Annotated in this window: 59 protein-coding genes and 4 tRNA genes (2 of these 63 running past the window's edge); 22 read left to right on the forward strand and 41 right to left on the reverse strand. The window is 66.9% G+C overall.

All coding sequences use genetic code 11. The features are described from left to right. Window positions 1–1017, reverse strand: partial view of an efflux RND transporter periplasmic adaptor subunit gene (locus AC06FE_RS01590; protein WP_478072063.1) — the 5' portion only. The gene continues 117 nt to the left of window position 1, outside the view; 1017 of the gene's 1134 nt are visible here — the first part of the coding sequence; its start codon is at window positions 1015–1017; its stop codon lies off the left edge, out of view. A gap of 225 nt (window positions 1018–1242) precedes the next feature. Between AC06FE_RS01590 and AC06FE_RS01595 the strand changes: the two genes are divergently transcribed. Together AC06FE_RS01595 and AC06FE_RS01600 are read left to right on the forward strand one after the other, a co-directional pair. Beyond that, a complete protein-coding gene (locus AC06FE_RS01595; RefSeq protein ID WP_446540360.1) occupies window positions 1243–1629 on the forward strand; it encodes a c-type cytochrome in 387 nt (128 codons plus the stop codon). A 9-nt stretch (window positions 1630–1638) separates the two neighbouring features. After that, window positions 1639–2100 carry a c-type cytochrome gene (locus AC06FE_RS01600; protein WP_478072064.1) on the forward strand — a complete coding sequence of 154 codons (462 nt, stop codon included), beginning with the start codon at window positions 1639–1641 and terminating at the stop codon, window positions 2098–2100. Window positions 2101–2274: 174 nt separating this feature from the next. On the opposite strand, the gene AC06FE_RS01605 is transcribed toward AC06FE_RS01600, so the two are convergent. Further along, window positions 2275–4065 carry a hypothetical protein gene (locus AC06FE_RS01605; protein WP_478072065.1) on the reverse strand — a complete coding sequence of 597 codons (1791 nt, stop codon included), beginning with the start codon at window positions 4063–4065 and terminating at the stop codon, window positions 2275–2277. A 12-nt stretch (window positions 4066–4077) separates the two neighbouring features. Beyond that, window positions 4078–4677, reverse strand: coding sequence for an NfuA family Fe-S biogenesis protein (locus AC06FE_RS01610; protein WP_192288102.1), 600 nt, complete (start codon window positions 4675–4677; stop codon window positions 4078–4080). A 94-nt stretch (window positions 4678–4771) separates the two neighbouring features. Here AC06FE_RS01610 and AC06FE_RS01615 point away from each other — a divergent pair, with 94 nt between their 5' ends. From AC06FE_RS01615 to zupT, 3 genes are read left to right on the forward strand one after another with little or no spacing between them, the layout of a single operon-like run. Beyond that, a complete protein-coding gene (locus tag AC06FE_RS01615) occupies window positions 4772–5119 on the forward strand; it encodes a 4a-hydroxytetrahydrobiopterin dehydratase (RefSeq protein WP_132862812.1) in 348 nt (115 codons plus the stop codon). Between the two features lies 1 nt (window position 5120). Further along, window positions 5121–5537, forward strand: a complete 417-nt coding sequence (locus AC06FE_RS01620; RefSeq protein WP_132862811.1) for an energy transducer TonB — start codon at window positions 5121–5123, stop codon at window positions 5535–5537. A 24-nt stretch (window positions 5538–5561) separates the two neighbouring features. Continuing rightward, window positions 5562–6371: a zinc transporter ZupT gene (gene zupT / locus AC06FE_RS01625; RefSeq protein WP_478072066.1), complete on the forward strand. Its 810-nt coding sequence runs from the start codon at window positions 5562–5564 to the stop codon at window positions 6369–6371. 39 nt (window positions 6372–6410) lie between these two features. Here zupT and AC06FE_RS01630 read toward each other — a convergent pair whose 3' ends face one another. Further along, window positions 6411–7382: an RluA family pseudouridine synthase gene (locus AC06FE_RS01630; RefSeq protein WP_225591896.1), complete on the reverse strand. Its 972-nt coding sequence runs from the start codon at window positions 7380–7382 to the stop codon at window positions 6411–6413. 410 nt (window positions 7383–7792) lie between these two features. Here AC06FE_RS01630 and rne point away from each other — a divergent pair, with 410 nt between their 5' ends. Then, window positions 7793–10957 carry a ribonuclease E gene (gene rne, locus AC06FE_RS01635; RefSeq protein WP_478072067.1) on the forward strand — a complete coding sequence of 1055 codons (3165 nt, stop codon included), beginning with the start codon at window positions 7793–7795 and terminating at the stop codon, window positions 10955–10957. A gap of 207 nt (window positions 10958–11164) precedes the next feature. Here rne and AC06FE_RS01640 read toward each other — a convergent pair whose 3' ends face one another. The 3 genes from AC06FE_RS01640 to ispG form a co-directional block, all read right to left on the reverse strand. Then, on the reverse strand, window positions 11165–11812 hold the full coding sequence (locus tag AC06FE_RS01640) for a response regulator (RefSeq protein ID WP_132862807.1): 648 nt from the start codon (window positions 11810–11812) through the stop codon (window positions 11165–11167). Window positions 11813–12139: 327 nt separating this feature from the next. Beyond that, a complete protein-coding gene (locus tag AC06FE_RS01645) occupies window positions 12140–12829 on the reverse strand; it encodes a phosphatase PAP2 family protein (RefSeq protein ID WP_192288100.1) in 690 nt (229 codons plus the stop codon). Then, window positions 12810–14075: a flavodoxin-dependent (E)-4-hydroxy-3-methylbut-2-enyl-diphosphate synthase gene (gene ispG, locus AC06FE_RS01650; protein ID WP_446540354.1), complete on the reverse strand. Its 1266-nt coding sequence runs from the start codon at window positions 14073–14075 to the stop codon at window positions 12810–12812. Before ispG ends, AC06FE_RS01645 begins: the two co-directional genes overlap by 20 nt. A gap of 85 nt (window positions 14076–14160) precedes the next feature. Here ispG and AC06FE_RS01655 point away from each other — a divergent pair, with 85 nt between their 5' ends. Further along, the gene (locus tag AC06FE_RS01655) at window positions 14161–15387 is read left to right on the forward strand and encodes an ATP-binding protein (RefSeq protein WP_478072068.1); all 1227 of its coding nucleotides are present in this window, start codon (window positions 14161–14163) and stop codon (window positions 15385–15387) included. Continuing rightward, window positions 15384–15950 (forward strand): response regulator transcription factor, encoded by a 567-nt coding sequence (locus tag AC06FE_RS01660; protein WP_478072069.1) that lies wholly within the window; start codon window positions 15384–15386, stop codon window positions 15948–15950. The genes AC06FE_RS01655 and AC06FE_RS01660 overlap by 4 nt, the downstream gene beginning before the upstream one ends. A gap of 157 nt (window positions 15951–16107) precedes the next feature. Here AC06FE_RS01660 and pgi read toward each other — a convergent pair whose 3' ends face one another. From pgi to pcnB, 6 genes are all read right to left on the reverse strand, one after another. Further along, a complete protein-coding gene (pgi, locus tag AC06FE_RS01665) occupies window positions 16108–17619 on the reverse strand; it encodes a glucose-6-phosphate isomerase (RefSeq protein ID WP_478072070.1) in 1512 nt (503 codons plus the stop codon). Continuing rightward, entirely contained in the window at window positions 17616–17996 is a 381-nt protein-coding gene (gene panD / locus AC06FE_RS01670; protein WP_192288096.1) for an aspartate 1-decarboxylase, read from the reverse strand. Before panD ends, pgi begins: the two co-directional genes overlap by 4 nt. 180 nt (window positions 17997–18176) lie before the next feature. Continuing rightward, entirely contained in the window at window positions 18177–19019 is an 843-nt protein-coding gene (gene panC / locus AC06FE_RS01675) for a pantoate--beta-alanine ligase (RefSeq protein ID WP_478072071.1), read from the reverse strand. Continuing rightward, window positions 19016–19831, reverse strand: coding sequence for a 3-methyl-2-oxobutanoate hydroxymethyltransferase (gene panB, locus AC06FE_RS01680; protein ID WP_478072073.1), 816 nt, complete (start codon window positions 19829–19831; stop codon window positions 19016–19018). Before panB ends, panC begins: the two co-directional genes overlap by 4 nt. Before the next feature lie 31 nt (window positions 19832–19862). Next, window positions 19863–20351, reverse strand: a complete 489-nt coding sequence (gene folK / locus AC06FE_RS01685; RefSeq protein WP_132862798.1) for a 2-amino-4-hydroxy-6-hydroxymethyldihydropteridine diphosphokinase — start codon at window positions 20349–20351, stop codon at window positions 19863–19865. Between the two features lie 6 nt (window positions 20352–20357). Then, window positions 20358–21740 carry a polynucleotide adenylyltransferase PcnB gene (gene pcnB, locus AC06FE_RS01690; RefSeq protein WP_425603743.1) on the reverse strand — a complete coding sequence of 461 codons (1383 nt, stop codon included), beginning with the start codon at window positions 21738–21740 and terminating at the stop codon, window positions 20358–20360. A gap of 41 nt (window positions 21741–21781) precedes the next feature. Between pcnB and AC06FE_RS01695 the strand changes: the two genes are divergently transcribed. Further along, window positions 21782–21856, forward strand: a tRNA-Glu gene (locus AC06FE_RS01695). Between the two features lie 157 nt (window positions 21857–22013). After that, the gene (gene fdxA / locus AC06FE_RS01700; RefSeq protein ID WP_132862797.1) at window positions 22014–22337 is read left to right on the forward strand and encodes a ferredoxin FdxA; all 324 of its coding nucleotides are present in this window, start codon (window positions 22014–22016) and stop codon (window positions 22335–22337) included. Window positions 22338–22408: 71 nt separating this feature from the next. On the opposite strand, the gene AC06FE_RS01705 is transcribed toward fdxA, so the two are convergent. Beyond that, window positions 22409–22915: a hypothetical protein gene (locus AC06FE_RS01705; RefSeq protein ID WP_446540350.1), complete on the reverse strand. Its 507-nt coding sequence runs from the start codon at window positions 22913–22915 to the stop codon at window positions 22409–22411. 31 nt (window positions 22916–22946) lie between these two features. Further along, window positions 22947–23840 (reverse strand): 4-hydroxy-tetrahydrodipicolinate synthase, encoded by an 894-nt coding sequence (gene dapA, locus AC06FE_RS01710; protein WP_478072074.1) that lies wholly within the window; start codon window positions 23838–23840, stop codon window positions 22947–22949. A gap of 160 nt (window positions 23841–24000) precedes the next feature. Here dapA and AC06FE_RS01715 point away from each other — a divergent pair, with 160 nt between their 5' ends. From AC06FE_RS01715 to AC06FE_RS01755, 9 genes are all read left to right on the forward strand, one after another. After that, on the forward strand, window positions 24001–24561 hold the full coding sequence (locus AC06FE_RS01715; RefSeq protein WP_132862794.1) for a glycine cleavage system transcriptional repressor: 561 nt from the start codon (window positions 24001–24003) through the stop codon (window positions 24559–24561). Between the two features lie 77 nt (window positions 24562–24638). Then, window positions 24639–25118: a peroxiredoxin gene (locus AC06FE_RS01720; RefSeq protein WP_192288092.1), complete on the forward strand. Its 480-nt coding sequence runs from the start codon at window positions 24639–24641 to the stop codon at window positions 25116–25118. Window positions 25119–25200: 82 nt separating this feature from the next. After that, the gene (locus tag AC06FE_RS01725) at window positions 25201–26601 is read left to right on the forward strand and encodes a PhoH family protein (protein ID WP_132862792.1); all 1401 of its coding nucleotides are present in this window, start codon (window positions 25201–25203) and stop codon (window positions 26599–26601) included. Between the two features lie 5 nt (window positions 26602–26606). Continuing rightward, window positions 26607–27098 carry a hypothetical protein gene (locus tag AC06FE_RS01730; RefSeq protein WP_132866051.1) on the forward strand — a complete coding sequence of 164 codons (492 nt, stop codon included), beginning with the start codon at window positions 26607–26609 and terminating at the stop codon, window positions 27096–27098. Between the two features lie 11 nt (window positions 27099–27109). Next, the gene (locus AC06FE_RS01735; RefSeq protein WP_478072075.1) at window positions 27110–27781 is read left to right on the forward strand and encodes a YoaK family protein; all 672 of its coding nucleotides are present in this window, start codon (window positions 27110–27112) and stop codon (window positions 27779–27781) included. A gap of 34 nt (window positions 27782–27815) precedes the next feature. Then, the gene (gene thiD, locus AC06FE_RS01740) at window positions 27816–28625 is read left to right on the forward strand and encodes a bifunctional hydroxymethylpyrimidine kinase/phosphomethylpyrimidine kinase (RefSeq protein WP_313251290.1); all 810 of its coding nucleotides are present in this window, start codon (window positions 27816–27818) and stop codon (window positions 28623–28625) included. Further along, window positions 28622–29464, forward strand: a complete 843-nt coding sequence (locus AC06FE_RS01745; protein WP_478072076.1) for an alpha/beta hydrolase family protein — start codon at window positions 28622–28624, stop codon at window positions 29462–29464. Before thiD ends, AC06FE_RS01745 begins: the two co-directional genes overlap by 4 nt. A 62-nt stretch (window positions 29465–29526) precedes the next feature. After that, window positions 29527–29603, forward strand: a tRNA-Arg gene (locus AC06FE_RS01750). Between the two features lie 50 nt (window positions 29604–29653). Further along, window positions 29654–29730, forward strand: a tRNA-Arg gene (locus tag AC06FE_RS01755). A gap of 502 nt (window positions 29731–30232) precedes the next feature. On the opposite strand, the gene AC06FE_RS01760 is transcribed toward AC06FE_RS01755, so the two are convergent. From AC06FE_RS01760 to rlmE, 14 genes are all read right to left on the reverse strand, one after another. After that, a tRNA-Ser gene (locus AC06FE_RS01760) sits at window positions 30233–30325 on the reverse strand. A gap of 72 nt (window positions 30326–30397) precedes the next feature. Then, a complete protein-coding gene (gene csrA, locus AC06FE_RS01765) occupies window positions 30398–30601 on the reverse strand; it encodes a carbon storage regulator CsrA (RefSeq protein ID WP_132862742.1) in 204 nt (67 codons plus the stop codon). Between the two features lie 140 nt (window positions 30602–30741). Beyond that, on the reverse strand, window positions 30742–33393 hold the full coding sequence (gene alaS, locus AC06FE_RS01770) for an alanine--tRNA ligase (RefSeq protein ID WP_478072077.1): 2652 nt from the start codon (window positions 33391–33393) through the stop codon (window positions 30742–30744). Window positions 33394–33492: 99 nt separating this feature from the next. Next, window positions 33493–33984: a recombination regulator RecX gene (recX, locus tag AC06FE_RS01775; protein ID WP_132862740.1), complete on the reverse strand. Its 492-nt coding sequence runs from the start codon at window positions 33982–33984 to the stop codon at window positions 33493–33495. 113 nt (window positions 33985–34097) lie between these two features. Continuing rightward, complete coding sequence (gene recA, locus AC06FE_RS01780) at window positions 34098–35135, reverse strand: recombinase RecA (RefSeq protein ID WP_132862739.1); 1038 nt, start codon at window positions 35133–35135, stop codon at window positions 34098–34100. Between the two features lie 187 nt (window positions 35136–35322). Beyond that, window positions 35323–35967, reverse strand: a complete 645-nt coding sequence (lexA, locus tag AC06FE_RS01785; protein ID WP_478072078.1) for a transcriptional repressor LexA — start codon at window positions 35965–35967, stop codon at window positions 35323–35325. A gap of 111 nt (window positions 35968–36078) precedes the next feature. Further along, window positions 36079–36570 carry a CinA family protein gene (locus AC06FE_RS01790; RefSeq protein ID WP_478072079.1) on the reverse strand — a complete coding sequence of 164 codons (492 nt, stop codon included), beginning with the start codon at window positions 36568–36570 and terminating at the stop codon, window positions 36079–36081. Between the two features lie 105 nt (window positions 36571–36675). Continuing rightward, window positions 36676–37986 (reverse strand): ribosome rescue GTPase HflX, encoded by a 1311-nt coding sequence (gene hflX, locus AC06FE_RS01795; protein WP_192288084.1) that lies wholly within the window; start codon window positions 37984–37986, stop codon window positions 36676–36678. A gap of 14 nt (window positions 37987–38000) precedes the next feature. Beyond that, the gene (gene hfq / locus AC06FE_RS01800; RefSeq protein WP_132862736.1) at window positions 38001–38279 is read right to left on the reverse strand and encodes an RNA chaperone Hfq; all 279 of its coding nucleotides are present in this window, start codon (window positions 38277–38279) and stop codon (window positions 38001–38003) included. Between the two features lie 91 nt (window positions 38280–38370). Continuing rightward, window positions 38371–39324, reverse strand: coding sequence for a tRNA (adenosine(37)-N6)-dimethylallyltransferase MiaA (gene miaA, locus AC06FE_RS01805; protein ID WP_446540345.1), 954 nt, complete (start codon window positions 39322–39324; stop codon window positions 38371–38373). Beyond that, window positions 39324–40220, reverse strand: coding sequence for a dihydropteroate synthase (gene folP / locus AC06FE_RS01810; RefSeq protein WP_478072080.1), 897 nt, complete (start codon window positions 40218–40220; stop codon window positions 39324–39326). The genes miaA and folP overlap by 1 nt, the downstream gene beginning before the upstream one ends. Then, on the reverse strand, window positions 40220–40405 hold the full coding sequence (locus AC06FE_RS01815; RefSeq protein WP_478072081.1) for a hypothetical protein: 186 nt from the start codon (window positions 40403–40405) through the stop codon (window positions 40220–40222). Before AC06FE_RS01815 ends, folP begins: the two co-directional genes overlap by 1 nt. 110 nt (window positions 40406–40515) lie before the next feature. Continuing rightward, on the reverse strand, window positions 40516–42444 hold the full coding sequence (gene ftsH / locus AC06FE_RS01820; protein WP_478072082.1) for an ATP-dependent zinc metalloprotease FtsH: 1929 nt from the start codon (window positions 42442–42444) through the stop codon (window positions 40516–40518). 53 nt (window positions 42445–42497) lie between these two features. Beyond that, on the reverse strand, window positions 42498–43130 hold the full coding sequence (gene rlmE, locus AC06FE_RS01825) for a 23S rRNA (uridine(2552)-2'-O)-methyltransferase RlmE (RefSeq protein WP_192288081.1): 633 nt from the start codon (window positions 43128–43130) through the stop codon (window positions 42498–42500). A gap of 64 nt (window positions 43131–43194) precedes the next feature. Here rlmE and yhbY point away from each other — a divergent pair, with 64 nt between their 5' ends. After that, complete coding sequence (yhbY, locus tag AC06FE_RS01830; RefSeq protein ID WP_478072083.1) at window positions 43195–43500, forward strand: ribosome assembly RNA-binding protein YhbY; 306 nt, start codon at window positions 43195–43197, stop codon at window positions 43498–43500. Between the two features lie 18 nt (window positions 43501–43518). Next, on the forward strand, window positions 43519–43899 hold the full coding sequence (locus tag AC06FE_RS01835) for an Mth938-like domain-containing protein (RefSeq protein ID WP_132862729.1): 381 nt from the start codon (window positions 43519–43521) through the stop codon (window positions 43897–43899). A 130-nt stretch (window positions 43900–44029) separates the two neighbouring features. On the opposite strand, the gene AC06FE_RS01840 is transcribed toward AC06FE_RS01835, so the two are convergent. From AC06FE_RS01840 to surE, 4 genes are read right to left on the reverse strand one after another with little or no spacing between them, the layout of a single operon-like run. Beyond that, a complete protein-coding gene (locus tag AC06FE_RS01840; protein ID WP_478072084.1) occupies window positions 44030–44812 on the reverse strand; it encodes a peptidoglycan DD-metalloendopeptidase family protein in 783 nt (260 codons plus the stop codon). Next, the gene (locus AC06FE_RS01845) at window positions 44809–45423 is read right to left on the reverse strand and encodes a YqaA family protein (RefSeq protein ID WP_192288079.1); all 615 of its coding nucleotides are present in this window, start codon (window positions 45421–45423) and stop codon (window positions 44809–44811) included. Before AC06FE_RS01845 ends, AC06FE_RS01840 begins: the two co-directional genes overlap by 4 nt. A 19-nt stretch (window positions 45424–45442) precedes the next feature. Continuing rightward, entirely contained in the window at window positions 45443–46120 is a 678-nt protein-coding gene (locus AC06FE_RS01850; protein ID WP_132862726.1) for a protein-L-isoaspartate(D-aspartate) O-methyltransferase, read from the reverse strand. Then, window positions 46117–46896, reverse strand: a complete 780-nt coding sequence (gene surE / locus AC06FE_RS01855; RefSeq protein WP_132862725.1) for a 5'/3'-nucleotidase SurE — start codon at window positions 46894–46896, stop codon at window positions 46117–46119. The genes AC06FE_RS01850 and surE overlap by 4 nt, the downstream gene beginning before the upstream one ends. A gap of 170 nt (window positions 46897–47066) precedes the next feature. Here surE and AC06FE_RS01860 point away from each other — a divergent pair, with 170 nt between their 5' ends. Then, window positions 47067–47606 carry a Smr/MutS family protein gene (locus AC06FE_RS01860; RefSeq protein WP_132862724.1) on the forward strand — a complete coding sequence of 180 codons (540 nt, stop codon included), beginning with the start codon at window positions 47067–47069 and terminating at the stop codon, window positions 47604–47606. Between the two features lie 69 nt (window positions 47607–47675). Here the strand turns inward: AC06FE_RS01860 and truD are convergent, their stop codons facing one another. The 8 genes from truD to AC06FE_RS01900 form a co-directional block, all read right to left on the reverse strand. Further along, on the reverse strand, window positions 47676–48710 hold the full coding sequence (gene truD / locus AC06FE_RS01865; RefSeq protein ID WP_478072085.1) for a tRNA pseudouridine(13) synthase TruD: 1035 nt from the start codon (window positions 48708–48710) through the stop codon (window positions 47676–47678). Continuing rightward, complete coding sequence (ispF, locus tag AC06FE_RS01870) at window positions 48707–49207, reverse strand: 2-C-methyl-D-erythritol 2,4-cyclodiphosphate synthase (protein WP_192288077.1); 501 nt, start codon at window positions 49205–49207, stop codon at window positions 48707–48709. Before ispF ends, truD begins: the two co-directional genes overlap by 4 nt. A gap of 51 nt (window positions 49208–49258) precedes the next feature. Continuing rightward, window positions 49259–49954 carry a 2-C-methyl-D-erythritol 4-phosphate cytidylyltransferase gene (gene ispD / locus AC06FE_RS01875; protein WP_425603740.1) on the reverse strand — a complete coding sequence of 232 codons (696 nt, stop codon included), beginning with the start codon at window positions 49952–49954 and terminating at the stop codon, window positions 49259–49261. Beyond that, a complete protein-coding gene (ftsB, locus tag AC06FE_RS01880; RefSeq protein WP_313251336.1) occupies window positions 49954–50316 on the reverse strand; it encodes a cell division protein FtsB in 363 nt (120 codons plus the stop codon). The genes ispD and ftsB overlap by 1 nt, the downstream gene beginning before the upstream one ends. A gap of 5 nt (window positions 50317–50321) precedes the next feature. Further along, a complete protein-coding gene (gene eno, locus AC06FE_RS01885; protein WP_132862719.1) occupies window positions 50322–51614 on the reverse strand; it encodes a phosphopyruvate hydratase in 1293 nt (430 codons plus the stop codon). A gap of 177 nt (window positions 51615–51791) precedes the next feature. Further along, complete coding sequence (kdsA, locus tag AC06FE_RS01890; RefSeq protein ID WP_132862718.1) at window positions 51792–52625, reverse strand: 3-deoxy-8-phosphooctulonate synthase; 834 nt, start codon at window positions 52623–52625, stop codon at window positions 51792–51794. Window positions 52626–52771: 146 nt separating this feature from the next. Continuing rightward, window positions 52772–54436, reverse strand: coding sequence for a CTP synthase (locus AC06FE_RS01895; protein ID WP_132862717.1), 1665 nt, complete (start codon window positions 54434–54436; stop codon window positions 52772–52774). A 129-nt stretch (window positions 54437–54565) separates the two neighbouring features. Beyond that, window positions 54566–54715, reverse strand: partial view of a hypothetical protein gene (locus AC06FE_RS01900; RefSeq protein ID WP_132862716.1) — the 3' portion only. The gene runs 102 nt beyond the window's last position; the window shows 150 of its 252 coding nt (coding positions 103–252); its start codon lies off the right edge, out of view — the gene reads right to left on this strand; its stop codon occupies window positions 54566–54568.

The following is a 54715-nucleotide window of genomic DNA, read 5'->3' on the forward strand; positions in this document are numbered from 1 at the left end:
CTCATCGCCGCTCTTCAAGCCTTCACGCACTTCGATCCAGCCGGCATCGTCGTAGCCCAGCTTCAACGTGGCGCGTTGTGCCTTGCCGTCGCGCACGACGTACACGGCCGGCTCACCGCCGTCCTCCAGCAGCGCGCTGCGCGGCACCACCAACGCGTCGGCACGCTGGTCGTAGTTGATGCTCAGGCGACCGAACATGCCCGGCTGCAGGTCCCCTTCGCCGGAGAACGAGGCGACCACGCGGAAGGTGCCGGTGCCGTTGTCCACCACCGGCGCGACGCGGTCCACCGTACCGGTGAACGGCTTGCCCGGCAGCGCGTCCACCGCCAGCCCGACCGCCTGGCCCGGCTTGAGCTTGGCGATCTCGCGCTCGGGCACATTCAAGGTCGCCTCCAACCGGGAGCTGTCGACGATGCGGATGATCGGCGAGTTGATCTGCACGAAGTTGCCCGGCTTGATGTCACGCGAAGCCACCACGCCGGCAATGGGTGCCACCACCGTGGTGTAGGACAGCTCCAGCGTCGCCATGCGGTACTGGGCACGTGCGTTCTCAAGGTCGTAGCGCAGCTGGTCCACGTCGGCGGCGCTGACCAGCTGCTGCTGCACCAGCTTTTCGGCGCGGTGGTAGCTGTTCTCCAGCTTGCGCATCTGTGCCTCGCTCTGCGCCACGCTCAGGCGCGCGCGGTCCGGATCCAGCCGCACCAGCGCCTGGCCGGCACTGACCTGCTGGCCTTCCTCGACCAGCACTGCCAGTGCAACGCCCGACGTCTTGGCCACCACCTGTGATTCGGCCCGGGCCTCGAGCGCGGCGGTACCGGCATAGCTGGCGGCGATGGCGCGATGGACGGCCTTGGCCACCTCGACCGGAACCGCGTCGGACGCCTTCTGCTCCTCCGGAGCCTTGGCCTTGGCCTCTTCGCCGCCTGCCTTGCATCCGCCCAGCAGCAGAGAGGTGGTAATGAGAAGTGCAGCGGCGCAGCTTCCGGTGCGGCCGTGCTGAGAGAAGAATCGCGACATCGTCAGGTCCCTGGGGATGCATTGGCGGGGTGTTGTAGCAAAGTATTGCACCACCCCACAGGGACACCATGCCCCAAAGGTCATGCCCACCCCCTACCTGCCCACAAACACTGACGCGCCGCAGCATCGGACCGGGTACCGGACCGGTAAATACGCGGGCTATACTCGGCCCGTTCCGTGTCCCCCACGGCGGAACAACAGACCCGCTTACCGGACAAGGAAACCATGCGCCCGCAGCCGCTCGCCGCTTGTTTCGTTCTGGCTTTCGCCCTGACCACCGGGGCCGCCCTCGCAGAACCGCCGTCTGATCCACCCGCCGCACCGGCCCCTGCACCCGCAGCCGCCGCGCCTGCAGCCCCCGTGGGGAACCCCGAAGCCGGACGCACCCTGGCCTATACCTGCCAGGGCTGCCACGGCATCACCGGCTACAAGAATGCCTATCCCAGCTACCGCGTGCCCAAGATCGGCGGCCAGTCGGCGCAGTACCTTTCCCAGGCGCTGACCGAATACCGCGAAGGCAAGCGCAAGCACCCGACCATGCAGGCCCAGTCGATGAGTTTCAGCGCGCAGGAAATCGCTGACCTCGCCGCTTACCTGTCCACCGTCAAATAGGCATCGCCCATGTCGAAAGCAACGCACGCAACGCGCTTGTCCATCGTCCTGCTCGCTGCCCTGGCGCTGGCAGCGTGTTCACAATCGGAAGTGGAGTCGGCCAACACCTCCGCCGGCGATCCCGGCCATGCCAGCGGCGAACACGGTTCGAGCTCCTCCGCCGGCCTGCCACAGGGCCGCATCGCCATCGGCGAACAGTTGGCCAACGCCAAGGGCAAGGCCACCGGCCAGAGCTGCATCGATTGCCACGGCGCGGACGGCAACGCCCCGATCGACCCCACCTACCCGCGCCTGGGGGGCCAGTACGGCGATTACCTCGCCCATGCGCTGCAGGCCTATCGACGCGGCGACCGCGACCACATGCTGATGACCCCGCAGGCCGCCAGCCTCAGCGACCAGGACATCGCCGACCTTGCCGCCTACTTCGGCTCGCGTCCCACCCAGTTGCGTGACCTGCACGGCATGAACTGAGCCGGCCCGGCAACCGAACCACTCCGACAGACGCAAAAAAGCCGCCCAGGGGCGGCTTTTTTGCATGCCGGCGTGTTTGATCTCGCCTGCTTGAGCCTCTCTCCCGCCAGCATGCGGGGGACTGGTGAGCGGCTGGGTTTACGCCTCAAGCCGCACCAGCCGCGGACAACCACCTCAGCGGCTGCCGTTGTCTTCCTGCAGTTCCTTCTTGAACGGGATGTCCGGTGGCGGCCGCGCTTCGGCCGGCTGCTCCTGCATGTTCGGGTTGGTCAGGCCACAGCCACCGCCGAACTGCAGCATCGACACCACGCAGGAAATCTTGCTGCTGCTGCCGGGAATCGGAATCTCGATGCTCTTGATGCCCTTGCGCACCCATTCGGCCAGCAGCGACTCGTTGGGCACCCAATACTTGTCGAACGAGGTCGGAGTGAACTCATAGGGCGGCCGCTTGAGCCAGGTACCGGACTCGGCGATACGCTCACGCGTCCAGCTGTCCGAATCACCGCCCGGTGCGCCCCGCTTCGGCTCCTGGCCCTTCTCGCCGTCCCCGGCCAGGCGCACGCTGCCGTCGGCGTTGAACAAGCTGCGGCCCTGGTCCGACTGTCCGCCGGCGCTGCCTTCCACCTGCCGTCGGGAAGCCCCCCAATCATCCCCGCGCGTGGCCGCGGCCCAACCGCCGGAGCGGTCCTGCGCGGCGGGACCGGCACCGGCACTGCTGCCGGAGCGCGACGATGCCGCGTTCGCCGCCGGGTTGCCGGCGGACGGCGCGCTGGAGGCGGTCGCTGCCGTCGTCGCACCCGTGGCAGCCGTCGACGTCGCCTGCGCAGCCCCTTCGGCACTGCGGGTCGCCGGTGCCTCCTCAACACCCGGTATCTGCCGCTCGCGCACGGCCATGCCCGGTGACTTCACCTGCACCTCGGGCGCATTCGAGCGCACCTGCGCCATCGATACCGCTTGGCGGGGCGCCGCCTCTACCTGTCGCTCGCGTACCGCGATCTCGCGCGAGCGCACCTGTACCTCGGCGCCGCGCACCTGCACGGCCGCCATCTGCACCTGCTGCCGTGGCGCGACCTCCACCTGGCGCTCACGCACCTGCATGTCGGGTGCGCGCACCTGTGCCTGGACTTCCGTCGGCTGGCGCACCTGCGAGGTCACCAGCGGTCGCTCGGTCGCCGTTTCCACCGTCCGTTCGCGCACGCGCACTTCCGGTGTGGTCACGCTGGGCAGACTCACCGCCGGCACCTGCACCGTGGGCGGGGTCAGCACGAAATCCGTGGTCGGTTGCGCGGTCTCGGTGACCTGCAGCGGTTGCGCGACGGGAGGCGCGGGCGTGCGGGTGGGACTCTCCTCCGCCGGCACAGGCGATGGCTCGGAAGCCACATCGGCCGCCGCGTCGACTGGCACGTCCTGCCCGCGTTGCGGCTGCACGGCAGCTGCCATGGACGCGGCATCGCCCGACGCTGCCGGTGCAGCCGGGGCACCCGGCGCCCCCTGTGCCTGCGGCGCACCGCCGCCTTCCGTGTCGGGAGTGCCGCGCCCGATGTATTCGACCTGCACGCGCTCGCCTTCCTCGGCGCTCGCATCCGGCGCATTGCTGCGGATCATGGCCACCCACAACAGCAACACCGCGAACAACAGGTGCAGGCCAGCGCTGAAGAAGCCGGAGAACCAGCGCAGCCCGCGCTGATCGCGCGGCGGCGGATCGTCGCCACCGTGCCAGAACATCAACGCGATGGCCTGCCACAACGGCATCAATGCCGGCACCGTGCCACGCGCGGGCGCAGCGCGCGCACCCATCAGCGCGCGCATGTCCCGGTCATTGAATTGGCTGCCACCACGCGATGTACGCGTGCGCAGCCAGTTGCTCCAGCTGTACGGCATGCCGGTGCGGCGATCGTGCAGGATGCTGGCCTGCCGGCGGCTGGCCAGCAGGTTGATCAACTCGGCAACTGACGTCACCGGCATGCGGCGCTCAACTCAGCCCGCGCTGCCGCGCGGAATGTAAGGCGCCTGGCCACTGTCGTGGTCGGTGGCATCGCGCACGGCGGTCACGCCCGGCACACGGCCCATCAAGGTCTTCTCGATCCCCTGCTTCAAGGTCACGTCGGCCATGCCGCAGCCATGGCAGCCACCGCCGAAACGCAGCAGCACTACGCCATCGGCGGACACTTCCTGCACCGCCACGCGGCCACCGTGCGAGGCCAGCTGCGGGTTGATCTCGTTCTCGACCACCCAATGCACGCGCTCCACCATCGACGCAGCGTCGCCGGGTGCCTCTCCCTTGATCTTGGGTGCCTTGATGGTCAGCTGCTGGGTACCGGCGGACTGGGTGACGAAGTCGATCTCCGCCCCGTCCAGCCACGCCACGCTGGTGGCGGCCACGTACAAGGTGAAACCATCGCAATCCACCGCCCACTCGTCACCGAGCAGTTCGGTCGGCTCGGCGAACTCCAGGCGCGCATCGGCACGCGGCGTTCCCGGCTCGACCGCGCTCAGGCGCACGCCCATGCCGGGCACGGCCTCGCGTTCGATCAACTTGCGGAAATAGCTTTGGGCGGTATCTGAGATCTGGATCATCCGGGTATTCTAGCCGTGTCTTGGTTGACGCTGATGGGACACTGATTCCAGGCGCGATACCGTTCATCAGTCCCTTGCCTTGAAGGAGGCTCCCATGGCCCCAGATCTGATCCCGCTCGTCCAGGCACACTGCATTCCCCGCCGCGGCCACGAAAACCGACTGGGCCAGGCGCGCCTGGCGGAGCTGCTGCCACAGGTCCCCGGCTGGGAACTGGCGGAGAACGGCCAGGCCCTGCTGCGCACCTTCCGCTTCGACAACTACCACGCCACGATGGCATTCGTGAACGCGCTGGCCTGGATCGCCCACCAGGAAGACCACCACCCCGACCTGGGCGTGCATTACGACCGCGCGGTGGTGCGCTTCTCCACCCACGATGTCGGCGGCCTGAGCGAGAACGACTTCATCTGTGCCGCCAAGGCATCCGCACTTACGGAGCAATGACATGAACCTGCGTCTGCTGTTGGGCGCGCTGGCCACCGCCACCGCCCTCGCCGCCTGCAACGGCTCCGACCAACCGGCCGCACCGGCCGTCGCCCCCACCGAAGTAGCCGCCGTGCAGACCCCGCCACCGGACTACCCGGCTGAGCTGGCCTGCGCCGGCGTGGGCGGCAAGAGCGTCCTGCGCGTCGTCGTCGGCCCGCAGGGCACGCCGACCGATGTCACCCTGGTCACCACCAGCGGCAACAGCCAGCTGGATGATTCGGCCATCGCCCGCGTGCGGGAATGGAAGTTCAAGGCCGCCACCCGCAATGGCCAGGCCGTGCCGACCACCATCCAGGTCCCGGTCAGCTTCAACCCGCCCCAGCCCAAGCCGGACGAGTGCTTCGCGATCGAGGAGCGTGCGCGTCGCGGCGGCTGATTGCCCCTGCCCGGCGCTTCCTCCATGCACGCCGTTTCCCTCGACAATCTCTGGGTCGCGTTCGGGCTGACCTTGGCTGCCGGCCTGGCCACGGCCATCGGCAGCCTGTTGGTGCTGTTCTCCAAGCGGCCCAACCCGCGGCTGCTGGCGTTCGGGCTGGCCTTCGCCGGCGGCGCGATGGTGTACGTGTCGCTGTCGGAGATCCTCAACAAGTCGGTCGCCTCCTTCGCGCTGGCCTATGGCGAGCGCCTGGGCTTCACCTACGGCACGCTCTGGTTCCTGGCCGGCGTGATCCTGGTGGTACTGATCGACCACTTCGTCCCCAACCCCCATGAGACGCTGGACAAGCAGGACCCCGCGTTCAAGGAAAAGAACCGCAGCAGCATCCGCCGGGTAGGCCTGCTCAGCGCGGTGGCGATCACCGCCCACAACTTCCCTGAGGGCCTGGCCACGTTCTTTGCCACACTGGAAAGCCCATCCGTCGGGTTGCCGCTGGCCTTCGCCATCGCCATCCACAACATTCCCGAGGGCATTGCCATCGCGGTACCGGTGTACTTCGCCACGGGCCGCAAGTCCTACGCCTTCGGCGCCAGCCTGTTGTCCGGGCTGGCCGAACCGGTGGGTGCGGCGATCGGCTTCTTCGCCCTGGCCGGCTCCCTGTCCAACGCCACCTTCGGCGCGGTGTTCGGCCTGATCGCCGGCATCATGGTGTTCCTGGCACTGGACGAGCTGCTACCGGCCGCCAAGCGCTATGCCAAGGGGCACGAAACCGTCTACGGACTGGTGATCGGCATGGCCACCATCGCCATCAGCCTGGTGCTGTTCAAGTGGTGAGATGAAGAAGGGGGCGATGCCCGCCCCCTTCCCTGCGCCTCACAGCCGGTCCAACGCTTCGGCCAGCTCCGGCGCCAGCGGCGCATTCAATACATAAGGTGTCTTGCCAGCGTCCAGCGCGAACTCCAGCGAAGCGGCATGCAGGAACAGGCGTTTCAGCCCGATCTGCTCACGAAGCCGCTTGTTGACCGCCGGATCGCCGTACTTGTCATCCCCGGCGACCGGGTGACCAATGTGCTGGGCATGCACGCGGATCTGGTGGGTACGCCCGGTTTCGATCCGCACCTCGCAGTACGAGTGCCCGCCCCGCCGTTCCAGCACCCGGAAGTGGCTCAACGACGGCTTGCCGCCCTGGTTGACCTGGACATGGCGCTCCCCGCCCTGACGCAGCCCCACCAGCAAGGGGGCATCCACGCTCATCACGCCATCGGGCATGCGCCCGACCAGCAGGGTCAGATAGCGCTTCTGGATGCCGCCATGGTCCTCGCGCAGCATTGCCTGCAGCTCGCTCAGGGCCGAACGCTTCTTGGCCAGGATCAGCAGGCCGGAGGTGTCCCGGTCCAGCCGGTGGACCAGTTCCAGGTTCAGGTTCGGGCGCAGCGCACGCATGGTCTCGATGGCGCCATGGCTGATGCCACTGCCGCCGTGGCTGGCCACCCCCGAGGGCTTGTTGATCACCAGCAGCTTGGCATCCTCGAAGACGATGGCCTGCTCCATGCGCTGCAGGAAGCTGGCCGGCGGCGGCGCTTTGTCTCCGACTTCACTGAGATTGACGGGCGGCACCCGCACCTCTTCGCCGGCCTCCAGCTTGCGGTCGGCCTTGGCGCGGCCACCGTTGACCCGTACCTGGCCGCTGCGGACCAGCTTGTAGACCAGGCTGCGCGGGGCACCCTTGAGCTGGCCGAGCAGGAAGTTGTCCAGGCGTTGGCCTGCCCGGTCCTCGGGGACCTTGATCATGCGCACGCTGGTCTTGCCCGCGGGCGGTGCTTGGCGGTGTTCGGAGTCAGTCATCTGCCTATTTATTCTGCTACACTCGGGGGGCGATATAAGGGTTTGATTTCGTTGGAAGTTGGTCAGGGCCAGAAGCCCCGCTCCCTACGAATCCGGCACAGTGCGCGGCCACCGCCCCCGGGGCGGCCATGTTAGCGGCTCGTCGGCGTTCCCGGCCATCGCCGGGTGTCAAAAGCACCTGAGCTGGACGAAACAAATGTCCCGTGCGACGCCCCGGCCATGGCCGGATGCGGCCGCCGGCCCTGAAACACCTAAAACAAAAATGAGAAGCGCTCCCGCGGCCTGCCGTGGTGTCGTAGCGCTGGAAGCCCAAGCCGCCCTGTCCGCGCCTGCGCGAATGGGCGGCGACCCGTGACCAGAGGCGAAACCCCATGGCGTTCCGCGCGGTAGCAGCGCGCGAGGAACGCACAATGAAGCGAATGCTGATCAACGCCACGCAGGCAGAAGAACTGCGCGTGGCCATCGTCGACGGGCAGAACCTGTACGACATCGACATCGAGCAACCGTCGAAGGAACAGAAGAAGTCCAACATCTACAAGGGCCGCATCACCCGCCTGGAGCCCTCGCTCGAGGCCGCCTTTGTCGAGTACGGCGGGGACCGCCACGGCTTCCTGCCGCTGAAGGAAATCTCCCGCGACTATTTCCAGGCTGGCGTCGACCCGCACAAGGCGGGCCTGAAGGAACTGCTGCGCGAAGGCCAGGAAGTGGTCGTGCAGGTGGACAAGGAAGAGCGTGGCAACAAGGGCGCTGCCCTGACCACGTTCATTTCCCTGGCCGGCCGCTACATGGTGCTGATGCCGAACTCGCCCTCCGCCGGTGGCGTCTCGCGTCGCATCGAGGGTGAAGACCGCGCTGCCCTGAAGGAAGCGCTGGACAAGCTCAACATCCCCGACGACATGGGCGTGATCATCCGCACCGCTGGCGTCGGCCGCGATGCCGAGGAGCTGCAGTGGGACCTGGACTACCTGCTCCAGGTCTGGCGCTCGATCGCCGAAGCCGCGCTGACCAAGCCGGCCCCGTTCCTGATCTACCAGGAGTCGCGCCTGATCGTGCGCGCCCTGCGCGACTACCTGCGCTCGGACATCGGCGAGATCCTGGTCGACACCGAGGAGCTGTACGAGACCGCGCGCGAGTTCATGCAGCAGGTGATGCCGCAGACCCTGCGCAAGCTCAAGCACTACAAGGACGACATCCCGCTGTTCAACCGCTTCCAGATCGAATCGCAGATCGAGGCGATCTACGAGCGCAACGTGCGCCTGCCCTCGGGCGGTTCGATCGTGGTTGACCAGACCGAAGCCCTGACCGCCATCGACGTGAACTCGGCCCGTGCCACCAAGGGCACCGACATCGAGGACACCGCGTTCCAGACCAACCTGGAGGCCGCCGAAGAGGTCGCCCGCCAGCTGCGCCTGCGCGACCTGGGGGGCCTGGTGGTCATCGACTTCATCGACATGTCCTCGAACAAGCACCAGCGCGAAGTCGAGAACCGCCTGCAGAACGCCCTGAAGTACGACCGCGCCCGCGTCCAGCTGGGCCGCATCTCGCGCTTCGGCCTGATGGAAATGAGCCGCCAGCGACTGCGCCCGAGCCTGGGCGAGTCCAGCCAGATCGTCTGCCCGCGCTGCGACGGCCAAGGCCGCATGCGCAGCGTCGAGTCGCTGTCGCTGTCGATCATCCGCGTGGCCGAAGAGCACGCCATGAAGGAAAACACCGGGCAGGTGCTGGTCCAGGCCCCGGTCGAGATCGCCAACTTCCTGCTCAACGAGAAGCGCGGTGCGCTGCGTGAGATCGAGCGTCGCCACGACGCGCCGATCATCATCGTCGCCGACGAGCAGCTGCACACCCCGCACTACGAAGTCACCCGCCTGCGCGAGAACGAGCTGGGCGAGGAATCGGGCAAGCCGAGCTACCAGCGTGGCACCCCGCGCAAGCTGCCGGTGCACGCCCTGACCAAGGCCCAGCTGAACATCCCGCCGGCACCGGCGGTGACCCACGTCAAGCACAGCCAGCCGGCACCGGTCCGCGAAGTGGTCGAGACCGCACCGACGCCGGCACCGGTCGCCCCCGCACCAGCCCCGGCCGCGGGCGGCGTGATGGGCTGGCTCAAGCGCATCTTCGGTGGCGAAGGCACGGCAGCCACCGCGCAGCCGGCCCAGCCGCAGCGCCAGCACGAAGGCGGTCGCAACAACCGCAATGATCGCAACCAGCGCCGCGACAACCGCAACGGCAACAACGCCCAGAAGGCCGGCAACGGCAACCGCCGCGAGGACCAGCGTCGTGACGAACGCCGCGAGGACCGTCGTGAAGAGCGCCGCCAGAACGGCAACGCGCCGCAGCAGCAGGCCCAGAACCAGAACAACGGCCAGCAGCAGCCCAAGCAGCGCAACGAACAGCAGCAGCAACAGCAGCCCAAGCAGCCGCGCAACGAGCAGCAGCCCAAGCAGCCGAAGCAGCCCAAGCAAGCCAAGCCGCAGGACGCCGACAAGGCCGTCCAGCAGCAGCCCGCTGCCGAGAAGCCGGCACGCCAGCCGCAGGCCGAAGCACCCCGCGCTGCTGCTGCCGTGACTGCCGCCGCCGTGGTTGCCACTGACATCGTCTCGACGGACGTGGCGCCCAAGGAAAAGGTGTTTGCCGCTGAAGTCGCCAAGCCGGTCGCCGTCAGCGACGCCCCACTGGTCGTGGACAGCACGGTTGCCAGCGACGATGCCAACCCGGCCGCCGCTGCCGGTGACGAAGCCGCCGGTGAAGCCGGCAGCCGCCGTCGCCGCGGCCGTCGTGGCGGCCGTCGCCGTCGTCGTGGCAACGCCGAAGGCGCCGCCGCCGGCGAGGTGCTGGGCAATGAGTCCGACGAGGACAGCATCGATGAAATCGACGATGGCGAGGTGGCGGACGTTGCCCCCCATAAGTCAGCGGCCGCCCAGCCGGAGTTCGAGTTCGATGACGAGCCGGGTGAAGCCGCTGCCGTGAAGCCCGCTCCGGCTGCAGCTCCGGCCAAGGACACCGTTGCCGCACCGGCACCGGCACCGGCACCGGCACCGAAGGCAGAAGCCGCATCCGCAACCGTGGTCACCGAGCCGGTGGCGGTCACCCGCCCGGTGGCTGAGCAGGCCGCCCCGGCCGCACCGGCGACGGTGACGCCAGTCGTCGAACCGGCCCCGGTCGTGATCGAGCCCGCGAAGCCGGAAGCCGAGGCAGCACCGGTCCTCGCCGAGGTCCCGGCTACGAAAGCTCCCAAGGCAGCGGCGGAGGCTCCGGTGACGGTTGACGCACCGGGCGTCGAAACGCCCGTCGTGGAAGCAGCGCCGCTCGCCGCCGAAGCCGCTCCCAAGGTGGAAGCCGCTGCAGCACCGGTGGTTGACGCGCCCGCGCCAGTAGCCCCCGCCGCTGTCGAAGCACCGACAAGCAGCGCGGTCGCACCGGAAAACGGCCAGCTGTTCGAAGCAGCACCGGCCACGGTCGAAGTCACCGACGCCCCGGAAACCCGGAAGCCGGAAGCCGTTGCCCACGTCGAACCGGTCAAGGTCGAGGAAAGCGACAAGGTGGAAGCCGAGTCCGACCAGCCGCGCAACGGCTGATCCCCTCGTCTCATCGCTGTAGCAAAAAGGGCGGCCACTGGCCGCCCTTTTTCATGCATGCATGGCTATTCGCCTCACCGCCGCAGCCTGCAACACCCACCACCGTTCGTGCATGCCTCCTGCATCACCGGCCCTGCCCTTCCATCCGCGGGCAAAAAGAAAGGGCGGCCTCGCGACCACCCTGCCTTCCATGCGATTGGAATTGGCTCAGAGCGCGCGGGCCGGATCACCTACGCCGTACTGCGTGGCCAACCGCGCCAGGGCGATGTTGTCCTGTACCCCCATCTTCTGGAACAGCCGCGCCTTGTGCGTATTGACCGTCTTGGCACTGAGACTCAAGCGCCGCGCGATCTCTTCCTGGCGGTGGCCCTGGATCAGCAGCAACGCCACCTCCAGCTCACGCGGGGACAGGGAATCAAATGGCGACAACTCGCCCTCCAGGTTCGACAGCGCCAGGTTCTGGGCAATGCTGTTGGCCAGGTAACGCTTGCCGGTGGCAACGTCATGCACCGCGCGGATCAGCTCGCGCGAATCGCCGGCCTTGCCCACGTACCCCGACGCACCGGCCTCCAGCAACCGCTTCGGCATCGGCCCATCCTCCAGCACCGACACGATGATGACCCGCGTGCCATGGTCGCCCTTGACGATGCGTTCGGTGATCTCCAGCCCGCTCAACCCGGGAAGGTGCAGGTCGCACAGCACCACGTCGGGGCGCAGCCGACGGATCTGCGGCAACGCGGCCTCGCCGCTGTCCGCTTCACCGACGACCTCTATGTCGGCCTGGCCGGAGAGGATCATCCGGATGCCCGTGCGCACAAGCGCATGGTCATCGATGAGAAAAACGCTGATGGTCATACCGCAGTCCTCGTACCGAGGTGATAGTTGAAGCCAGAGCCATTGCCCGCCGGGGGCACACGAGGCGACGGTCCCCACCGCCACCCAAGACCAAGGCCTTGCGTATTATCGACCAGAACCCGTCAGAACACTCTGCAACCGGGTCAGCGCTTCGCTGACCGGATCACGCGGCGCATGACCTGCATCCCGTGCCGTCACGACGCTGAAACACTGCAACGACGCCGTTGGAGCTACTATCGCGTGATGCGCGGAGCTGATCCATCAGCCCTTTTCCCCCGCGCATTTAAGACTTTTCTTAGTAAAAATCGCTGACAATCTGACAGCGGATCATGGTGCCGGAAGCGACCAGCGGCGCCGGAACATCACCGTGTGGACGCCGATCACCCAGACCAGCGCGGCACACCAGCCTCCCAGGATATCGGAGGGATAGTGCACGCCCAGGTACACCCGTGACAGGCTGACCAGCCCCGCGAAGGTGATGGCGGCCAGCAGCACCGGCCAACGCCAGCGGGTGTGCCAGGTCAGCAGCACCGCCGTGACGGCCAGGGTCATCGAGCCCATGGCGTGCCCGCTGGGAAAGCTGAACGTGCTCTCCGGGGCGATCGATTCCCACAGGCTCGGGCGTTCACGCTGGAACAGCTGCTTGCTGCCCAGGTTCAGCAGCGCCGATCCCACGAACGCGGTGGCCGCGAATGCTGCCTTGCGCCAGCGCCGGCGCAGCAGCAACACCGCCACGATCAGCACATCCAGCGGGATGACGCCCCATTCGTAGCCCAGCTTGGACAGCACCACGAAGAACGTGTTGAGCCCGGGCGTGGCCAGCCCATGCAGGTGCAACAACAGCGCATCGTCGAAATGGAAGGCTTCGGCCTCATGGATGTCGTCGGCGAGGGTGACGAACCCCGCCAACGGCAACAGCACGCCGACGAACAGCAGCACCAGCCGCCACGCATTGTGGGCCAGCCAGCGCCGTACACCGGCGGCTTCGCTCCGGGACTCAGCCGAAGCTTCGCGCATACCGGGTCTCGACGTAGTCGTCGATCAGCGCGACGAATTCCTGGGCGATGTTCTCACCACGCAGGGTCACCTTCTTCTCGCCATCGACGAACACCGGCGCGGCTGGTGTCTCGCCGGTGCCCGGCAACGAGATGCCGATGTTGGCGTGGCGCGACTCACCCGGCCCGTTGACGATGCACCCCATCACCGCCAGGGTCATGTTCTCCGCCCCGGGGTGGCTGACGCGCCACACCGGCATCTTCTCCCGCACATGGTTCTGCACCACCTTGGCCAGCTCCTGGAAGAACTCGGAGGTGGTGCGACCACAGCCCGGGCAGGCGGTGACCATCGGCGTGAACGCACGTTGGCCGGTGGTCTGCAGCAGTTCCTGGGCGACGATGACTTCCTGCGTGCGCGCCTGGCCCGGTTCCGGGGTCAGCGAGATGCGGATGGTATCGCCAATGCCTTCCTGCAGCAGCACCGCCAGCGCCGCCGACGAGGCGACGATGCCCTTGCTGCCGATGCCCGCCTCGGTCAGGCCCAGGTGCAGGGCGAAATCGGAGCGGTTGGCCAGGTCGCGGTAGACCGCGATCAGTTCCTGCACGCCACTGACCTTGGCCGAGAGCACGATGCGATCGCGCGGCAGGCCCAGCTCCACGGCGGTCTGCGCCGAATCCAGCGCCGAGCGGATCAACGCCTCGCGCAGCACGCGGCCGGCATCCCAGGGCTGCTCGCGCTGGCTGTTCTCGTCCATCAACTTCGCGGCCAGCGCCTGGTCCAGCGAACCCCAGTTGGCGCCGATGCGCACCGGCTTGTCGTACTTGATCGCGAACTCGATCAGCTGCGCGAACTGGGTGTCCTTCTTCTTGCCGAAGCCGACATTGCCCGGGTTGATGCGGTACTTGGCCAGCGCCTCAGCACAGGCCGGTTCATTGGTCAGCAGTTGGTGGCCGTTGTAATGGAAGTCGCCGATCAGCGGCACCTCGATGCCCATCATCCGCAGCTTCTCGACGATGCGCGGGATGGCGGCGGCCGATTCGGGGTTGTTGACGGTCAGCCGCACCATCTCCGAGCCGGCGCGCCACAGGTCGGCGACCTGCTTGACGCTGGCCGCCACGTCGGCGGTATCGGTGTTGGTCATCGACTGGACGACCACGGGATTGCCACCGCCCACCTTCACACCGCCGATGGTCACGGCCTGGGTGATGCGGCGGGGCCACGCGGTGGCGTCGGTGGGCGGGGTTGGGCGAGTGACGGCGTCGTACATGGGCGGCATTTTAGCGCGCCGGCCGCCTCGCGGGCATGAACCCTCCATTGCACGGCAACCGGCCCGACAGCATACGATGGCGTCCATGGAATCCCAGGACACCTCCTTCCTTCGTACCCTGTGCAGCCTGCGCTGGCTGGCCTGCGCGGGCCAGGCCGCCACCATCCTCGTCGCCACCTGGCTGCTGGGCCTGGAACTGCCGCAACAGCAGCTGTGGGCGGGCGTGTTCGTGCTGGCCCTGTTCAACCTGTACGTCCAGCTGCGCGTGCACGACTCCAACCCGGCCCCGGTCACCGCCTTCGGCCATATCCTGGTCGACGTGACGGTGCTGACCTGGATGGTGGGCTGGAGCGGCGGCATCGCCAACCCGTTCGGTTCGCTGTTCCTGATCCTGATCGCGCTGGCCGCGCTGGCCCTGCCCCTGCGCTGGACCCACGCGGTGGCGGCCGCCTGCGTCGGCGGCTATTCGCTGAGCGCGGTGTTCGGCCTGCCGCTGCAGGGTGGCTACTTCAACTCGATGGACCTGCACCTGTGGGGGGCGGCGGCCAACTTCCTGCTCTCCAGCGTGGTGGTGCTGGTGTTCTCCACCCGGCTGGCCGCCGCGCTGCGCGAGCGCGAGAACCAGCTCGCGTTGCTGCGCGAGCGCTTCGTCCGCAACGAGGGCATCGTCGCGCTGGCCACGCATGCGGCCTCGGTCGCGCATGAATTGAACACGCCGCTGGCGACGATGACCCTGCTGGTCGATGACATCGCCGAACAGGGAAACGACAACCTGGAAATGCGCGAGGACCTGGAGACCCTGCGCGGCCTGCTGGTGCAATGCCGCGAGCGCGTCCTGGCGTTGGCCGCCCCGGCCGAAGGCGCGCGCAGCCGCGCCGACGTCTCCATCGGCCATGTCCTCGAACAATGGCGGCTGGTGCGCCCGACCATCCAGCTGCGCCGCAATGCCAATGCCCCGCTCGAGCTGAAGCTGGACCCAGGCGTGGGCCACCTGCTGCAGGTGCTGCTCAACAATGCCGCCGATGCCGGCGAGCGCAGTGGACGGGCGCAGGTGGACCTGGACATCCGCGTACGTGACGGCCAGCTCTACGGTGAAGTGCGCGATTACGGCCCCGGCTTCAACGCCAACGATGCGGCGTTGCCGGGCACACTGTTCAACAGCGGAAAAACCGATGGCATGGGCGTGGGATTGGCCCTGTCCCATGCCACCATGGAGCGCCTGCATGGCGAGTTGTGGATGCGTCCGGCCGAAGGCCAGGGAGCACGCGTCGGCTTCCGCCTGCCGTTGAACACCACCGAGGTAAATGCATGACTGCTCCCGCTTCCCACGGCCTGCTGGTCGATGATGACCCGCTGTACCTGCGCACCCTGCAACGCACGCTGGCGCGGCGCGACATCCAGACCGTGACCGCCACCGACACCGTCAGCGCGCTGCAGCTGGCCACCCAGACGCCACCGGCGTTCGCCCTGGTCGACCTGAAGCTGGGCACCGAATCCGGCTTGAACCTGATCCAGCCGCTGCGCGAACTGCGCCAGGACATGCGCATCCTGCTGGTGACCGGCTATGCCTCGATCGCCACCGCAGTGGAAGCGATCAAGCTCGGTGCCGATGACTACCTGCCCAAGCCGGCGACCGTGCAGATGATCCTGCGTGCGCTGGGCGAGGACGACGAGGGCGGCGAAGAACCGGACGACGTCGAGCCGCCGGATTCGATGACCCCGATCAGCCGCCTGCAGTGGGAACACATCCAGCAGGCCCTGCATGAAACAGGCGGCAACGTCTCGGCCGCCGCACGCCTGCTCGGCATGCACCGTCGCTCGCTGCAGCGCAAACTGACCAAGCGCCCAAGCCCGGAACGCGACCCGAACCGATAGGCCCGGCAGCAGCGACTTCAGCCGCGAAGCAAGCGTCGCTGGCGAGCCCCCAAAGCCCCTCCCCGGCCCTCCCCTTCGCTGCGCGAAAGGGAGGGGGCGAAAACAAAAACGCCGTGCATCGCTGCACGGCGTTTTTGCATCAAGCTGCGCGCAACAATCAGCGCAGCAGCGCCAACGCCTCGCGCGTCACCGGATCGGCGATCTCCACCGCCTGCCCCTGCAACGCCGGCAGCAACTGGTTGGCCAACTGCTTGCCCAGCTCCACGCCGAACTGGTCGAACGCATTGATGCCCCAGACCAGCGACTGCACGTACACCGCATGTTCGTACATCGCGATCAGCGCACCCAGCGACTGCGGGGTCAGCGAATCCAGCAGGATCAAGGTGCTCGGACGGCCGCCCGGGTACTGCCGGTGCGGGTCTTCGCTGTCCTGGCCGTTGGCCAATGCCTCGGTCTGCGCCAGCAGGTTGGCCAACAGCGCCTGGTGGTTGACCATGTACGGATCATCATTGCGCACGCAACCGATGAAGTCGGCCGGCACGATGCTGGTGCCCTGGTGCAGGGCCTGGAAGAAGCTGTGCTGCACGTCGGTGCCGGCACCGCCCCACCACACCGGCACGGTGTCCACGTCGACCGGGCTGCCGTCGAGCTTGACCCGCTTGCCCAGGCTTTCCATCACCAGCTGCTGCAGGTAGGCCGGCAGCAGCGCCAGGCGCTGGTCGTAGGTCATCACCGCGTGCGTGGCGTAGCCGAGCACGTTGCGGTTCCAGATGTCGGTCAAGGCATGCAGCACCGGCAGGTTGCGGTCCAGCGGCGCACTGGCGGCGTGGGCATCCATTTCCGCCGCACCGGCCAGCAACTGGCCGAAGCGCTCGAAGCCGATGGCCAGCGCGATCGGGAAGCCGACCGCCGACCACAGCGAATAGCGCCCCCCCACCCAATCCCACATCGGCAGCACGCGCTCGGCGGCGATCTCGAACGCCTTGGCCGCGCGCTCCGGATTGGCGCTGACCGCGTACAGGCGCGCACTGCCACCCAGCCAGTCACGCAGGATCGCGCCGTTGAGCAGCGTCTCCTGGGTACCGAAGGTCTTGGAGATCAGGATGCCGGCAGTGGTCGCCGGGTCCAGTGTGGCCAGCGTGCGCTGCATCGCCGCGCCATCGACGTTGGAAACGAAATGCACGCGGAAGCGCGCGCCGCTGGCCGGACGCAGCGCATCGGCCACCAATCGCGGCCCCAGGTCCGAACCGCCAATGCCGACGCTGACGATGTCGGTGACATTGCTCGTTTCCAGTTGCTGGATCAGCCCACCCATGCGCTGCTGCACCGCCGCTGCCTCGGCGTTGGCCGCAACCGCGACCGGCGCCTGGCTGGCGTTGCCGCGCAGGGCGCTGTGCAGCACCGCGCGGTCCTCGGTGATGTTGATCCGCTCACCGCCGAACAGGCGCTGGAAGCCGCCGGTGACATCGCGCGCGGCGGCCAGCTCCAGCAACGCCTGCAGGGCGGCGGCGTCGTACTTCTGCCGTGCGAAGTTCACATACAACGGACCGACCTTGAGCGCCAGGCGTTTCACCCGGTCCGGCTCGGCGGCCAGCAGCGTGGGGATACCCGTGCCCTGCAAGCGCTGGGCGTGGGTGCGCAATACGTCGAATCCGTTGTACGTGGTCATGCGGCCTGTGTAGGGATGCTGTCGTTGGTGTGGGAAATGCGGTTGTCGCCGTCGACGTAGACCAGCTTCGGCTTGAAGCGGCTGGCTTCTTCCTCGCTCATGCTGGCGAAGGCGGCGATGATGATGATGTCGCCCACCTGCACGTGGCGCGCGGCGCCGCCGTTGAGCGAGATGATGCCGCTGCCGGCTTCGGCACGCAGGGCGTAGGTGGTGAAGCGCGCACCGTTGGTCACGTCCCAGATGTGCACCTGTTCGAACTCGCGGATGCCGGTGGCCTGGAGCAGGTTGTCATCGATGGCGATGGAGCCTTCGTAGTTCAGCTCCGAGTGCGTGACGGTGGCGCGGTGGATCTTGGTCTTGAGCAGGGAAAGTTGCATGGCAATGCCGAAAACTGCGTGTGAAAGCGCGCAGTCTAGCACCCGCATGGCGGCTTGCCCGCACTGCAACAAGCGTATTCCCGGGGACGGGGCCCGAAGACGCCGATGGCGCCACGAGGGCGCCATCGGCAGTCAGGAACAGGCATCGGCGGGACAGGCGAAGTCCCCTTGCTGCCCCATTCAGAACTCGACGTTGTCGATCAGGCGGGTGCTGCCCAGCTTGGCGGCCACCAGCGCCACGCGGGCACCGTCATGACTGTTCCCCGGCTCGCCCAGATCCGGCAGCCGCACCACCGCGTAGTCCACCTGGAAACCAGCCGCTTCCAGCTGTGCGGCGCCCTCGGCCTCGACCTGCTCGCGCGTGGCTCCCCCCAGGTAGGCCTCACGCATGGCCAGCAGCACGCGCCGGATCACCGTCGCCTGCGGACGGATCTCCGCGGTCAGGTACTGGTTGCGCGAACTCATCGCCAGGCCATCGCCTTCACGGACGATCTCGCCGCCGAGGATCTCGATCGGGAATGCCAGGTCGGTCACCATCTGACGGATCACCGCCAGCTGCTGGTAGTCCTTGCGGCCAAAAGCGGCCACGTCGGGCTGCACCTGGTTGAACAGGCGGCTCACCACCGTGCAGACCCCGTCGAAGTGACCGGGGCGGAAAGCCCCTTCCAGCAGGGCGCTCACGCCCGGCACATGGACATTGGCAGCCAGACCCACGCCAAACGGGTACATCGATTCGACCGTCGGCAGCCACAACACGTCACAACCGGCCTGCTCAAGGCCGGTTGTATCAGCCTCCGGGGTACGCGGGTAACGGGTGAAATCCTCGTTCGGACCGAACTGGGTCGGGTTGACGAAGACGCTGGAGACGATCCGGTCAGCGTGCTGGCGCGCCAGCTTGACCAGCGAGTAATGGCCGGCATGCAGGTTGCCCATGGTCGGCACGAAGCCCACGCGCAGCCCATCGCGCTTCCAGCCGGCAACGATGGCACGCAGCCGGGCAAGGTCGGTAACGGTCTCGATCATGATGCGTACGCATGCTCCGCGTCGGGGAAGGTACCGGCGCGCACGGCGTCGGCGTAGGCCTGTACGGCACCGGCGACCGAGCCGCCTTCGGCCAGGAAGTCCTTGACGAACTTGGGCCGGCGATGGCCGCTGTCCAGGCCGAGGAAGTCGTGCAGCACCAGCACCTGGCCATCGCAGTCCGGCCCGGCACCAATGCCGATGGTCGGCGCGCTGACCGCGGCGGTGACGCGCGCGGCGACCGGGCTGGGCACGCATTCGAGCACCAGCAGGCTGGCGCCGGCGGCGACCACGGCCTTGGCGTCATCGACCAGTTGCTGGGCGGCATCACCTCGGCCCTGCACGCGGTAGCCACCCAGGCGCAGCACCGACTGCGGGGTCAGGCCCAGGTGCGAGCACACCGGAATTTCACGCTCGACCAGGTGGCCGATGATGTCCAGCTTGAAGCCGGCACCTTCGATCTTGACCATCTCCGCGCCGGCCTGCAGCAGCTGCAGCGAGGCCTCCAGCGCGCGCTCGGGGGTCGCATCCGCACCGAACGGCAGGTCGGCCACCAGCAGCGCACGCTGCAGCACGCGCGACACCGCGCGGGTGTGGTAGACCATGTCGGCCACGGTCACCGGCAAGGTGGAATCGTGCCCCTGCACGACCATACCCAGCGAATCACCGATCAGGATCAGGTCCACGCCGTTGGCATCGAAGGCGCGGGCGAAGCCGGCGTCGTAGGCGGTCAACATCACCAGCTTCTGGCCGTTGCGCTTGGCGTCGGCCAGGGCCGGGACGGTCCAGGGTTTGCTGTCTGCGTGTGTGCTCATATGGGGGTAACGCTTGGTGATAAGCCGAGCATTATCCCCCTATCGGCGCGATGTCGCAGGTTTTGATGACAGCAAGTGTGTCCCGCACCGTTCCATGGCCCGGGATAAGCGCCAGCGGTGCCACGTCGGCCAGCGGCAGCAGGGCGAAGGCACGCTCGTGCAGGTAGGGATGGGGCACTTTGAGTTGCGGCAGATCGATGACCTGCTCGCCATAGAGCAGCAGGTCCAGGTCCAGCGTCCGCGGCCCCCACTGCTCGCCCGGGTTGCGGACCCGCCCGAAGGCCTGTTCGGTGGAGAGCAGCTCGGCCAGCAACTCTGGCGCTGGCAGGCTGGTCTCCACCGCGGCGGCGGCATTGATGAAGTCCGGCTGGTCCTGCTTGCCCCAGGCCGGGGTGCGGTACAGGCGCGAGGCCGCCAGCAGCCGCGTCTGCGGCAGCCGGCCCAGCGCCTGGATCGCGGCGCGCACCGTGCCGGGCGCGTCGCCGAGATTGGCGCCGAGCCCGATGCAGGCCATCACCATCGTGGCTTACTCGCCCGATACCGCGCCGCCGGGGCGACGGCGGCGACGGCGGCGGCGACGCGGCGCCTCGCCGTCCTGCTCGGCATCGACCTCGGCGTGGATCGACTCCAGGCTCGATTCCAGCTCGCGGCCGTTCTGCTGCTGGGCTTCCTGCCAGAACGCGATGTCCTGCTCATGCTCCGGCGAGGCCACCTGGCGCAACACCAGGAAGTCGAACGCCGCCCGGAAGCGCGGATGGGTCAGGGTGCGGAACACGCGCTTGCGCTGGCGCGAGGCGAAACGCGACTGCAGCAGCCAGATCTCCTGCATCGGCAGCGAGAAGCGGCGCGGCAGGGCGATCGTGCTCAACTGGTGCAGGGTCACCCGGTCGGCGGCGCGACGCTGCGCCTCTTCCGGGGCCAGGCCCTGCTTCTGCAGGCCGATCAGGGTCCGGCAGAACGCCGGCCACAGCAGCAGCGCGAACAGGAAGGCCGGCGAGACCGGCTCGTCGTTGGCCACCCGCTCGTCGGTGCTGCGCAGGCCGGCGATGACCATCCGGCGCAACGCACCGGTACGGTTGCTCTTCAGCGCGGCGGCGCTCTCCGGGAACAGCACCTGCAGCAGGCCGTAGCGCTCCAGCCCCTCGAAGCTGGCCACGCCGTGGCCGGCCAGGAACAGCTTGAGCACTTCCTCGAACAGTCGTGCCGGCGCGGCCTCATTCAATAGCGTGGCCAGGCGCGGGATCGGCTCGGCGGTCGGCCCGTCGATCTCGAAGCCCAGCTTGGCGGCCAGCCGCACTGCGCGCAGCATGCGCACCGGGTCCTCTCGGTAGCGCTGCTCGGGGTCGCCGATCAGGCGCATGCGCCGGGCCATCACGTCCTCGAAGCCGCCGACGTAGTCGCGGACCGAGAAATCCTCGATGGCGTAATAAAGCGCGTTGCAGGTGAAGTCACGGCGGACCGCATCGTCCTCGATGCTGCCGTACACGTTGTCGCGCACCAGCATGCCGTTCTCGACCTCGCGGTCGCCGCTGCCGTCATCGCTGTTGGCACGGAAAGTGGCCACTTCGATGATCTCGCGGCCGAACACGACATGGGCCAAGCGGAACCGCCGCCCGATCAGCCGGCAGTTGCGGAACAACTGCTTGACCTGCTCGGGGGTGGCGTCGGTGGCCACGTCGAAGTCCTTGGGCCGCCCGTCCACCAGCAGGTCGCGCACGGCGCCACCTACCAGGTAGGCACCAAAGCCGGACTCGCGCAGGCGGTACAGCACCCGCAGCGCATTGGGGCTGATGTCCTTGCGCGAAATGGTGTGCTGGTCGCGCGGGATGACATGCAGCGTGAATGGTGTTGTAACTGGGGAATTGATGGTGGCGCTTCCAATTGGGTTTACGGGATTGCCGAACGGCAACCAGGTGCATATACTAGCGCGCTCGCCAGACGCGACCAAACGCTCCCTTCGTCTAGTGGTTAGGACGTGGCCCTCTCAAGGCTAAAACAGGGGTTCGAGTCCCCTAGGGAGCGCCAACTCCGTCTGCGATACATCAAGAGCCCCGCCCTGCGGGGTTTTTTGTTTTGCGGCCCAGCCCCCTGCCAGGCCCCGCGACCTGCCGCGAACGAACATCCCCCCGCCCTGCCACGGCATCCTGCACTAGAATTGCCGGGCTCAAAGCCGGACCCCGCCATGCCTTTCGTCGTTACCGAAAACTGCATCAAGTGCAAACACACCGATTGCGTTGAAGTCTGCCCGGTGGATTGCTTCCATGAAGGCCCGAACTTCCTGGTCATCGACCCGGATGAATGCATCGACTGCACCCTGTGCGAGCCGGAATGCCCGGTCAACGCCATCTTCCCGGAAGACGACGTACCGGCCGGCCAGGAGGTCTTCGTCGGCCTCAACGCCGAGCTCGCCAAGGAGTGGCCGGTCCTGACCGTGCGCAAGGACCCGCCGGCCGACGCGGCCGACTGGGACGGCAAGCCGGACAAGCTGAAGCTGCTCGAGCGCTGATCGCGCCACAGCTCCCCCTATGAAAACGGGCGCCCTGGGCGCCCGTTTTCGTTGCTGGCGGCGGCCCGGCCTCAGCCGGCCAGCTTGGCCTTGAGCGCGGCGATCAGCTTGACCGCGGCCGCGTCCGTCGCCGGCATGCCGCGCGGATCCACCGCTGACACGTAGGCACCGGCATCCACGGCCACCACGCGCACCAGGAAGTTGCTGCCTTCGTAGCCGACATCATAGGAGCCCAGCAGCTGCGCACGGCTGGCGATGGTCACCCCTTCGATGCCGCCGAGGGCGTCACCCACCTTGCCGAACACCTCGTCGCGGCTGCCGGCGGCGGTGAAGCCGCTCTGCGAGGAGGCCACGGTCGCCTGCGAAGCGGCCACCGGCTTGTTGGCCGAGGCCAGCGCCGGGATGGCCGCGGCACCGGAGGTGTTGGGCAGGTTCAGATCCGGCGGGACTTCCAGCGGGCGGGCTTCCGGCGCCAGGGCGTAATCGCCGCGCGCACCGCGGTGGCAGCCGGTGGCGGCAATGGTCGCAACGGCCAGCAACGCCAGCGAAAGCACGCGAACAGTAGAGGTTTGACGCATGGGTGAATCTCCGAGGTTCAGGCCGCTGCGATCAGCGGCTGGATAGTTCTTCCAGCGCACCCACGTCGGCGGCCAGATGGTCGGCAGCAGCGTGATGCGGCGCGGAAAGCGGGAGCAGCGGCAGGCGCAGCCCGTGACCGATGCCAATGCGCTGCAGCAGCGCCTTGACCGGGATCGGGTTGGACTCGACGCCACAGAAATCGTGGTACGGCTGCAGGCGGGCATCCCAGGACTCGGCCGCCTCGTGCCGGCCGGCACGGGCCAGGTCGCACAGGGTCCGGTAAGCGCCCGGCAGGACATTGGAGCCGACCGAGACCAGGCCATCGGCACCGGCCAGGATCGAGCGCGCGGCGGTGCCGTCATCGCCACTGAGCAGGGCGAACGTGTCGCTGCGCAGCTCCAGCAGCGCCTTCAGGCGCGCCATGTCGCCCACCGCTTCCTTGATGCCGACGATGTTCGGGTGCGTGGCCAGCTGGGCCACCGTCTCCGGCAGCAGGTCGCAGCCGGTGCGGCCCGGCACGTTGTACAGCACCACCGGCAGCCCGCCCTGCTCGGCCACCGCCAGGTAGTGCTGGCGCAGCCCTTCCTGGGTCGGCCGCACGTACGGCGGGGTGACCACCAGCGCGTGGGTCGCGCCATTGGCGGCGGCACGCCGGGTCAGCGCGATGGTTTTCGCGGTACCGGACAGGCCGGTGCCGGCCATCACCGGAATTTTGCCGCCGAAGGCCGACACCGCGCTGCGCAGCAGGCTGTCGTACTCCTCGTCGGACAACGTGGCGGCCTCGCCGGTGGAACCGGCGACGACCACGCCCTGCACGCCGGCCTGGAGCTGTAATGCAAGCAGCCGCTGCCAGGCGTCAGGATCCAATGCGCCGTCTTCCCTGAACGGGGTGGCCAGCGCGGTGATGAGACCAGTAATGGACAAGGAATCGTCGCTCTTCGTGGGGGTAAAGAAGCCCGCCAGACGGCGGGTTCGTGACCAAAAGCATGTTACTTGCCGGTCGAAAGCAGGGGCAAGTATGCTGGACGCCAGTGAACGGGCCGCCAGCGGCGCCGTTCAGACTCTCCAGCATTCCGGAACCACCTTGACCGACACCACGCCGCGGCCGCTGCCGACTGAAAACCACCTCCTGATCAACGCCTACACGACGCATCCGGAGTCCCCCCTGCTGTCCGTCACCCGTCGCATCGCCGACAGCGGCTGCAACCTGGTCGACGCCCGCCTCTCCACCGTCGGCCGTGATGTCTCGGTCACCACCCTGGCCACCGGCTCATGGGATGCCGTGGCCAAGCTGGAAGCCATGCTGTCGCGCCTGGAGCGCGAGGAAGGCCTGAAGCTGGTGTGGTACCGCACCGCCGCCAAGCAGGTGCAGTCCAACCTGCTGCCGTACATCGTCGAAGTGATCGCCGCCGACAAGCCGGGCATCCTGTTCCAGCTGGCCGACTTCTTCGACCGCCAGGGCATCACCATCGAGAACCTGCAGAGCACGCGCTACCAGGCCATGCAGACCGGTGCGGAGATGTTCTCCGCGCAGATCACCATCGGCGTGCCTTCCAACATGCACATCGCGGCATTGCGTGACGACTTCCTCGAATTCTGCGACCACCTCAACCTGGACGCGATCATGGACCCGATGAAGTTCTGACATTCGCGCGCCCGTCACAGGCGCGCGGCGTTTCATGTGATTGCAATCGAATTACCCCAGGCTCCGGAAAGGATCCAATGAACATCGGCGACACCCTGGACCGCACGACCCTCGACCTCCCGCTGGCCCTGTCCGGCGGCGCCACCACCACCCTCGCCGAACAGGCCGGCCACTGGCTGGTGCTGTACTTCTACCCGAAGGACAGCACCCCGGGCTGCACCACCGAGGGACTGGACTTCAACGCCCTGCTGCCCAGGTTCAAGCGTGCCGGCGCGCAGGTGTTCGGCGTCTCCCGCGACTCGGTCAAGTCGCACGACAACTTCTGCGGCAAGCAGGGATTCAAGTTCCCGCTGATCAGCGACGCCGACGAGGCCCTGTGCACCGCCTTCGACGTGATCAAGCTCAAGAACATGTACGGCAAGCAGGTGCGCGGCATCGAGCGCAGCACCTTCCTGATCTCGCCCGACGGCACGCTCGTGCAGGAATGGCGCAAGGTCAAGGTTGCCGGCCATGCCGACGCCGTACTGGACGCCCTGAAGGCCGCCCAAGCCAAGTGACCCACCTCCCGTACCAACCCACGCCACCGCCCTGCCCCGCAGGCGCGGTGGCGTGACCCTGTCCCGCCACCAGGAATCGACGATGACCCGAGGCAAGCGCATCTACGTACTGGATACCAACGTGCTGATGCACGATCCGACCGCGCTGTTCAAATTCGAGGAACACGATGTCTACCTGCCCATGCAGGTGATCGAGGAGCTGGACAACGGCAAGAAGGGCACCACCGAAGCGAGTCGCAACGCCCGCCAGGTGAGCCGCTTCCTCAACGAGCTGATCGAGGCGGCCGGCATCAACAGCGTCAACGAGGGCGTGCCGCTGCAACGTCCGCAGGGCCTGCAGCTGCGCGGCGCGCAGAGTGCCGGCCGCCTGTATTTCCAGACCAGCCATTTCGACGCTGGCAAGAGCTTTGGCAAGGTCATCCCGGACAACGCCATCCTCGGCGCGATCCTGGCGCTGAAGGAGCAGCACCCGGAAACACCGGTGGTGTTCATTTCCAAGGACATCAACCTGCGCATCAAGGCGGCCATCGCCGGCATCGACTCGGAGGACTACGAGAACGACCGCGCGCTGGACGACTTCAGCCTGCTCTACACCGGCGCCAACGCGCTGCCGGAAGACTTCTGGAAGAAGCACACCGACGACCTGCGCAGCTGGAGCGACAAGGGCCGCACCAGCTACGAGATCCGCGCCACCGACGACGAGGACTGGCATCCCAACCAGTACGTCTACCTGCCCGGTGACGACGAGGTGGAACTGAAGGTCGCCAAGGTCGAGGGCGATGGCCGCGTCGTGCTCAGCCTGGTGGATGATTTCCGCCATGGCTCGCATTCGGTCTGGGGCATCACCGCGCGCAACCGCGAGCAGAACTTCGCGCTCAACGCACTGATGGACCCGGAGATCGACTTCGTCACCCTGCTCGGCACCGCCGGCACCGGCAAGACCCTGCTGGCGCTGGCTGCCGGCCTGGCCCAGACCATGGATACCCAGCGCTACCGCGAGATCATCATGACCCGCGCCACGGTCAGCGTCGGCGAGGACATCGGCTTCCTGCCCGGCACCGAGGAAGAGAAGATGACACCGTGGATGGGCGCGCTCACCGACAACTTGGAAGTACTCACCCACAACCAGGAGGGCGGCGCCTGGGGCCGCGCGGCCACCAACGACCTGCTCGCCAGCCGCATCAAGATCCGCTCGCTGAACTTCATGCGCGGGCGCACCTTCCTGTCGCGCTACCTGATCCTGGACGAGGCGCAGAACCTCACCCCCAAGCAGATGAAGACGCTGATCACCCGCGCCGGCCCGGGCACCAAGATCGTCTGCCTGGGCAACGTGGAGCAGATCGACACGCCGTACCTGACCGAAACCACCTCCGGCCTCACCTACGCGGTGGACCGTTTCAAGAATTGGCCGCACAGTGCGCACATCACGTTGCGCCGGGGCGAGCGTTCGCGCCTGGCCGATTACGCCTCGGAGGTCCTGTGAAACACCTGCATGTCCTGCTGTCGGCCGGCGCGATCCTCGCGCTGGCCGCCTGCACCCCGTCCAACGTCAAGCCCGGCGCCCTCGTGCCGACCGCGATCAAGGCCGGGCAATCCTGGGTGGTCACGCGCCCGGTCGTCGCCGCGCAGGTGCTGGACACCTGCTCGCGCGACAGCCCGGCCCGCCATGCCGGCGCGGTAACCGGCTACTGGGCCCCCAGCCGCAGCGATGTCGATGCGCTGGAAAGCCACCTGCCGCAGCTGTCCGCCTCGGTGCCGGATGCCGCGCAGTCCAACCGCCAGTACGTCGGTTTCGAATCCGAAGGCAGGCGCCTGATCTACGTCAACGCCTTCCCGCTGCCGGACCACAGCGAGATCAACCCCGCGCGTGAAGCCATCCGCGTCTGCGATGGCGGTCGCCAGTTCTGGGGCGCGGTCTATGACCCGCAGGCCGGCAGCTTCTCCGACGTGCAGTTCAACGGCCCGCCCGCGACGCCCTGAGTGCGAGGGACGTGGGAATACGCCTGCCCACCTGGGTCTGGATTGGTGCCGTCGCACTGTCGTGCGTTGCCGGCATGGTCAACGTGGTCGGCTTTCTCGGCTTCGAGCACCAGGCCGTCAGCCACCTGACCGGCAGCACCAGCCAGCTGGGCATGGCACTGGCCCAGCGCGACTGGCGCAGCGTCGGCCACCTCTGGGGCCTGCTGATCGCCTTCTCGCTGGGCGCCATGCTCAGCGGGCTGCTCATCCAGGACAGCACCCTGCAACTGGGGCGCCGCTACGGCGCGGCCCTTGCGCTGGAATCAATGCTGCTGTTGCTGGCCATTCCCCTGTTCAAGCAACACCAGGTGTGGGGCGCAATGTCCGCGGCCATGGCCTGCGGCCTGCAGAACGCGCTGGCCACCACCTTCAGTGGCGCGGTGGTGCGCACCACCCACCTCAGCGGCATGTTCACCGACCTGGGCATCGGCCTCGGGCATCTGCTGCGCGGCCTGCCACTGCAATTGCGACGACTGACCCTCAGCGGCCTGATCATCAGCGGCTTCCTCGCCGGCGGCGTGATCGGCGCCTGGCTGTTCGTGCGCTGGCAGTACGACGCGCTGCTGGTCCCGGCCCTGCTGACCGGCCTGACCGGCCTGGGCTACGTGCTGTATCGCCAATGGGCGCTGTTCCGGCATCACTGAGGCAGGCATCGCGCAAACACTGCACAATCGGCGCATGACTCCTTCCACGCCCGTTTCCGCCCTGACCATCGCCGGCTCCGACAGCGGCGGCGGCGCCGGCATCCAGGCCGACCTCAAGGCCTTTGCCGCCCATCGCGTGCACGGGCTGTCGGCCATCGCCGCGCTGACCGCGCAGAACACCCGCGGCGTCACCGCCGTGCATGTTCCGCCGCTGGGCTTCCTGCGCGCGCAGATCGACGCCTGCTTCGACGACTTCGACATCCATGCCGTCAAGCTGGGCATGCTGGCCAATGCCGAGGTGATCCATCTCGTCGCCGATGTACTTGAGCAACGCCGTCCCGCCCACGTGGTGCTGGACCCGGTGATGGTCGCCACCAGCGGCGCCAAGCTGCTCGAAGACAGCGCCCTGCAGGCCATGCGCGAACGCTTGGTACCGCTGGCTACGCTGCTCACCCCCAACACACCCGAGGCCGAGTTGCTGCTCGGCCGACGCATCACCCATGCCGGTGACGCCGAGGATGCCGCCGCCGCATTGATCCAGCTCGGGGCCGGCGCCGTCCTGCTCAAGGGCGGCCACCTGCACGAAGGCAGCCGCGTCATCGACCGCTATTTCGACGGTGTCAGCAGCGAGGAGTTCAGCCACGCACGACTGCCGGTGGACGCGCATGGCACCGGCTGCACGCTTGCCTCGGCCATCGCCGCCCAGTTGTGCCGCGGCCTGAGCGCGGCCAACGCCTGCGAAGCGGCGATCGACTACGTCGCACGCGGCCTGCGCGGCGGCTACCTGCCCGGCCGCAGCGAGGTCATGGTGCTGGATCACTTTGGCGCGGCACCTTCCGCATGATCGGGCAGGCCCGCTTGGACGTCACCACGACCGATGGGCACCGCTTCGAACTGCTGGCGCAGTTGCCTGACCGTCCCATTGCCAGCCTGCTGTGGCTGCCCGCCCTGGGCGTCGCCGCCCGCCACTACCTTCCCTTCGCCGAAGCATTGGCGGCACGCAACATCGCTGTGTTCCTGCATGAGTGGCGTGGCAACGGCAGCAGCAGCCTGCGCCCCGGCCGCCACCAGGACTGGGGCTACCGCGAGCTGCTGCAGCACGACCTGCCCGCCGCCCAAGCCGCGCTGCACGCTGCGCTGCCGGGCCTGCCGATGCGCCTGGGCGGGCACAGCCTCGGCGGACAGCTCGGCAGCTGTTACGCCGGCCAACGGACCGACGAACTGGATGCGCTCTACCTGGTCGCCAGCGGCACGCCATGGTGGCGCAGCTTTCCCCCGCCCCGTGGCTACCTGCTGCCCTTGGCCTATCGCTTCCTGCCCTGGCTCGCCGATCGCAATGGCACCCTGCCCGGACGTCGCGTGGGTTTCGGCGGCACCGAGGCCCGCGGCCTGATCCGCGATTGGGCCCGCGTCGGCCTCAGCAACCACTACGCCGCCGCAGGACTGGATGCTGACCTGGAGGCAGGGCTGCGCCGCATCCAGGCGCCGGTCGCGGCCGTTGTGTTCGATGCGGACTGGCTGGCACCGGCCAGCTCCATGCGCGCCCTGTTGGCGAAGATGCCGGCTGCTCCAAGCACGCTGCAATTACTCTCTTCGGCCCAGCTCAACGCCCGTGCAGATCACTTCCACTGGATGAAATCTCCGCAGGCCGTCGCCTCGGCATTGCTTCATCACGATGATTAAGAAAATTTCACAAAGGCGTTGACGCAGCCGCAGCATATCCGCATAATCTCGCTCCTGACGACGCGCCCGTAGCTCAGTTGGATAGAGTACCTGGCTACGAACCAGGCGGTCGGGAGTTCGAATCTCTCCGGGCGCACCACGTCAGAAAGCAGAATTCAATTCTGCATGCTTCAAAACCTAATGAAATATGCGCCCGTAGCTCAGTTGGATAGAGTACCTGGCTACGAACCAGGCGGTCGGGAGTTCGAATCTCTCCGGGCGCACCATTTCAATAAAAAACAGCAGGCGCAGCCTGCTTTTTTTATGCCCGTCGTCCGGGCAGCCCTACCTACCCCCCTCCCTCGCACGCGCTCGCGCCGCCGCAAGGCAGCCGCGCGCACCCGGCACGAAACAGCCCTCAGACGCGCGCGATCACAGCGCCACGCGCAACATACAGCTCCGCCGCCACCCCAGGCCGCCTGCATCACCCAGGCAGGCGTGCACACACTGACGCGCACCAAGCAAGGCAACAGGACAGCGCACCACTCGCCACCACGGCACCCTGCCGCTTCGTGTTTCGCCGTGCGCATCACGCATGCAGATCCCGCCTGAGAACGCTCTCAAGGACATGCCCGAAACAACGCACGCAATTCACCACGACATCAACTCAACCCACCCTCAGCACTGATGACAACGAAGCCGGCAGGCTTCGAACATACGCGCATGCATCGCACCCCGAGGCAATATCACGGGCAATAAAAAAGCCCCTGAAAAGGGGCTTTCTTAGACTGGCGGAGTGAGAGGGATTCGAACCCTCGATAGAGCTTTTGACCCTATACTCCCTTAGCAGGGGAGCCCCTTCGGCCTCTCGGGCATCACTCCGTTTTTCTTGCCCGCTGCGTATTCCGTAGCGGGGCGCGAAGAATAACGTTAAACGAGGTGAAAGGTAAACCCTTATTCGGAAGTTTCTTCACTTCCCGATGCACCCGCATCATCGCCACGCTGGATGCGCTGGAAAATCTCCTCGCGATGCACTGCCACATCCTTCGGCGCGGTGATACCGATACGTACCTGGTTGCCCTTGACACCGAGCACGGTCACGCTGACCGAGTCGCCAATCATCAGGGTTTCGCCTACACGGCGAGTCAGGATCAACATTTTTGCGAATCTCCATGGAACCGGGGGGCTTCCCGCCGGCATTGGCGCGCTTTGAAGCGATGCGCCCCACGACAAAGGGAAAAGACTCCCAATGTTAACGGCAGGGCGCAAAGACCTTCAAGGCGGATTTCTGTTCATGTTCAGGTCAAATGCGGCTTTATCCACGCCAGCACACCGTCAAGGGCCGACACGAGCTTCGGACCATCCTCACCGCCACCCTGGGCCATGTCTGGACGGCCGCCGCCCTTGCCTCCAATCTGACCGGCGACATGGGAGAGCAGTTCCCCGGCCTTGACCTTGCCCAGTGCGGCGCCGTTCACACCGGCGACCAGCGCCGCCTTGCCGTCCTGCACGCCCGCCAGCAGGATCACCGCATCGCCCAGCTGCTGCTTGAGGCGGTCCATGGCGTCGCGCAGGGCCTTGGCGTCAAAGCCTTCCAGGCGGGCGGCAAGCACCTTCACGCCGCCAACCTCGATGGCCGAGGCGCCCAGGTCCTCGGTCGCACCGGAGGCCACCTTGGCCTTGAGTGCTTCCAGCTCGCGCTCAAGCTTCTTCTGGCGCTCGCCCAGCTGGCGGATCTTCTCCACCACGTCCCCTGCACTGCCGCCCAGCAACTGGGCCGCATCATGCAGGCGCTGCTCCTCGTCGGCCACGTAGTCCAGCGCGCCCTGCCCGGTCACCGCCTCGATGCGGCGCACGCCCGAGGACACACCGCCTTCGGAGGTGATCTTGAACAGGCCGATGTCACCGGTGCGCGACACGTGCGTGCCGCCGCACAGTTCGGTCGAGTACTCGCCCATCTTCAGGACACGCACGTGCTCGCCGTACTTCTCGCCGAACAGCGCCATCGCACCGAAATCCAACGCTTCCTGCATGCCCATGTTGTGCACTTCGGCCGCATTGTTGGCACGCACCTGCTCGTTGACCTTGCGCTCAATGACAGCCAGCTCTTCAGCCGTGATCGGCTGGAAGTGCGAGAAGTCGAAGCGCAGGCGATCCGGTGCCACCAACGAACCCTTCTGCTGCACATGGGTGCCCAGCACTTCGCGCAGGGCCGCGTGCAACAGGTGGGTAGCGGAGTGATTGAGGATGGTGGCGCCACGACGCTGGGCATCCACCTGCCCGGCCAGCACGTCGCCGATCTTCAGGGCACCCTGCTTCAACGTACCGACATGGCCGTGGAACTGGCCCGCGAACTTCTGCGTGTCGCCGACGGCGATCTGCAAGCCGTTGCCCACCAGCGTACCGGTATCACCGACCTGGCCACCGGACTCGGCGTAGAACGGGGTCTGGTCAGTCAGCACGATGACCTCATCACCGGCCTGGACGCTCTCCACCGGACGGCCATCCTTGAGCAGCGCGACCACGGTCAGGCCATCAGCCTGCAGGCGATCGTAGCCCAGGAACACGGTCGGCTTCAGCGTAGCGACCAGTTCGGCGGACAGCGTCACGCCACCACCGAACTTGCCGGCTTCGCGGCCCTTGCGGCGCTGGTCTTCCATTGCGGCGTCGAAGCCGTCGGTGTCCACCGTCAGGTCACGCTCGCGCGCGATGTCCTGGGTGAGGTCAAGCGGGAAGCCGTAAGTGTCGTACAGGCGGAACGCATCCACGCCCGGGATCACGCCATCGCTCACCTTGGCGGCGACGTCGTCGAAGATCTTCATGCCGGCGTCGAGGGTTTCGGCAAAGCGCTCTTCCTCGGCCTGCAGGGCACGCACGACCGTATCGGCCTGCGCCGGCAGCTCCGGATAGGCCTCGCCCATCTGCTCGACCAGGGTCGGCACCAGCTTGCTGAAGAACGGCTGGCGCACGCCCAGCATCCATCCATGGCGCAATGCGCGGCGGATGATGCGGCGCAGGACGTAACCACGGCCTTCGTTCGACGGCAGCACGCCATCAACGATCAGGAACGAACAGGCGCGGATGTGATCGGCGATCACGCGCAACGACTTGTTCTCCAGGTCGGCCGTGCCGGTCAGCTCGGCGGCCTTGCGGATCAGCGCCTGGAACAGGTCGATTTCATAGTTGGTATGCACATGCTGCAGGATCGCCGCCAGGCGCTCCAGGCCCATGCCGGTATCCACGCACGGCGCCGGCAGTGGCTGCAGCGAGCCGTCAGGTTGGCGGTCGAACTGCATGAACACCAGGTTCCAGATCTCGATGAAGCGATCACCATCCTCGTCCGGCGAGCCCGGGGGACCACCGGCGATATGCGCACCGTGGTCGTAGAAGATCTCGGTGCAGGGGCCACACGGGCCAGTGTCGGCCATCTGCCAGAAATTGTCCGACGCGTACGGTGCACCCTTGTTGTCGCCGATGCGCACGATGCGCTCTTCCGGGATGCCCACCATGTCACGCCACAGCGCATGGGCTTCGTCGTCGGTGTGATAGACGGTGACCAGCAGGCGCTCGGCCGGCAGTTTCCAGACCTGGGTCAGCAGCTCCCACGCCCAGGCGATGGCTTCCTTCTTGAAGTAGTCACCGAAGGACCAGTTGCCCAGCATCTCAAAGAACGTGTGGTGACGAGCGGTGTAGCCCACCGAGTCGAGGTCGTTGTGCTTGCCACCGGCACGCAGGCAGCGCTGGACGTCGGCCGCGCGCACGTAGCTGCGCTTTTCCGCCCCCAGGAACACGTCCTTGAACTGCACCATGCCGGAGTTGGTGAACAGCAGGGTCGGGTCATTGCCCGGAACCAGCGGCGCCGACGGCACGATGGTGTGGCCCTTGCTCTTGAAGAATTCGAGGAAATCGCTGCGGATCTGGGAGGTAGTGAATTTGACAGGTGTATTCATGGGGACTGGCAATAAGCTGGCAGACGGGTCCCGACCACCCTGGCGGGCACGGGAATTCGGGACAACCGAAACCCTGAAAGGGTATCAGGCCCAGCCCTCTCAGTCCTCTGGATCGTATCGGGTGGCACTGCGGATACAGCTGCCGTCAAACCCGCGCCGGGCCAACAGGTCGGCGGCCTTGCGCCGTTGTGGCAGTTCCTGCGGGCCGTCCTCGCCAAAACGGCGGCATACCAGCTCACGGGCGTTCTCCGCCCAATCGCCCTCGAACGTGGCCATCGCGGCCTCGATCTGCTCCCCGCTCAACCCATGGGTGCCCAGTTCGGCCCGGATATGCAACGGCCCATAGCCGGTATTGGCCCGGTTGCGGACCAGCGCTTCGGCGAAGCGGGTATCGTCCTGCCAGCCCTCCTCGGCCAGCCGGTTCACAGCGGCGTCCACCGCTTCGGCCTCGATGCCCCGGGCCTTCAGCTTGCGGCCAAGCTCCTTGCGCGAATGCTCGCGGCGCACCAGCAGGCCCAGCGCCCGCTGCAAGGGGGTCTGCTCACGACGGCGCTTGCCCTTGCCGGCCGCTGGCTCCTCAAATTCGCTCATTGCGTCCATCACCCTCCAGGATGGCGCCATCCCTGGCACAACGGCTCCTGGATAAAATGCCGCGGGAGCGGGACGACGTCACTGACGATGCGCCGCCCGCCCCCACGGGAAACTCATTCCTCGTCCTGCTCGTCGTCGCCTTCTTCACGCGCAGCTTCGGACGGCTGGAACTTCTCGCGCAGCTCGGCTTCCAGGCGCGCGGCGACCTGCGGGTTGTCGCGCAGGTAACCACGGGCGTTGTCCTTGCCCTGGCCGATGCGCTCATCGCCGTAGCTGTACCAGGCACCCGCCTTCTCGACGAGCTTGGCGTCCACGCCCATGTCGATCAGCTCGCCTTCGCGCGAAATGCCCTCGCCATAGAGGATCTCGGTGATGACCTGCTTGAACGGCGGGGCCAGCTTGTTCTTGACCACCTTGATCTTGGTCTGGTTGCCGATGATCTCGTCACCCTTCTTGATCGCGCCGATGCGACGGATATCCAGGCGCACCGAGGCGTAGAACTTCAGCGCATTGCCGCCGGTGGTGGTTTCCGGACTCTGGCCCGGCATCATCACGCCGATCTTCATGCGCAGCTGGTTGATGAAGATCACCAGCGTGTTGGAGCGCTTGATGTTGCCGGTCAGCTTGCGCAGGGCCTGGCTCATCAGGCGGGCCTGCAGGCCCGGCAGCTGGTCGCCCATCTCGCCTTCGATTTCCGCCTTCGGGGTCAGTGCAGCCACCGAGTCGATCACCAGGATGTCCACCGAGCCCGAACGCACCAGCATGTCGGCGATTTCAAGTGCCTGTTCACCGGTATCGGGCTGGGACAGCAGCAGGTCATCCACGTTCACGCCCAGCTTGGCGGCGTAGATGGGGTCCAGCGCGTGCTCGGCGTCGATGAAGGCGGCGGTGCCCCCCAGCTTCTGGCACTCGGCGATGGCCTGCAGGGTCAGGGTGGTCTTGCCGGAGGACTCCGGGCCGTAGATCTCAACGACGCGGCCCTTCGGCAGGCCACCGATGCCCAGCGCGATATCCAGCATCAGCGAGCCGGTCGGGATGGCCTCGACAGGCTCGACCACACGGTCACCCATGCGCATCACCGAACCCTTGCCGAACTGCTTTTCGATCTGGCCCAGTGCAGCGGCGAGCGCGCGCTTCTTGTTCTCGTCCATCGGGTTCGTCCTCGTCGTTGATTTCGTAGATTTCGTCATGGGGTCCACTGTAGGGGTGTCGTATCGCAAAGGCTGAGACTGGCGGCGAGACGACAAAATTATTGGGTCGGCAAGGATACCGGCAGCAGCACAACCAGCCCTCTAACGTAAGAAAAACAGGTGGTTATGGCTGCGCAATCCGTCCCCATCAGCGGTTTGGCCGGAGCAGGCCGCAATACAGGCCTTCGATCGAGAAGTCCTGGTCGGGCAGCACTTCGATCGGCGCGTAGTCGGGATTGCGGGGCAGCAGGCGGATGCGGTCCTTGGCGATCTTGAGCAGCTTGACCGTGATCTCCTCATCGATCCGCGCCACCACGATCTGGCCCGAGCGCGCGTCACGGGTGCGGTGCACGCCGATCAGGTCGCCATCGAAGATGCCCTCGTCGATCATCGAATCGCCCTGCACCTTGAGCAGGTAGTCCGGCGCCGGCGAGAAGAACACCTTGTCCAGCACCACGAAGTCATCCGAACCGATATCCGCGCCGATCGGCAGGCCCGCGGCCACGCGCCCCAGCACCGGCAAGCGCAGGATCTGGTCGTTGGCGGCAGGCAGGGCCGGCATGGCGGCGTCTGTCCCGGCCGAGGGGCGTACCACGCGGATACCACGCGCCCGACCCGGCACGCGCTCGATGGCGCCGGCCGCTTCCAGGGCATCCAGGTGATATTGGGCCGAGCGCACGCCCTTGAAGCCAAAGGCACGTGCGATCTCGGTCTGCGATGGAGGCACGCCCTCGGCTTCGATGCGCTCGGCGATCAGGTCGAGGATGGCCTGCTGGGTATCGGTCAGGTTCATGGTTAGTAGTATTGCTACTAATAAAACCCGCCGTCAACAGGGCAGGAGTTCAGTTGGCTGAACCGCCACGACGTTCCGGCCGGCCAGGACTTCATCCCGGCCTGAATGCCCTCACAGGGTTTCCAGGCCGCGCAGCGCGGCGCCCACGGTCTGCCGTCGCACGGCTTCGCGGTCACCCTCGAAATGGAACAACTCAGCGCGGGTGTAGCCCCCGCGACGCTTCCAGCCGATCCACACGGTGCCAACCGGCTTGTCCTCGCTGCCGCCACCCGGCCCCGCGATGCCGGTCACCGCCACGGCTACGCTTGCACCCGAGCGCACCAGTGCGCCGGAAACCATCTCGATCACGGTTTCGCGACTGACCGCGCCATGGCTTTCCAGCGTCTGCGGGCTGACGCCCAACAGTGCCTGCTTGGCCTCGTAGCTGTAGACGACCATGCCGCTGTCGAACCAGTCCGACGAGCCCGCAACGCCGGTCATGGCCTTGGCGATCCAGCCGCCGGTGCAGCTCTCGGCGGTGACCACGTGATCACGCGCCGCGCGCAGGCGCTCACCCAGCTGGGTGGCCAACTGTTCCAGGTCGAAGTCGGAGGGAATGCTCATGGGAACGTCCGTGGGGGATGACAGCGTTGTAACGCAAATCACCGCCGGATGCGCCCCTTTGCCGAGCCCTGGATGGAAGAAGGGCCGCTTGGCGGCCCTTCGATGTCACCACTCCGGTTCCGGCTCCGGCAGCAATGCGCGGATCACCGCACCGTCGGCGCCGGCCGCCAGTTTCTCCGCCTCCGCAATGGGCAGGTCTACTTCGATCAACCAGCCCTCCTCGTCGGCCTGCTCGCTGCGGATCACCTCCAGCTGATGCAGGCGCGAACGCAGGCGGCCCGCACTGGGCGGCAGCCGGATCGTGCCGGTCACGTGCTGCAGGCCGAGTCGACGGCCCAGCACGGATTGCAGCAGTTCCAGCCCGCGTCCGTCGCGCGCCGAAATCCAGACGCGCTCGCGGCGAGACTCATCCGGCACGCCGTCCTGCGCGTCATGACGCACCTCGGCACCTTCGATCCGGTCGATCTTGTTGAACACCAGCAGCTGCGGCAGCTCGCCGGCACCCACCGCCTGCAGCACCTCGTCGACCTGCGCGATGCGCTCCTCGCGCAGCGGATCGGCCGCATCGACCAGGTGCAGCAGGAAGTCCGCCTCGCGCGCCTCGGACAGGGTCGAACGGAAGGCCGCGACCAGTTCGTGTGGCAGATCGCGGACGAAACCCACGGTGTCGGCCAACATCGCCTTGCCGCCGGGCAGCGCGATGCGCCGCACGGTCGGGTCGAGCGTGGCGAACAACTGGTCCGCCGCATACGCACCCGCACCGGTCAGTGCATTGAACAGCGTGGACTTGCCGGCGTTGGTGTAGCCCACCAGCGCCACGCGCGGCATTTCACTGCGCACGCGCGCGCGACGCATCTGGGTACGCTGCACTTCGACCTTTTCCAGGCGCTTCTGCAGTTGCTCCACACGCTTCTGCAGCAGGCGCCGGTCGGTTTCCAGCTGGGTTTCGCCCGGGCCACGCAGACCGATGGAACCGCCACGCTGGCGCTCCAGGTGGGTCCAACCGCGGACCAGCCGGGTGGCCAGGTGGCGCAACTGCGCCAGCTCGACCTGCAGCTTGCCTTCATGGCTGTGCGCACGCTGGGCGAAGATGTCCAGGATCAGGCCAGTACGATCAATCACGCGCCGTTCCAGGAAGCGCTCCAGATTGCGCTCCTGCACGGGGGTGAGCTGATGGTTCACCAGCACCAGGTCGGCGCCGGTGGCGTCGGCCGCAGCCTTCACCTCGTCCAGTTTGCCGCTGCCGATCAGCGTGGAGGGGTTGGGCCGATCCATGCGCGCGGTGATGGTCGCCGCGATGCTGGCACCGGCGGAGCGGGCCAGATCGGTGAACTCCTCCAGCACATCCTCTTCCAGCCGCCCTGCATGCGGCTGGATCAGCAACGCATGTTCGCCCCGTTTCGAGCGGTCAAACATGCGCCGCCACCTGCTTATTCGTTGTCGTCATCGCCTGCCTGGGAACTGCTGTCGGCGGACTGCACGTAACCACCGCCCGGGCCAACCTTGACGTTGCGCGCCGGCACCACGGTGGAGATGGCGTGCTTGTAGACCATCTGGCTGACGGTATTGCGCAGCAGCACCACGAACTGATCGAACGATTCGATCGTGCCCTGCAACTTGATGCCATTGACCAGGTACACCGAAACCGGCACGCGCTCGCGGCGCAATGCGTTCAGAAACGGATCCTGCAAAGACTGCCCCTTGGACATCGTCTACTCCTCGTTATTGTTCTTATGGGCCGGATGGCCGGCACTCCCCTGCCGATCCGGAACCCCGATGGTAACACCGGCCGGGGGCCTCTCAGTTTCCCAAAAACAGCGAAACCGCGTTCCGCAGGCGGTCCATTTCGTGCTGCGGGTCAAACCAGCGGGCATCCAGTTCGCCACGCAACCAGGTCAACTGACGCTTGGCCAGTTGGCGGGTGGCGAAGACCCCCTTGTCACGGAACTCGGCCACGCTGCCCTGCCCGTCCAGGAACTGCCAGGCCTGGCGATAGCCGACCGCGCGGATGGCCGGCAGGTCCAGCGGCGAGGGCACCTGCGCCATCTGTGGCAGGGCCCGCAGCCCACGCACCTCATCAAGGAAACCGTGCTGGAGCATCAGGTCGAAGCGCTGCTCGATGCGTTGGTGCAGCACCGAGCGGTCCGCCGGTGACAGCACCAGCTTGAGCACCCGCGCCGGCAGACGGGCGATGCCGGGCTGGGCCTGCCAGTAACTGATCGGCTTGCCGGTCAGGCGATAGACCTCCAGGGCCCGCTGGATGCGCTGCGGGTCGGTGGCATGGATGCGTCGCGCGGCCACCGGGTCGATCCCCGCCAGTTGCGCGTGCAAGGCTGCCCACCCCGTTTCCCCTGCCTCGGCGGCGATCTGCGCGCGCATGGCCGGATCCGCCTCGGGCATCGGCGACAACCCCTGCAGCAACGCCCGGAAGTACAACCCCGTTCCACCGGCGAGGATCGGCAACTTGCCGCGCGCGACGATGTCACGCACCGCGGCCGCGGCATCGGCGGCGAACTCCGCCGCCGAGTACGTCTGCCACGGGTCGCGCAGGTCCAGCAGGTGATGGGGAATGCCCGCCTGCTCTGCAGCATCCGGCTTGGCTGCGCCGATCTCCAGGCCACGATAGACCAGCGCCGAGTCGACGCTGACGATCTCGCCGCCATGCGCCTTGGCCAGGGCGATCGCCGCCGCGGTCTTGCCGGAGGCGGTCGGGCCCATCAGGGCGATGGCCAAGGGCCGCTGGTCGACGGCCATCAATCCTCGTCCGGCCAACGCGGCATCGCCGGCGTGCCGGCTCGCGGCGCCGGTACCGCATCGACTGCAGCCAATACTTTCAATGCATCCACGGTCGCGGCGACATCATGCACGCGCACGATCTTCGCGCCGCGCTGGACCGCCAGCAGGTGCGCCGCCAGCGAACCGGCAACCCGCTCGGCCGCCAGCGCACGCCCGGTCACATCGCCGATGCAGCGCTTGCGCGAGAAGCCGGCCAGCACCGGCAGGCCGAGCGTCAGCAGGCGCTCCTGGGCCGCCAGCAGCGCGAAATTCTGCGCGCTGTCCTTGTTGAAGCCATAGCCCGGATCGACCACCAGCCGGCTACGGGCAATCCCCGCCATCTCCGCGGCGAACACGCGTTCGGCAAGGAAGCGCTGGACGTCACCGGCAATGTCGTCATAGGCCTGCGCCTGCCCTGCCGCGTACGGCCCACCCACCGCATGCATCAGCACCACCGCTGCGCCGGCGCCGGCCACTGCATCCATCGCCCCGGGCTGCTGCAGCGCCTGCACGTCATTGACCATCCCGGCGCCGACCGCCAGCGCCGCCTGCATCACCTCCGGCTTGAAGGTATCCACGCTCAGCGGCACCCCGGTACGTTCGTGCAGCGCGGCGATCACCGGCGCAACGCGATCGATTTCCTCCTGCACCGATACCGGCGTGGCACCCGGGCGGGTCGACTCCCCCCCGATATCGAGCAGGTCCGCACCCTGCTCCACCAGCGCCAACGCGTGTGCGACCGCGGCGTCCACGCTGAAATGCTGGCCGCCATCGGAGAACGAATCCGGGGTGACGTTGACGATGCCCATCACCTGCGGGCGGTCCAACCGCAGCTTGCGGCCGGCGCAATCAAGCATGGGGGCGATATCGAACATCAGCGCTTGTTCCTCGAACGGATCCTGTTGCCGATCAGGCTCAACCCCACACCCAGCACCACGCCAACGAAGATGCCGGTCAGGTAGTTGCCGGTCTTCACCCCGAAGGCAACGCCGGCCACGGTCGCGATGACCATTTCCGGCATGTTGAGCGGTGGTGGTTGCTGCGGCTTGGGGGTGTTCATGTCGGTACCGGGATAACAGGAGTCGCGCCTATTCTCGCCCAGCGCGGGGTGACCGCAAACGGAAACGGGCCGGAAGACCGGCCCGTTTCGTCACGCTCATCACTGGACGGTCAGTGCTGGCCGGCCGGATCGGTGATCGGCGTCACCGGGCGCTGGTCGTCGCCGCCCTTGCCGTCACCGGTGCGGTCGTTGTTGCCAGCCTTGGCCACCCAACCGGCCGGCGGCGACGGCTCACGGCCTTCCATCAGCGCCTTCACCTGCTCGGCGTCGATGGTTTCCCATTCCAGCAGCGCCGCGGTCATGGCCTCGACCACGTCGCGCTTTTCTTCCAGAATCTTGTAGGCAACGGCGTACTGCTCGTCGAGGATGCGACGGATCTCCGCGTCCACCTTCTGCTGGGTAGCCTCGGAAATGGTCTTGTTGTGCATGCCATAGCCGCCTTCGTCATCGGCGTAGACCATGGTGCCCAGCACATCGGACATGCCGTACTTGGTGACCATGCCGCGGGCCAGCTTGGTCGCACGCTCGAAGTCGTTGGACGCGCCGGTGGACATCTGGCCGACGAAGATCTCCTCGGCGATGCGGCCACCAAACAGGATCGCCAGCTCTTCCAGCATGCGGTCCTTGTACTTGCTGATGTGGTCGTGCTCCGGCAACTGCCAGGTCACGCCCAATGCCCAGCCGCGCGGCATGATCGTCACCTTGTGGACCGGGTCGGCCTTGGGCAGCGACATCGCCACCACGGCGTGGCCGGACTCGTGATAAGCGGTGTTGCGACGCTCATCCTCGCGCATGACCATGCTGCGACGCTCCGGACCCATGTAGATCTTGTCCTTGGCGTCCTCGAAGTCCTTCATGTCGACTTCCTGCTTGTTGCGACGAGCCGCAAACAGGGCGCCTTCATTGATCAGATTGGCCAGGTCCGCACCGGAGAAGCCCGGGGTACCCCGTGCCAGCACTTCCGGACGCACGTCATCGGCGGCGGGCACCTTGCGCAGGTGCACGCGCAGGATCTGCTCGCGGCCCTTGATGTCGGGCAGGCCAACCATGACCTGGCGGTCGAAGCGGCCCGGGCGCAGCAGCGCCTTGTCCAGCACGTCCGGACGGTTGGTGGCGGCGATCACGATCACGCCCTCACCACCCTCGAAGCCATCCATCTCGACCAGCATCTGGTTCAGAGTCTGCTCGCGCTCATCGTGGCCACCGCCCATGCCGGAGCCGCGATGGCGGCCGACGGCATCGATTTCGTCGATGAAGATGATGCACGGCGCATGCTTCTTGGCCTGCTCGAACATGTCACGCACGCGGCTGGCACCGACGCCGACGAACATCTCGACGAAGTCCGAACCGGAGATCGCGAAGAACGGCACCTTGGCCTCGCCGGCGATGGCCTTGGCCAGCAGCGTCTTGCCGGTACCCGGCGGGCCCACCATCAGCACGCCGCGCGGGATCTTGCCGCCCAGCTTGGTGAACTTGGTCGGGTCACGCAGGAACTCGACCAGCTCGCCCACTTCCTCCTTGGCCTCGTCGCAACCGGCGACGTCGGCGAAGGTGACCTTGATCTGGTCCTCGCCCTGCAGCTTGGCGCGCGACTTGCCGAAGGACATCGCGCCCTTGGCACCACCGCCACCGCCCTGCATCTGGCGCATCATGAAGATCCAGAAGCCGATCAACAGCAGCACCGGCAGGAACTGCAGTACCAGGCCCCAGAAGCCCGGGCCGGTAGCCGGCTCCTGGCGTGCCACTTCGACGTTCTTGGAATACAGCTGGTCCAGCAGCTTCGGGTCGGCCGGCGCGAACAGCTGGCCCTCCGAGCCGTCGGAGCGCTTGAAACGCAGGTGGTTGGTGGTGAGCGTGGTCTTGTCGGTGTACTCGACCGACTTGATCCGGCCCGAGTCCACTTCCTGCAGGAACTGCGTGTAATTGCGCGCATCGCCTGCAGCAACGGCTCCGCCGCGCGGGGCAAAGCTCTGGAACACCACCATCAGCACGACGGCGACAACCACCCAAAGCAGGAGGTTCTTGGTCAGGTCGTTCATCCTCATCGGCTCCGATGTCCCTCTAATTTCTTAACGCGGTCGTATGGTTGAGCTTACTTGATCTGCTTGCGCTTGCCCTGGCCCAGGGCATACACCTCGGGCGAACGCTTGCGCGAGGCCTCCGGCTTGCGGATGGACACCTTGTCATAACGCCGGCGCATCTCGCGCACGTAGTCATCAAAGCCAACGCCCTGGAATAGCTTGATCAGGAACGCCCCACCCGGCTTGAGGTGGTTGTCGGCGAAATCCATCGCCAACTCGGCCAGGTGCATCATCCGCGGCTGGTCGACCGCATCCATGCCACTCTTATTGGGGGCCATATCCGACAGCACAAGGTCTACCGGCTGATTCCCCAGCATGGCTTCAAACTGGGATAGGACGGTTTCTTCCCTGAAGTCACCGTGAAGGAACTCAACCCCGGCCAGCGGCGGCATCTCCAGGATGTCCAGGGCCAAGACCCGGCCGGTGTCGCCCATCTGTCTCCGCACCTGCTGAGACCAGCCTCCCGGGGCGGCACCGAGGTCGACCACCACCATGTTCGGCTTGAGCAGGCGATCACGCTCCAGCAGCTCTTCCAGCTTGTAGGCCGCACGCGAGCGCATCCCCTCCTTTTGTGCCTTTTTCACAAAGGGATCGGAAAAGTGTTCTTTCAGCCAGCGCTGGCTGCTCTTGCTATGGGAAGGCATCGAGAATGGGGCTTACAGGGGTGGTCATGATACCCTGAACCCCCTTGATAACCCGTATTCCTGCATGTCCATTGTCCTGACCCCGGCCCAAAACCGATTCCTGCGCGGCGTGGCGCACGATCTGAAAGCACTACTGCAGATCGGCGGCAAGGGGGTTACTCCCGCCTTCCTGGCGGAGCTGGACGAAGTGCTGGAACGCCACGAGCTGATCAAGGTCAAGGTGGGCGCCGAGGACCGCGAAGCCCGTGAAACCATCGTCGCCGAACTGGTCCAGGCCAGCGGCAGCGCGCTGGTGCAGCGCATCGGCTTCGTCGCCGTGCTGTACCGCCCGGCCAAGGAAAAGCGCCAGATCGTGCTGCCCCGCGGCTGACCGCCGAGGATTCCCCACATGTTGCTCAGCCGTGAACTGCCGGACTACACCTACTCCCTGCGATCGGCCGATGGCCACCAGGCCCGGGTAAACGACCAGACCCTGCAGCACAGCTTCGTGCTGGCCCCCAACCAGCTGATCGAGAACTGGCCGGTCACCTCCGCCAGAACACTGACGCCCGAGCACCTGGATGCCGCGCTGGCGCAGGACCCGGAGCTGGTGATCCTGGCCACCGGCGAGAAGCAGGTGTTCCCCGCCCCGGCGGTGATGGCGGCTTGCCTGACCCGCGGTATCGGCATCGAGGTGATGAACAATGCCTCCGCCGCCCGCACCTTCAATGTGCTGGCCGGCGAGAACCGCAAGGTCGTGGTCGCATTCATCCTGGAGCCCGCCGCCTGAGCGTTCGCCCATCGCCCCGCGCTCGCCCAACGCAAAAAGCCCGATGCATCGCATCGGGCTTTTTGTTTGATCGCGTCGATACCAAGCAGCCGGGAGCGTTCTGCACTTCATCCCGGCCGACGGCGATGCATCAGCGGCTGGGCAGGTACTGCAGCGGGTCGACCGGCTTGCCGTTGTAGCGGATCTCGAAGTGCAGCATGTCGCGCGAGGTGCCGGTGCGGCCCATCTCGGCGATCTGGTCGCCGGCCTTCACGCTCTGCCCTTCGTTGACCAGGCGCTTGCGGTTGTGGCCATAGGCCGACAGCCACTGGTCGTTGTGCTTGATGATGATCAGCTCGCCGTAACCGACCAGCCCGGCGCCGGAATACACCACCACGCCCGGACCGGCCGCACGCACGGCCTGCCCGCTGGAACCGGCGATATCAACGCCCTGCTTGGTGGTCTCGCCGGCCACGAAACGCCCGACCAGTGCGCCGTCAGCCGGCCAACGCCAGCTGATGCCGCTGTTGACCGGCGCGGTGACCGGCGCCGTCGGGGTCGGCGGGCGCGTCGTGGTCGTGGCCGAACCGCTGCCGGACGGCCGCGTGGCGGTGGTGCCGCTGCCCTGCGGATACAGCTTCAGGGTCTGCCCGGGGTAGATCGTGTTGGGATTGGACAGGCCGTTCCACGCAGCCAGGTCACTCGGGGTGATGTTGTTGATGCGGGCCAGGCCGAACAACGTATCGCCGCGGCGTACCGTCACCGTCTGTCCCGGCCGCGGCACCGAGGTACGCGGCGTGGTCGACGCGGCGCCCGCGGACGAGCCACCTGCCGGCTTCTTGACCACCGTGGCCGTACCGCAGGCCGCCAGCGCGATGACCATCGCCACAGCCGCCGCACCGCGGATCCCCTTGCCCAACTTCTTTGCATTCATGCGAATTTCGCTCTCCAGACCAGCCAGCCCACCAGGCCCACCACCAGCGCGGTGGCAATCCAGCCCAATGGTTCGATCCAACGACGCAGCGCCTCGACCGCGCGCGCGCCACCGAAGCGGATTACCGCCGCCAACAGGTACACGCGCTTGCCGCGCCCGACCAGCATGCTCAACACGTACTGCGGCAGCGGCACGCCCACGATACCCGAGGCCCATGTGAAGACCTTCATCGGAATGGGCATGAAACCACCCAGCACCAGGAAAGTGAACACCGCCCACGGCGATTCGATCATCTTTTCCTGCAGCGTGGCGATGCCCGACTCGATCGCCGGCAGCATGCCCATCCACTCGAAGACCGGCTTGAGCACCTCGAAGGCGTAATGGCCCAGCGCGTAACCGACCAGGGCGCCGGCCATCGAGCCGATCAGGCTCAGCGTGGCGAACCACCAGCCCTTGCGCGGCTGCGCCACGCACATCGGCATGAGCATCACCTCCGGCATCACCGGGAAGATGATCGCCTCGACGAAGCTGAGCACCGTCAGGTAGGTCGGCGCGCGCTCGTGGTTGGCCCAGCGCATCGCACGGTCGTACAACGGCCCGAAGATCTTCATTGCAGTCCTTGTTCCCGGTTCAATCCAACATGCCCGACAGCAGGGGCACGAAGCTCACCGGCGCCAGTTCTTCCTGGGCGATGGTGCCATCGGCCTGCCGGGTCAACTGCAACAACACCTGTCCGCCCGCACCGCCCACCGGCGCGACCAACCGGCCACCCACGGCCAACTGGTCGATCAGCGCGTCCACCAGCGCCGGCGCGGCGGCGGTCACCACGATGGCGTCATACGGACCATGTTCGGGCCACCCGATACGGCCGTCATCATGCTTGCTGCGCACGTTCATGCCCAGCTGGCGGAAGCGCTTGCGGGCCTGCCGCAGCAGGTCGCCAATACGCTCCACGGTGAACACCTCCAGCCCCAGCGCGGCCAGGATGGCGGCCTGGTAACCCGAACCGGTGCCGACCTCCAGCACGGTCCTGGGCTCCACCGCCAGCACCGCCTCGGTCATGCGCGCCACGACCCAGGGCTGGGAGATGGTCTGGCCATGGCCGATCGGCAGTGCGGTGTCCTCATAGGCGCGTGAGGCCAATGCTTCATCGATGAACAGATGACGGGGCACGACGCGCACCGCGTTGAGGGCCGCTTCGTTGACGATGCCGGCTTCGCGCAGGCGGTCGACCAGGCGGTCGCGCACGCGCTGGGAGGTCATGCCGATCCCGACCGCCTCCGGCTGCAGGCGCAGGCGCGGGGTCATTCCGCCTTCCCCAGCGATTCGGTGAGCCCGCCCACCCAACCGGCGACCTTCTCCAGTGCCTCGTAGCGGGTCAGGTCCACCTGGATCGGGGTGATCGAGATATGCCCGGTGCGCACGGCGTGGAAATCGGTGCCGGGCCCAGCATCCTGCTCGCTGCCAGCCGGACCGATCCAGTACACGGTGTTGCCGCGCGGGTCGGTCGCCGGCACGCAGGCCTCGGCACGGTGGCGGTTGCCCAAGCGAGTGACCTCGAAGCCACGGATATCTTCCCAGGCCAGGTCCGGCACGTTGACGTTGAGGATGGTGTCGGCCGGCAATGGATCAGCAATCAACCGCGCCACGATCTCCACCGCCGCACGTGCCGCGCTGCGGAAGTGCTTGGCCTCGTGCTTGTGGGTGACCAGCGAGACGGCCACCGACGGCAGGCCGAGGAAGCGCCCCTCCATCGCCGCGGACACGGTCCCGGAATAGATCACGTCGTCGCCGAGGTTGGCGGCATTGTTGATGCCCGACACGACGATGTCCGGCTCGTATTCGAGCATGCCGGTCAGCGCAAGGTGGACGCAGTCGGTCGGCGTGCCGGCCACCGCGCAGGTGTAATGGTCGATGCGACGCAGCCGCACCGGCTGGTCGAGGGTGAGCGAGTTGGAGGCGCCGGAACGGTCACGGTCCGGGGCCACCACGGTGACTTCATGCCCTGCATTGCGGAGCTCCTCGGCGAGCATCTTGATGCCGGGGGCGTCCACACCGTCGTCATTGCTTACAAGTACGCGCATTAAAGACCTGGATCACTGGATCAACACGCGGCGCCCCCTGCGCGCCGCAACCGCCGGACCGTCCTGCGCCTGGCGCCAGGCCGGCCGACCTGAAGGGCCATGATACCGGAATGCGCCCGGCCACTTACCCTGCCATTTGCCGGATACATGCCGCAGGTTACGCTGTGCGCATGTCGTACCCCGAAGATGAAGATGACAGCGCCCTGTTCCGCTCGGCCATCGGCGAAGTGACGCCGATGCGGCCAGTGGAGACACCGGCCACCGGCAAGCCGCGCCCGAAACCGCGCGCACGCATGGCTGAACAGGATGAATCGGAGGCGTTGGGCGAGTTCGCCCGGCTGCTGCGCTCCAGCGCGCCACTGGAAGCCGGCGACACCGCCAGCTACCGGCGTGACAACCTGCCGGCGCGGATGTTCCAGCGGCTCAAGCGTGGCCAGTACTCGGTGCAGGACGAACTGGACCTGCACGGTGCCACTGCCGCCCAGGCCGAAGGGTTGTTGCGTCAGTTCCTGGGCGAAGCGCGCGACCATGAACACGGCTGCGTGCGCATCATCCACGGCAAGGGCCTGCAGGCCGATGGCGGCGCGCCGGTGCTGAAGAACCTGGTGGACCGCCTGCTGCGCCAGCGCAACGACGTGCTGGCCTTCCATTCCGCCCCGGCGGCACAGGGCGGCACCGGGGCGGTGTTGGTGTTGTTGGCCCATCGCTGACAGGTACCGGCAATCCAAGCGACGGGGCTTTCATCGGCTTCGCGGCCGAGGCCGCTGCTACTGGCGGGGCTACTCCGCGCGGCTGGCGTCGTTGGTCTGGCCCAGTTCGTGCAGCACCGCCGTGGCGTAGCACCCCGGCGGCAGCGCGAACGACAGTTCGAGCACGTCCGTGGCCAGCCACTGGTGCTGCATCAATGCCGGACGCAAGCGCAGGGCACGACGCTCCTGCTTCAAGCCGGCTTCTTCAAGCCCGGCCCGCAATGCCAGCGCCTGGTCGTCGGACAGCGCCTGTTCTTCCAAGGCACGCGCGGCATCGGCGGAACGCAGCTCGCCGACGCCCCACAGCGGCGCGCTGGGATGGATATCGAAACGCGCCAGGCGCTCGGCCAATACATCACTCATCGGTTCCGGGCCGAACACCGAGCGACTGCCGTCCAGCATCCATACCTCACCGTCCAACGGCGTGTCCCAGTTACCCTGCTCCACGCGCGCGGCCAGCACGCGGTTGAACAAGGCCGAGCGCGCGGCCGACAGCAGCATCGAACGCTGGTCCTTGCGCACGCGACGTCCGGCAAACATCTGCAGCGCGGCCGGCACGTTGCCGCCATCGCGACCAAAGCGCTGTTCACCAAACCAGTTGGGCAGGCCACGTGCGGCGATCAGTCGCAGGCGCTCATCGATGGCCGCCGCATCACCCTGCAGGTCACGCAGCACCAGCTTGAACCGGTTGCCCGCCAACGCACCGCGCTGCAGCTTGCGGTTGTGCCAGGTCGAGGCCAACACCTGCACGTCGTCGGACGCCAATGCCGCCAGATCGGGGGCGACCCGCTTGGGCAGGTGCACGCTGAAGCGCTGCGTGGTCACCGCGTGGCGATCCTTCTGCCCGGCATAGCTGACCGCCATTTCCGGCAGGCCGGCCCACTGCGCCAGTTGCTTGGCGACGGCAACGGTATTGGCGCCGCGCTTGCGGATGTCGAGCAGCAGGTGTTCCCCCTCGCCGGTGGCTTCGAACGCCGGCAGCTCGTCCACCTGGAAATCCTCCGGCGTGCTGCGGATCGAGGCCGTCAACAGCGGCGCACCGAACGCCAGCGGCAGCGCGGTCACAGCGCCACCAACAGCACCGTCGCCTGCGCGGCGATGCCTTCCTCACGACCAGTGAAGCCCAGCTTCTCGCTGGTGGTGGCCTTGATGCTGACCCGGTCCAGCGTGATGCCCAGCAGCTGCGCCACCGTCTCGCGCATGGCCAGCGCATGCGGCCCGACCTTGGGCCGTTCGCAGATCACGGTGATGTCGGCGTTGCCGACCTGCCAGCCACGTTCGGCCAGCAGCGCATTGCAGTGGCTGACGAAGCGGCTGCTGTCCGCGCCCTTCCAACGGTCATCCGACGGCGGGAAGTGCACGCCGATATCGCCCAGCGCCAGCGCGCCCAGCATGGCATCGCACAGCGCGTGCAGGATCACATCGCCATCGCTGTGGGCGAGCACGCCGCAACGGTGCGGCACGCGCACGCCGCCCAGCATGATGTGGTCACCTTCGCCGAAGGCATGGACGTCGTAGCCCTGTCCAATGCGGATGGGCGGAAACGGAGTGGAAGCATTCATGGCAACACCGTACGTCAGAACTGTGCCGGCGCAGCGCGCCGAGCGGGGATATCAGCTGCCGCGGCGCGACAGCTCGAACTCGAAGCGGGCCAGATCGGCCGGCGTGGTGACCTTGAAGTTGCCCTCGGCCCCTTCCACCAGCAACGGACGCACACCCTGCCGCTCCATCGCCATCGCCTCATCGGTGACGTCGATGCCGGCAGTGGCGGCGTCGATCAACGCCCGGCTCAACTGGTGGCGTCGGAACAACTGCGGGGTCAGCGCGCGCCACAGGCGTTCGCGCGGCTCGGTACGGTCGATGCCGCCATCGTCGCCGGCCCGCTTGAGGGTGTCGCGCACCGGTGCGGCGAGGATGGCACCCACCGGATCGGCACGGCCGACCTCCAGCAGGCGGGTCAGATCCACCGCGTCCAGGTTGGGACGCGCGGCGTCGTGCACCAGCACGAAGTCATCGGCGCGCACGCTGTCCGGCAAGGCCTGCAGCCCTGCCAGCACAGATGCGGCGCGGGTATCGCCGCCGACGCAGGTGAGCACCGGTTTGTCGGCAAAGGAGGTCCAGCCCGGCCAATCGGCATCGTTCTCGGCAATGGCCACCATCACCCCGGCCACCCCGGGATGGGACAGCAGGGCATGCAGCGTATGCGCCAACAACGGTTCGCCGTCGGCCAGCAGGTACTGCTTGGGCACCGGGCCGCCGAAGCGGGTGCCACGGCCGGCCGCCGGAACCACCGCCCAGACCTGGGTCATCATGGTACCGGCTCCGTTCCATGCTCGACCGCGGCCGCCGCCGGCGGCGGCGCAGCCGGTGCGACCGGCGCGGCCACGGGGGCGTCCTCCACCACGCGGTAGAACTTCTCGCCGGGCTTGATCATGCCCAGCTCGCTACGCGCGCGCTCTTCGATGGCCGCCTCGCCTTCCTTCAGGTCCTTGACCTCGGCAGCAAGCGCATCGTTGCGCTGCTGCAGGCCATCGTTGTCCCGCTTCTGGTTGGCGACCTGGGCTTCGAGCATCATTACTTCACCCGAATTGCCCGGGCCGAACCAGAAGCGGTACTGCAGCAAACCCAGCAGTACCGCGAGCACCAGCAGCAGCCAGCGCCAGTTGCGCATCAGCGTCAGCGCTTCAGCGACACGAACGCGTCACGGCCGGCGTAACGCGCGCCGGCACCGAGGGCTTCCTCGATGCGCAGCAGCTGGTTGTACTTGGCCACGCGATCGCTGCGGCACAGCGAGCCGGTCTTGATCTGGGTGGCGGTGGTGGCCACGGCGATGTCGGCGATGGTGGTGTCTTCGGTTTCGCCGGAGCGATGCGAGACGATGGCGGCGTAATGCGCCTTGTCGGCCATCGCGATGGCTTCCAGGGTCTCGGTCAGGGTGCCGATCTGGTTGACCTTGATCAGGATGGCGTTGGCGGTGCCCGACTCGATGCCTTCGGCGAAGATCTTCGGGTTGGTCACGAACAGGTCGTCACCGACCAGCTGCACCTTGTTGCCGATGCGCTGGGTCAGCAGCTTCCAGCCTGCCCAGTCGTTCTCGGCCAGGCCGTCCTCGATGGTGATGATCGGGTACTGGCTGGTCCAGTCGGCCAGGAAGTCGACGAACTGCTCGGAGGTCAGGCGCTTGTTCTCGCCGACCAGGTTGTACTTGCCGTTCTCGTAGAACTCGCTGGACGCCACGTCCAGACCCAGCAGGATGTCTTCGCCGGCGGTATAGCCGGCCTTGCCGATGGCTTCCAGGATGGTGTCCAGTGCCTCGACGTTGCTGCGGAAGTCCGGTGCGAAACCGCCTTCATCGCCGACTGCCGTGCTCAGGCCATGGCCCTTCAGCACCGACTTCAGCGCATGGAAGATTTCGGTGCCGGCGCGCAGCGACTCGCTGAACGAGCTGAAGCCGACCGGCAGCACCATGAACTCCTGGAAGTCCACGTTGTTGTCGGCATGCGCACCGCCGTTGATGATGTTCATCATCGGCACCGGCAGCGACGGCGTGGCGCCGGTCTTGCCGGCCAAGTACTGCCACAGCGCCTGCTTCTTCGAGGCGGCGGCGGCATGCGCGGCGGCCATCGAAACACCCAGCAGCGCGTTGGCACCCAGGCGACCCTTGTTCTCGGTACCGTCCAGATCGATCAGGCGACGGTCCAGGCCCTGCTGGTCGTCGGCATCGAAGCCGGCCAGCGCCGTGGCGATGGTGCCGTTGATGTTGGCCACCGCGTTGCGCACGCCCTTGCCCAGGTAACGGGTCTTGTCACCATCGCGCAGTTCCACGGCTTCCTTGGTGCCGGTGGAGGCACCCGAGGGCACGGCAGCACGGCCGAAGGAGCCGTCGGCCAGGGTGACTTCGGCTTCCAGCGTGGGGTTGCCACGGCTGTCGAGGATTTCACGGGCGTGGATCTTGGCGATAGTGGTCATGATCTGGGGGATAGGCTCGTTGGTTGAGTCTGAATTCGACGGGTTTCGTAAAACTGCGGGGCAGTTTAAACGATGGGAAGGCCGGCGCGAGGCGTTGCTTTCGGGTGAAAGCGGCCCGCTGCCGGGCCCTGAAACGCCGATGGCCCGTGAAACACGGGCCATCGGTTCAAGCAGCTATCAGACGGTGGATTCGAGGAAACCGTTCTTCTTGGTGATCGAATCCAGCGCCAGCAGGGTTTCCAGCAGCGCCTCCATCTTGTCCAGCGGCCAGGCGTTGGGGCCGTCGGACAAAGCCTTGGACGGATCGGGATGGGTCTCGGCGAACAGGCCGGCCACGCCCACCGCAACCGCGGCACGCGCCAGCACCGGCACGAACTCGCGCTGGCCGCCGGAGCTGCTGCCCTGCCCGCCCGGCAACTGCACCGAGTGGGTGGCGTCGAACACCACCGGGCACTGCGTGTCGCGCATCACCGCCAGTGAGCGCATGTCGCTGACCAGGTTGTTGTAGCCGAAGCTGGCGCCGCGCTCGCAGACCATGATGTCATTGTTGCCGGTGGACTTGGCCTTCTCCACGACCGGCTTCATGTCCCACGGCGACAGGAACTGGCCCTTCTTGATGTTGACCGGGCGGCCGGCCGAGCAGACCTTCCTGATGAAATCGGTCTGGCGCACCAGGAACGCCGGGGTCTGCAGCACGTCCACCACCGAGGCCACTTCGTCCATCGGGGTGTATTCGTGCACGTCGGTCAGCACCGGCACGCCGATCTGCTTCTTCACTTCGGCCAGCACCTTCAGGCCTTCTTCCAGGCCCGGGCCACGGAAGCTGGTGCCGGAGGTACGATTGGCCTTGTCGAAGCTGGACTTGAAGATGAAGTTCATCCCCAGCTTCTGGGTGATTTCCTTGAGCTTGCCGGCGGTATCCAGCTGCAGCTGCATCGACTCGATCACGCAGGGTCCTGCGATCAGGAACAGCGGCTGGTCCAGACCTACTTCAAATCCACAGAGCTTCATTCAATCACCTCGTGATGGTGGAACCTCGCCCCCGTCGGGAACGAAGCTGGAATAAGGGCAGGACGCAGTGAAATCAAGCCGACCACTGTCCCTGCCCTCATCCGCCCCTTGCGGGGCACCCTCTCCCGCCGGGAGAGGGACGAACCTCAGGCGCGTGCTTCCTTGAGCAGCGCACCGCCGGCCTTGCGCTCGCGCGCGGCGCGGATGAACCCGATGAACAGCGGATGCCCGCCGCGCGGCGTGGACAGGAACTCCGGGTGCGCCTGGCAGGCCAGGAACCACGGGTGCTGGTCACGCGGCAACTCGACCACTTCCACCAACGTGTCGTCCATCGACTTGCCGGAGATCACCAGGCCGGCGTCTTCCAGCTGGGTCCGGTAGCGGTTGTTGAACTCGTAGCGGTGGCGGTGACGCTCGGCGACCACGTCCTTGCCGTACAGCTCGTGGGCCAGCGTGCCCGGCTTCAGGCGCTGCTCCTGCAGGCCCAGGCGCATGGTGCCGCCCAGGTCGGACTTCTCGTCGCGCTTCTCGACTTCGCCGCTGGCGGTGCGCCACTCGGTGATCAGGCCGATCACCGGGTTCGGCGACTGGCGGTCGTTCTCGGTGCTGTTGGCACCGTCCAGACCGGCCACGTGGCGTGCGTAATCCACCACTGCCGCCTGCATGCCGTAGCAGATGCCGAAGTACGGCACCTTGTGCTCGCGGGCGAACTGGGAAGTCAGCACCTTGCCTTCGAAACCTCGGTCGCCGAAGCCACCAGGCACCAGGATGCCGTCCACGCCGTCCAGGCTGGCAAGGCCGGACTCGGCCAGCTCCTGCGCCTCGAGCCACTTCAGGTTGACCTTGGTGCGCTGGCGCAGGCCGCCGTGCTTGAGCGCCTCGCCGACCGACTTGTAGGCATCCTGGTGGTCGACATACTTGCCGACCACGGCGATGGTCACTTCATCCAGCGGATGCAGCGCAGCGTCGAGCACCGACTCCCATTCGGACAGGTCGGCCGGACCGGCCTTGTCGCCCAGCTTGAGCTGGTTGACCACGATGTCGTCCAGGCCCTGCGCATGCAGGCCCATCGGCACGCGGTACAGCACTTCCACGTCCGGCACGCTGATCACGGCGCGCTCGGAGACGTTGGTGAACAGCGAGATCTTGCGGCGCTCCGAATCCGGAATGGCGTGCTCGGAACGGCACAGCAGCACGTCCGGCTGGATGCCGATCGAGCGCAGCTCCTTGACCGAGTGCTGAGTCGGCTTGGTCTTCAGTTCACCGGCAGCGCCGATGAACGGCACCAGCGTCAGGTGCATGAACAGCGCCTTCTCCGGGCCGCGCTCGGTACGCACCTGGCGGATGGCCTCAAGGAACGGCAGCGACTCGATGTCGCCCACGGTGCCGCCGATCTCAACCAGCGCCACGTCGAAGCCTTCGGTGGCCTCGTCGATGCAGCGGCGGATCTCGTCGGTGATGTGCGGGATCACCTGCACGGTGGCACCGAGGTAATCCCCCCGGCGCTCCTTGCGGATCACGTTCTCGTAGATGCGCCCGGTGGTGATCGAGTTCTTGCGGCTCAACCGGGTGTGGACGAAGCGCTCGTAGTGGCCCAGGTCCAGGTCGGTCTCGGCACCGTCGTCGGTGACGTAGACCTCACCATGCTGGAAGGGGCTCATCGTGCCTGGATCGACGTTGATGTACGGATCCAGCTTCATCATCGTGACCTTCAGGCCACGTGCCTCGAGGATGGAGGCCAGAGACGCGGCTGCAATGCCCTTGCCAAGCGAGGACACCACACCGCCAGTAACAAAAATAAGGGGGGTCACGGCTCACTGCCTCCCGGAAAGCCCTAGTTTAAAGGTTGTCGCCCAAACACCCAAGCGCAGGATGCGGCGAGATCAAAAAAAAGACGCCCCGGCCTGCGCCGGGGCGTCTGTCATCCAGCGGGAAACGCGTCAGCGACGGCGACGGGCTTCCTCTTCCTCTTCTTCACGCGGCGCCGACTGGTCGCCCTGCGCCCTGTCCTGGGCGGCAGCGGCGGCACGACGCTTGGCCTTCTGCTCGGCCTCGCTCTGGGCCTTGTCTTCCGGCGCCTTCTGGGCGGT

Source organism: Stenotrophomonas sp. Steno-C18 (assembly GCF_056393195.1).

What these genes read in the sequence shown, in the direction of transcription:
- AC06FE_RS01595 (WP_446540360.1), top strand. Translation starts at nt 1,243, where the DNA reads ATGCGCCCGCAGCCGCTCGCCGCTTGTTTCGTTCTGGCTTTCGCCCTG.
- AC06FE_RS01600 (WP_478072064.1), top strand. Translation starts at nt 1,639, where the DNA reads ATGTCGAAAGCAACGCACGCAACGCGCTTGTCCATCGTCCTGCTCGCT.
- AC06FE_RS01605 (WP_478072065.1), bottom strand. Translation starts at nt 4,065, where the DNA reads ATGCCGGTGACGTCAGTTGCCGAGTTGATCAACCTGCTGGCCAGCCGC.
- AC06FE_RS01610 (WP_192288102.1), bottom strand. Translation starts at nt 4,677, where the DNA reads ATGATCCAGATCTCAGATACCGCCCAAAGCTATTTCCGCAAGTTGATC.
- AC06FE_RS01615 (WP_132862812.1), top strand. Translation starts at nt 4,772, where the DNA reads ATGGCCCCAGATCTGATCCCGCTCGTCCAGGCACACTGCATTCCCCGC.
- AC06FE_RS01620 (WP_132862811.1), top strand. Translation starts at nt 5,121, where the DNA reads ATGAACCTGCGTCTGCTGTTGGGCGCGCTGGCCACCGCCACCGCCCTC.
- zupT (WP_478072066.1), top strand. Translation starts at nt 5,562, where the DNA reads ATGCACGCCGTTTCCCTCGACAATCTCTGGGTCGCGTTCGGGCTGACC.
- AC06FE_RS01630 (WP_225591896.1), bottom strand. Translation starts at nt 7,382, where the DNA reads ATGACTGACTCCGAACACCGCCAAGCACCGCCCGCGGGCAAGACCAGC.
- rne (WP_478072067.1), top strand. Translation starts at nt 7,793, where the DNA reads ATGAAGCGAATGCTGATCAACGCCACGCAGGCAGAAGAACTGCGCGTG.
- AC06FE_RS01640 (WP_132862807.1), bottom strand. Translation starts at nt 11,812, where the DNA reads ATGACCATCAGCGTTTTTCTCATCGATGACCATGCGCTTGTGCGCACG.
- AC06FE_RS01645 (WP_192288100.1), bottom strand. Translation starts at nt 12,829, where the DNA reads ATGCGCGAAGCTTCGGCTGAGTCCCGGAGCGAAGCCGCCGGTGTACGG.
- ispG (WP_446540354.1), bottom strand. Translation starts at nt 14,075, where the DNA reads ATGTACGACGCCGTCACTCGCCCAACCCCGCCCACCGACGCCACCGCG.
- AC06FE_RS01655 (WP_478072068.1), top strand. Translation starts at nt 14,161, where the DNA reads ATGGAATCCCAGGACACCTCCTTCCTTCGTACCCTGTGCAGCCTGCGC.
- AC06FE_RS01660 (WP_478072069.1), top strand. Translation starts at nt 15,384, where the DNA reads ATGACTGCTCCCGCTTCCCACGGCCTGCTGGTCGATGATGACCCGCTG.
- pgi (WP_478072070.1), bottom strand. Translation starts at nt 17,619, where the DNA reads ATGACCACGTACAACGGATTCGACGTATTGCGCACCCACGCCCAGCGC.
- panD (WP_192288096.1), bottom strand. Translation starts at nt 17,996, where the DNA reads ATGCAACTTTCCCTGCTCAAGACCAAGATCCACCGCGCCACCGTCACG.
- panC (WP_478072071.1), bottom strand. Translation starts at nt 19,019, where the DNA reads ATGATCGAGACCGTTACCGACCTTGCCCGGCTGCGTGCCATCGTTGCC.
- panB (WP_478072073.1), bottom strand. Translation starts at nt 19,831, where the DNA reads ATGAGCACACACGCAGACAGCAAACCCTGGACCGTCCCGGCCCTGGCC.
- folK (WP_132862798.1), bottom strand. Translation starts at nt 20,351, where the DNA reads ATGGTGATGGCCTGCATCGGGCTCGGCGCCAATCTCGGCGACGCGCCC.
- fdxA (WP_132862797.1), top strand. Translation starts at nt 22,014, where the DNA reads ATGCCTTTCGTCGTTACCGAAAACTGCATCAAGTGCAAACACACCGAT.
- AC06FE_RS01705 (WP_446540350.1), bottom strand. Translation starts at nt 22,915, where the DNA reads ATGCGTCAAACCTCTACTGTTCGCGTGCTTTCGCTGGCGTTGCTGGCC.
- AC06FE_RS01720 (WP_192288092.1), top strand. Translation starts at nt 24,639, where the DNA reads ATGAACATCGGCGACACCCTGGACCGCACGACCCTCGACCTCCCGCTG.
- AC06FE_RS01725 (WP_132862792.1), top strand. Translation starts at nt 25,201, where the DNA reads ATGACCCGAGGCAAGCGCATCTACGTACTGGATACCAACGTGCTGATG.
- thiD (WP_313251290.1), top strand. Translation starts at nt 27,816, where the DNA reads ATGACTCCTTCCACGCCCGTTTCCGCCCTGACCATCGCCGGCTCCGAC.
- AC06FE_RS01745 (WP_478072076.1), top strand. Translation starts at nt 28,622, where the DNA reads ATGATCGGGCAGGCCCGCTTGGACGTCACCACGACCGATGGGCACCGC.
- csrA (WP_132862742.1), bottom strand. Translation starts at nt 30,601, where the DNA reads ATGTTGATCCTGACTCGCCGTGTAGGCGAAACCCTGATGATTGGCGAC.
- alaS (WP_478072077.1), bottom strand. Translation starts at nt 33,393, where the DNA reads ATGAATACACCTGTCAAATTCACTACCTCCCAGATCCGCAGCGATTTC.
- recX (WP_132862740.1), bottom strand. Translation starts at nt 33,984, where the DNA reads ATGAGCGAATTTGAGGAGCCAGCGGCCGGCAAGGGCAAGCGCCGTCGT.
- recA (WP_132862739.1), bottom strand. Translation starts at nt 35,135, where the DNA reads ATGGACGAGAACAAGAAGCGCGCGCTCGCCGCTGCACTGGGCCAGATC.
- lexA (WP_478072078.1), bottom strand. Translation starts at nt 35,967, where the DNA reads ATGAACCTGACCGATACCCAGCAGGCCATCCTCGACCTGATCGCCGAG.
- AC06FE_RS01790 (WP_478072079.1), bottom strand. Translation starts at nt 36,570, where the DNA reads ATGAGCATTCCCTCCGACTTCGACCTGGAACAGTTGGCCACCCAGCTG.
- hflX (WP_192288084.1), bottom strand. Translation starts at nt 37,986, where the DNA reads ATGTTTGACCGCTCGAAACGGGGCGAACATGCGTTGCTGATCCAGCCG.
- hfq (WP_132862736.1), bottom strand. Translation starts at nt 38,279, where the DNA reads ATGTCCAAGGGGCAGTCTTTGCAGGATCCGTTTCTGAACGCATTGCGC.
- miaA (WP_446540345.1), bottom strand. Translation starts at nt 39,324, where the DNA reads ATGGCCGTCGACCAGCGGCCCTTGGCCATCGCCCTGATGGGCCCGACC.
- folP (WP_478072080.1), bottom strand. Translation starts at nt 40,220, where the DNA reads ATGTTCGATATCGCCCCCATGCTTGATTGCGCCGGCCGCAAGCTGCGG.
- AC06FE_RS01815 (WP_478072081.1), bottom strand. Translation starts at nt 40,405, where the DNA reads ATGAACACCCCCAAGCCGCAGCAACCACCACCGCTCAACATGCCGGAA.
- ftsH (WP_478072082.1), bottom strand. Translation starts at nt 42,444, where the DNA reads ATGAACGACCTGACCAAGAACCTCCTGCTTTGGGTGGTTGTCGCCGTC.
- rlmE (WP_192288081.1), bottom strand. Translation starts at nt 43,130, where the DNA reads ATGCCTTCCCATAGCAAGAGCAGCCAGCGCTGGCTGAAAGAACACTTT.
- yhbY (WP_478072083.1), top strand. Translation starts at nt 43,195, where the DNA reads ATGTCCATTGTCCTGACCCCGGCCCAAAACCGATTCCTGCGCGGCGTG.
- AC06FE_RS01835 (WP_132862729.1), top strand. Translation starts at nt 43,519, where the DNA reads ATGTTGCTCAGCCGTGAACTGCCGGACTACACCTACTCCCTGCGATCG.
- AC06FE_RS01840 (WP_478072084.1), bottom strand. Translation starts at nt 44,812, where the DNA reads ATGAATGCAAAGAAGTTGGGCAAGGGGATCCGCGGTGCGGCGGCTGTG.
- AC06FE_RS01845 (WP_192288079.1), bottom strand. Translation starts at nt 45,423, where the DNA reads ATGAAGATCTTCGGGCCGTTGTACGACCGTGCGATGCGCTGGGCCAAC.
- AC06FE_RS01850 (WP_132862726.1), bottom strand. Translation starts at nt 46,120, where the DNA reads ATGACCCCGCGCCTGCGCCTGCAGCCGGAGGCGGTCGGGATCGGCATG.
- surE (WP_132862725.1), bottom strand. Translation starts at nt 46,896, where the DNA reads ATGCGCGTACTTGTAAGCAATGACGACGGTGTGGACGCCCCCGGCATC.
- AC06FE_RS01860 (WP_132862724.1), top strand. Translation starts at nt 47,067, where the DNA reads ATGTCGTACCCCGAAGATGAAGATGACAGCGCCCTGTTCCGCTCGGCC.
- ispF (WP_192288077.1), bottom strand. Translation starts at nt 49,207, where the DNA reads ATGAATGCTTCCACTCCGTTTCCGCCCATCCGCATTGGACAGGGCTAC.
- ispD (WP_425603740.1), bottom strand. Translation starts at nt 49,954, where the DNA reads ATGACCCAGGTCTGGGCGGTGGTTCCGGCGGCCGGCCGTGGCACCCGC.
- ftsB (WP_313251336.1), bottom strand. Translation starts at nt 50,316, where the DNA reads ATGCGCAACTGGCGCTGGCTGCTGCTGGTGCTCGCGGTACTGCTGGGT.
- eno (WP_132862719.1), bottom strand. Translation starts at nt 51,614, where the DNA reads ATGACCACTATCGCCAAGATCCACGCCCGTGAAATCCTCGACAGCCGT.
- kdsA (WP_132862718.1), bottom strand. Translation starts at nt 52,625, where the DNA reads ATGAAGCTCTGTGGATTTGAAGTAGGTCTGGACCAGCCGCTGTTCCTG.